This is a genomic window from Kitasatospora sp. NPDC048194 (genome assembly GCF_043202455.1).
Lineage (GTDB): Bacteria > Actinomycetota > Actinomycetes > Streptomycetales > Streptomycetaceae > Kitasatospora.
Window position 1 is genome coordinate 1 of sequence record NZ_JBIDAK010000038.1, and the last position, 56,173, is coordinate 56,173.

At 74.2% G+C, this 56,173-nt stretch carries 48 protein-coding genes and 2 pseudogenes; 30 read left to right on the forward strand and 20 right to left on the reverse strand.

The genetic code is table 11. The annotated features are described in order from the left end of the window. Positions 1-153: 153 nt before the first annotated feature. From ACGF07_RS30900 to ACGF07_RS30920, 5 genes and pseudogenes are all read left to right on the forward strand, one after another. Positions 154-1,287, forward strand: a complete 1,134-nt coding sequence (locus ACGF07_RS30900) for an SUKH-4 family immunity protein (RefSeq protein WP_392904088.1) — start codon at positions 154-156, stop codon at positions 1,285-1,287. Positions 1,288-1,492: 205 nt separating this feature from the next. Next, positions 1,493-2,515: a DUF2332 domain-containing protein gene (locus tag ACGF07_RS30905; RefSeq protein ID WP_392904091.1), complete on the forward strand. Its 1,023-nt coding sequence runs from the start codon at positions 1,493-1,495 to the stop codon at positions 2,513-2,515. Between the two features lie 105 nt (positions 2,516-2,620). Further along, complete coding sequence (locus ACGF07_RS30910; RefSeq protein WP_392904093.1) at positions 2,621-3,382, forward strand: MerR family transcriptional regulator; 762 nt, start codon at positions 2,621-2,623, stop codon at positions 3,380-3,382. Positions 3,383-3,870: 488 nt separating this feature from the next. Next, positions 3,871-4,914 (forward strand): isopenicillin N synthase family dioxygenase, encoded by a 1,044-nt coding sequence (locus ACGF07_RS30915; RefSeq protein ID WP_392904095.1) that lies wholly within the window; start codon positions 3,871-3,873, stop codon positions 4,912-4,914. Positions 4,915-5,226: 312 nt separating this feature from the next. Then, positions 5,227-5,985 (forward strand): annotated as a pseudogene (locus tag ACGF07_RS30920) (MerR family transcriptional regulator); the annotation flags it as partial. A 203-nt stretch (positions 5,986-6,188) separates the two neighbouring features. Here ACGF07_RS30920 and ACGF07_RS30925 read toward each other — a convergent pair. The 4 genes from ACGF07_RS30925 to ACGF07_RS30940 form a co-directional block, all read right to left on the reverse strand. Further along, positions 6,189-8,369, reverse strand: coding sequence for a 3-hydroxyacyl-CoA dehydrogenase NAD-binding domain-containing protein (locus tag ACGF07_RS30925; RefSeq protein WP_392904097.1), 2,181 nt, complete (start codon positions 8,367-8,369; stop codon positions 6,189-6,191). 142 nt (positions 8,370-8,511) lie between these two features. Further along, positions 8,512-9,726, reverse strand: a complete 1,215-nt coding sequence (locus ACGF07_RS30930; protein WP_350742011.1) for an acetyl-CoA C-acetyltransferase — start codon at positions 9,724-9,726, stop codon at positions 8,512-8,514. Between the two features lie 47 nt (positions 9,727-9,773). Beyond that, the gene (locus tag ACGF07_RS30935) at positions 9,774-10,916 is read right to left on the reverse strand and encodes an acyl-CoA dehydrogenase family protein (protein ID WP_392904100.1); all 1,143 of its coding nucleotides are present in this window, start codon (positions 10,914-10,916) and stop codon (positions 9,774-9,776) included. 2 nt (positions 10,917-10,918) lie between these two features. Continuing rightward, complete coding sequence (locus ACGF07_RS30940) at positions 10,919-12,109, reverse strand: CaiB/BaiF CoA transferase family protein (RefSeq protein ID WP_392904102.1); 1,191 nt, start codon at positions 12,107-12,109, stop codon at positions 10,919-10,921. Positions 12,110-12,406: 297 nt separating this feature from the next. Between ACGF07_RS30940 and ACGF07_RS30945 the strand changes: the two genes are divergently transcribed. The 4 genes from ACGF07_RS30945 to ACGF07_RS30960 all read left to right on the forward strand — a co-directional run bounded on the left by ACGF07_RS30945 (position 12,407) and on the right by ACGF07_RS30960 (position 16,037). Continuing rightward, positions 12,407-12,946: a GNAT family N-acetyltransferase gene (locus tag ACGF07_RS30945; RefSeq protein ID WP_392904105.1), complete on the forward strand. Its 540-nt coding sequence runs from the start codon at positions 12,407-12,409 to the stop codon at positions 12,944-12,946. 292 nt (positions 12,947-13,238) lie between these two features. Beyond that, entirely contained in the window at positions 13,239-14,501 is a 1,263-nt protein-coding gene (locus ACGF07_RS30950; RefSeq protein ID WP_350742002.1) for a histidine kinase, read from the forward strand. A gap of 14 nt (positions 14,502-14,515) precedes the next feature. Further along, on the forward strand, positions 14,516-15,217 hold the full coding sequence (locus tag ACGF07_RS30955; RefSeq protein WP_392904205.1) for a response regulator: 702 nt from the start codon (positions 14,516-14,518) through the stop codon (positions 15,215-15,217). A 172-nt stretch (positions 15,218-15,389) separates the two neighbouring features. Further along, positions 15,390-16,037: a Pr6Pr family membrane protein gene (locus ACGF07_RS30960; RefSeq protein WP_392904108.1), complete on the forward strand. Its 648-nt coding sequence runs from the start codon at positions 15,390-15,392 to the stop codon at positions 16,035-16,037. A 90-nt stretch (positions 16,038-16,127) separates the two neighbouring features. On the opposite strand, the gene ACGF07_RS30965 is transcribed toward ACGF07_RS30960, so the two are convergent. Both ACGF07_RS30965 and ACGF07_RS30970 read right to left on the reverse strand, forming a co-directional pair. Further along, a complete protein-coding gene (locus ACGF07_RS30965; RefSeq protein ID WP_392904111.1) occupies positions 16,128-16,502 on the reverse strand; it encodes a toxin Doc in 375 nt (124 codons plus the stop codon). Between the two features lie 64 nt (positions 16,503-16,566). Then, entirely contained in the window at positions 16,567-16,779 is a 213-nt protein-coding gene (locus tag ACGF07_RS30970; RefSeq protein WP_350741996.1) for a hypothetical protein, read from the reverse strand. Between the two features lie 291 nt (positions 16,780-17,070). Here ACGF07_RS30970 and ACGF07_RS30975 point away from each other — a divergent pair, with 291 nt between their 5' ends. Beyond that, the gene (locus ACGF07_RS30975) at positions 17,071-18,579 is read left to right on the forward strand and encodes a S41 family peptidase (protein ID WP_392904113.1); all 1,509 of its coding nucleotides are present in this window, start codon (positions 17,071-17,073) and stop codon (positions 18,577-18,579) included. Positions 18,580-18,648: 69 nt separating this feature from the next. Here the strand turns inward: ACGF07_RS30975 and ACGF07_RS30980 are convergent, their stop codons facing one another. Then, on the reverse strand, positions 18,649-20,256 hold the full coding sequence (locus ACGF07_RS30980) for an ABC-F family ATP-binding cassette domain-containing protein (RefSeq protein WP_392904115.1): 1,608 nt from the start codon (positions 20,254-20,256) through the stop codon (positions 18,649-18,651). A 598-nt stretch (positions 20,257-20,854) separates the two neighbouring features. Between ACGF07_RS30980 and ACGF07_RS30985 the strand changes: the two genes are divergently transcribed. From ACGF07_RS30985 to ACGF07_RS31000, 4 genes are all read left to right on the forward strand, one after another. Beyond that, positions 20,855-22,084: a hypothetical protein gene (locus tag ACGF07_RS30985; protein ID WP_350741989.1), complete on the forward strand. Its 1,230-nt coding sequence runs from the start codon at positions 20,855-20,857 to the stop codon at positions 22,082-22,084. A gap of 336 nt (positions 22,085-22,420) precedes the next feature. Continuing rightward, complete coding sequence (locus ACGF07_RS30990; RefSeq protein ID WP_392904118.1) at positions 22,421-24,076, forward strand: ABC-F family ATP-binding cassette domain-containing protein; 1,656 nt, start codon at positions 22,421-22,423, stop codon at positions 24,074-24,076. 104 nt (positions 24,077-24,180) lie between these two features. Then, entirely contained in the window at positions 24,181-24,864 is a 684-nt protein-coding gene (locus tag ACGF07_RS30995; protein WP_392904121.1) for a nitroreductase family protein, read from the forward strand. Between the two features lie 107 nt (positions 24,865-24,971). Next, a complete protein-coding gene (locus ACGF07_RS31000) occupies positions 24,972-25,562 on the forward strand; it encodes a GNAT family N-acetyltransferase (RefSeq protein ID WP_392904123.1) in 591 nt (196 codons plus the stop codon). A 21-nt stretch (positions 25,563-25,583) separates the two neighbouring features. Here the strand turns inward: ACGF07_RS31000 and ACGF07_RS31005 are convergent, their stop codons facing one another. The 3 genes from ACGF07_RS31005 to ACGF07_RS31015 form a co-directional block, all read right to left on the reverse strand. Next, positions 25,584-26,540, reverse strand: a complete 957-nt coding sequence (locus ACGF07_RS31005; RefSeq protein WP_392904125.1) for an aldo/keto reductase — start codon at positions 26,538-26,540, stop codon at positions 25,584-25,586. Positions 26,541-26,619: 79 nt separating this feature from the next. Then, complete coding sequence (locus ACGF07_RS31010) at positions 26,620-27,258, reverse strand: GDSL-type esterase/lipase family protein (protein WP_392904126.1); 639 nt, start codon at positions 27,256-27,258, stop codon at positions 26,620-26,622. A gap of 136 nt (positions 27,259-27,394) precedes the next feature. Continuing rightward, positions 27,395-28,333, reverse strand: a complete 939-nt coding sequence (locus tag ACGF07_RS31015; RefSeq protein WP_392904129.1) for a LysR family transcriptional regulator — start codon at positions 28,331-28,333, stop codon at positions 27,395-27,397. 108 nt (positions 28,334-28,441) lie between these two features. On the opposite strand from ACGF07_RS31015, the gene ACGF07_RS31020 reads away from it, so the two are divergent. The 4 genes from ACGF07_RS31020 to ACGF07_RS31035 all read left to right on the forward strand — a co-directional run bounded on the left by ACGF07_RS31020 (position 28,442) and on the right by ACGF07_RS31035 (position 33,546). After that, entirely contained in the window at positions 28,442-29,332 is an 891-nt protein-coding gene (locus ACGF07_RS31020) for an NAD-dependent epimerase/dehydratase family protein (RefSeq protein ID WP_392904131.1), read from the forward strand. After that, positions 29,329-30,225, forward strand: coding sequence for an aldo/keto reductase (locus ACGF07_RS31025; protein WP_392904134.1), 897 nt, complete (start codon positions 29,329-29,331; stop codon positions 30,223-30,225). Before ACGF07_RS31020 ends, ACGF07_RS31025 begins: the two co-directional genes overlap by 4 nt. A 179-nt stretch (positions 30,226-30,404) precedes the next feature. Next, positions 30,405-31,919: a carbohydrate binding domain-containing protein gene (locus tag ACGF07_RS31030; RefSeq protein ID WP_392904135.1), complete on the forward strand. Its 1,515-nt coding sequence runs from the start codon at positions 30,405-30,407 to the stop codon at positions 31,917-31,919. A 214-nt stretch (positions 31,920-32,133) separates the two neighbouring features. After that, positions 32,134-33,546, forward strand: coding sequence for an SDR family NAD(P)-dependent oxidoreductase (locus tag ACGF07_RS31035; protein ID WP_392904137.1), 1,413 nt, complete (start codon positions 32,134-32,136; stop codon positions 33,544-33,546). Between the two features lie 145 nt (positions 33,547-33,691). Here ACGF07_RS31035 and ACGF07_RS31040 read toward each other — a convergent pair whose 3' ends face one another. The 3 genes from ACGF07_RS31040 to hemC all read right to left on the reverse strand — a co-directional run bounded on the left by ACGF07_RS31040 (position 33,692) and on the right by hemC (position 35,949). Next, entirely contained in the window at positions 33,692-34,270 is a 579-nt protein-coding gene (locus ACGF07_RS31040) for an SDR family oxidoreductase (RefSeq protein WP_392904208.1), read from the reverse strand. A 109-nt stretch (positions 34,271-34,379) separates the two neighbouring features. Beyond that, entirely contained in the window at positions 34,380-34,898 is a 519-nt protein-coding gene (locus tag ACGF07_RS31045; RefSeq protein ID WP_392904139.1) for a hypothetical protein, read from the reverse strand. 115 nt (positions 34,899-35,013) lie between these two features. Next, positions 35,014-35,949: a hydroxymethylbilane synthase gene (gene hemC / locus ACGF07_RS31050; RefSeq protein WP_392904141.1), complete on the reverse strand. Its 936-nt coding sequence runs from the start codon at positions 35,947-35,949 to the stop codon at positions 35,014-35,016. A 396-nt stretch (positions 35,950-36,345) separates the two neighbouring features. On the opposite strand from hemC, the gene ACGF07_RS31055 reads away from it, so the two are divergent. The 4 genes from ACGF07_RS31055 to ACGF07_RS31070 all read left to right on the forward strand — a co-directional run bounded on the left by ACGF07_RS31055 (position 36,346) and on the right by ACGF07_RS31070 (position 40,110). Next, positions 36,346-37,551, forward strand: a complete 1,206-nt coding sequence (locus ACGF07_RS31055) for a cytochrome P450 (protein WP_392904143.1) — start codon at positions 36,346-36,348, stop codon at positions 37,549-37,551. 130 nt (positions 37,552-37,681) lie between these two features. Continuing rightward, positions 37,682-38,839, forward strand: coding sequence for a type III polyketide synthase (locus tag ACGF07_RS31060; protein WP_392904146.1), 1,158 nt, complete (start codon positions 37,682-37,684; stop codon positions 38,837-38,839). Next, positions 38,836-39,516, forward strand: coding sequence for an NUDIX domain-containing protein (locus ACGF07_RS31065; protein WP_392904149.1), 681 nt, complete (start codon positions 38,836-38,838; stop codon positions 39,514-39,516). Before ACGF07_RS31060 ends, ACGF07_RS31065 begins: the two co-directional genes overlap by 4 nt. A gap of 153 nt (positions 39,517-39,669) precedes the next feature. After that, on the forward strand, positions 39,670-40,110 hold the full coding sequence (locus tag ACGF07_RS31070; protein WP_350739171.1) for an SHOCT domain-containing protein: 441 nt from the start codon (positions 39,670-39,672) through the stop codon (positions 40,108-40,110). Positions 40,111-40,247: 137 nt separating this feature from the next. On the opposite strand, the gene ACGF07_RS31075 is transcribed toward ACGF07_RS31070, so the two are convergent. Then, on the reverse strand, positions 40,248-42,719 hold the full coding sequence (locus tag ACGF07_RS31075; RefSeq protein WP_392904152.1) for a Tex family protein: 2,472 nt from the start codon (positions 42,717-42,719) through the stop codon (positions 40,248-40,250). 357 nt (positions 42,720-43,076) lie between these two features. On the opposite strand from ACGF07_RS31075, the gene ACGF07_RS31080 reads away from it, so the two are divergent. The 3 genes from ACGF07_RS31080 (at position 43,077) to ACGF07_RS31090 (ending at position 45,847) form a co-directional block, all read left to right on the forward strand. Continuing rightward, positions 43,077-43,976 (forward strand): aminoglycoside phosphotransferase family protein, encoded by a 900-nt coding sequence (locus ACGF07_RS31080; RefSeq protein ID WP_392904154.1) that lies wholly within the window; start codon positions 43,077-43,079, stop codon positions 43,974-43,976. A gap of 207 nt (positions 43,977-44,183) precedes the next feature. After that, complete coding sequence (locus tag ACGF07_RS31085; RefSeq protein ID WP_392904156.1) at positions 44,184-44,816, forward strand: TetR family transcriptional regulator; 633 nt, start codon at positions 44,184-44,186, stop codon at positions 44,814-44,816. 98 nt (positions 44,817-44,914) lie between these two features. Further along, the gene (locus ACGF07_RS31090; RefSeq protein WP_392904158.1) at positions 44,915-45,847 is read left to right on the forward strand and encodes a hypothetical protein; all 933 of its coding nucleotides are present in this window, start codon (positions 44,915-44,917) and stop codon (positions 45,845-45,847) included. Between the two features lie 234 nt (positions 45,848-46,081). On the opposite strand, the gene ACGF07_RS31095 is transcribed toward ACGF07_RS31090, so the two are convergent. Beyond that, positions 46,082-47,011 (reverse strand): pentapeptide repeat-containing protein, encoded by a 930-nt coding sequence (locus ACGF07_RS31095; RefSeq protein WP_392904161.1) that lies wholly within the window; start codon positions 47,009-47,011, stop codon positions 46,082-46,084. A 130-nt stretch (positions 47,012-47,141) separates the two neighbouring features. Between ACGF07_RS31095 and ACGF07_RS31100 the strand changes: the two genes are divergently transcribed. After that, complete coding sequence (locus tag ACGF07_RS31100; RefSeq protein ID WP_392904163.1) at positions 47,142-47,804, forward strand: GNAT family N-acetyltransferase; 663 nt, start codon at positions 47,142-47,144, stop codon at positions 47,802-47,804. Positions 47,805-47,866: 62 nt separating this feature from the next. On the opposite strand, the gene ACGF07_RS31105 is transcribed toward ACGF07_RS31100, so the two are convergent. Together ACGF07_RS31105 and ACGF07_RS31110 are read right to left on the reverse strand one after the other, a co-directional pair. After that, entirely contained in the window at positions 47,867-48,688 is an 822-nt protein-coding gene (locus ACGF07_RS31105; RefSeq protein WP_392904165.1) for an SGNH/GDSL hydrolase family protein, read from the reverse strand. Positions 48,689-49,019: 331 nt separating this feature from the next. After that, positions 49,020-49,373: pseudogene (locus ACGF07_RS31110) on the reverse strand (winged helix-turn-helix transcriptional regulator); the annotation flags it as partial. A 97-nt stretch (positions 49,374-49,470) separates the two neighbouring features. Between ACGF07_RS31110 and ACGF07_RS31115 the strand changes: the two are divergent. Together ACGF07_RS31115 and ACGF07_RS31120 are read left to right on the forward strand one after the other, a co-directional pair. Next, positions 49,471-50,685 (forward strand): pyridoxal phosphate-dependent aminotransferase, encoded by a 1,215-nt coding sequence (locus ACGF07_RS31115; protein ID WP_392904167.1) that lies wholly within the window; start codon positions 49,471-49,473, stop codon positions 50,683-50,685. Positions 50,686-50,796: 111 nt separating this feature from the next. Next, positions 50,797-51,129 (forward strand): YnfA family protein, encoded by a 333-nt coding sequence (locus ACGF07_RS31120; protein WP_350739145.1) that lies wholly within the window; start codon positions 50,797-50,799, stop codon positions 51,127-51,129. A 96-nt stretch (positions 51,130-51,225) separates the two neighbouring features. On the opposite strand, the gene ACGF07_RS31125 is transcribed toward ACGF07_RS31120, so the two are convergent. The 3 genes from ACGF07_RS31125 to ACGF07_RS31135 form a co-directional block, all read right to left on the reverse strand. Beyond that, positions 51,226-52,893 carry a fibronectin type III domain-containing protein gene (locus ACGF07_RS31125; RefSeq protein ID WP_392904169.1) on the reverse strand — a complete coding sequence of 556 codons (1,668 nt, stop codon included), beginning with the start codon at positions 52,891-52,893 and terminating at the stop codon, positions 51,226-51,228. 332 nt (positions 52,894-53,225) lie between these two features. After that, the gene (locus tag ACGF07_RS31130) at positions 53,226-53,480 is read right to left on the reverse strand and encodes a hypothetical protein (protein ID WP_350739139.1); all 255 of its coding nucleotides are present in this window, start codon (positions 53,478-53,480) and stop codon (positions 53,226-53,228) included. A 166-nt stretch (positions 53,481-53,646) separates the two neighbouring features. Further along, on the reverse strand, positions 53,647-54,063 hold the full coding sequence (locus ACGF07_RS31135) for a (2Fe-2S) ferredoxin domain-containing protein (protein WP_350739136.1): 417 nt from the start codon (positions 54,061-54,063) through the stop codon (positions 53,647-53,649). A 219-nt stretch (positions 54,064-54,282) separates the two neighbouring features. Between ACGF07_RS31135 and lepB the strand changes: the two genes are divergently transcribed. Continuing rightward, positions 54,283-54,942 (forward strand): signal peptidase I, encoded by a 660-nt coding sequence (gene lepB / locus ACGF07_RS31140; protein ID WP_392904172.1) that lies wholly within the window; start codon positions 54,283-54,285, stop codon positions 54,940-54,942. Beyond that, on the forward strand, positions 54,939-55,964 hold the full coding sequence (locus tag ACGF07_RS31145) for an AraC family transcriptional regulator (protein WP_392904175.1): 1,026 nt from the start codon (positions 54,939-54,941) through the stop codon (positions 55,962-55,964). Before lepB ends, ACGF07_RS31145 begins: the two co-directional genes overlap by 4 nt. The last annotated feature ends 209 nt before the right edge of the window (positions 55,965-56,173 follow it).

The window sequence follows — 56,173 nt, forward strand, 5'->3', positions numbered from 1 at the left end:
CCTGCGCGATCTGGCACAACCGGACCACAGACCAGCCCGTGACCCGCTCACTGATCGCCTACGACCACTGACCGACTTCGGAACTACTCGTCTAGGGTCTGGTGCGTCAGGGGGGCAGAACCGTGGAGGGTGGGGGACGTGGGATGTGCACGGGTGACCGAGGTACCCGGCGGGGTGCTGCATGAGGGCAGCCGGGAGTTCCTGATGCGGGAGGGGCTGCCGGCGGCCGGGGCGTTCCTGGACTTCGGAGCGCTCGGCGGCGGGTCGTTGAGGCCGTTCCCCGGCGGGTCGGAGCGACTGTTCGTCCTCGGGGAGACGGACTACTGCACCCCCTTCGCCGCGGTCGGCGACCTGGTGCTGCTGGACGGGACCACCGGTGAGGTGCTCCTCGGCGACGGCGGGCCGCGACGCGATCCACTGGCCTCCGACCTGGCGTCGCTGGCCGCCCTGGTCCGGGAGGTCGACGCGGTGGGCGAAGCCGCCCGGCGGCCCGAGGCCCTGGGCGGGCGGCGCGGACCGGCGGTGGTGGCCGAGGTGATGGCGGCCGCCGAGCGGCGGATGCGGGACATCGACCCCGGGCTGTTCGGGAGGAGCGCCACCCCCGCCCACTGGGGGACGGCACTGCTGGTGCGGGCGCTGGGCTGGGGTGCGCTGCCGGGTGGACCGGACGGCCCCGCGTACGAGATCGGCGCGGAGCTGGTGGCCGAGCTCGCGGCGCTCACGGACGAGGACGGCGGGGCGGGCCGGGTGCACCGGTTCCGGCCGGAGGGGTTGCCCGCCGCCCTGGTACACGAGCCGACCCGGCGGCTGCTGACCGAGGTCGGACTGCCGCTGGGCGGCGCCGTGTTCGGAGGGTGCGAGGAACCGCTCGTCACCATGGCGGAGGCGTACCCCGAGTACTTCGACGGCGAGGAGGAGCGGCCGTACCAGCGGGACTACCTCGCCCTCGGGGACTGGCCGACCGACCTCACGATCGCCCTGGACGGCACCACCGGCCGGCTCGAACTGCCGGACTGGTACGACGACGGCCAGCCCGAGGCCTATCTGAACCGCGACCTGTCCGCCCTGCTGTACGCCCTGTGGACGTACGAGCGGCTGCGCACCGAGTGGGAGCGCTGGGAGCACGGCCGGATCCGGGAGGTCTGGGCGGTGTTCGACCCGCAGTCCCTGCTGAGCAGTGTGGTGGACCGGCTGGTGGAGGCCGTCGACCCGGAGGCCTTCGCCTCGCCGGGCCGTTCGTGGCGGCTGCTCGCCGAGGACGGGCACATGGGCGGCCTGCTGGGGTGAACCGGGGCGGGCCGGGGCGGGGCACGGCGCGGGTGAGGGTCCGATCACCTGGTCGTGACCGCATGATCGTGTGATCATGTCGGGCGTGACCGCCTGATCACCGTCCCGGGCGCGGCCGAGGCCGCGCCGCGTCCGACGGGGACCGGGACGGGGACGGGACAGGGCCGGGCACGGCGACAGGGCCGGGGCCGGGGACGGGGGAGACATGGACGTACGGGGTACCAGCGGCGCCGCGACGGGGAGCAGCTACCTGGCCTTCGCCGAGCGGGAGGCGCGCGGCAACTCGGCGGTGTACCAGGAGCTGGCCGAACGCGTCGCGGGGGACGCCGGGTTGCTCGGGCTGCTGGCGGAACTGCCGCCCGCGAAACGGCAACCGAACCTCCTGTTCGGTGCGGTGCGGCACCTGGGCGGGCCGGTGGCGGAGGGCTGGCCGGCCTTCCGCGACTGGGTGGCGGCGCATTGGGAGCAGGTCTCGGCGACGATGCGGGAGCGGCTCACCCAGACCAACGAGGCGGGTCGCTGCGCCACCCTGCTGCCGTTGCTGGCCTCGCTACCGCAGCCGCTCGCGCTGATCGAGGTGGGCGCCTCGGCCGGACTGTGCCTGTACCCGGACCGGTACCGCTACCGGTACGTGCCCGGGGGCGGATCCGGCGGTGTGGTCGCGGAGTTCGGCGCCGAGGGCAGCCCGGTGACGCTGGAGTGCACGGTGGACGGGCCGGTGCCGATGATGGAGTCCTTGCGGGATCGGCTGCCCAGGGTGGTGTGGCGGGCCGGGATCGACCTCAACCCGCTGGACGTCCGGGCCGAGGAGGACGTGCGCTGGCTGGAGTCGCTGGTCTGGCCGGAGCAGACCCACCGGCTGGAGCGGCTGCGCGGGGCCGTCCGGATCGCCCGGACCGAGCCGCCGCTGCTGGTGCGCGGGGACCTCAACGCGACCGTAGGGGACCTGGTGGCGCAGGTGCCGGCCGGGGCGACGCCCGTGGTGTTCCACAGCGCGGTGCTCGCCTACGCGTCGCCGGAGGCGCGGGCGGAGTTCGCCACGACCGTGCGCGGGCTGCCCGGGCACTGGATCTCCAACGAAGCGCTCAGCGTGCTGCCGACCGTGGCGGAGCGCCTCCCCGACCAGGCTCCGGCCCGGTCCGGGTTGTTCGCGCTCGCGCTGGACGAGCGGCCGGTGGCGTACACCGGGCCGCACGGGCAGTCGCTGGACTGGTTCGCGGCTGCGTGACTCCGGCGTCGAGGACTTGAAGCTGCCGCAGCGGCAGCTCCTACCGTCGTGACCGGGGCCGGAGGAACCGGCCCCGGTCCACGCGACGTGGGAGAGGAGTCGGCCATGGCCTGGCCCATCGCAGAAGTCGCCCGGATGTCCGGAGTGACCGCCCGGACGCTGCGGCACTACGACGAGATCGGTCTGCTGCCGCCGGCCCGGATCGGCTCCAACGGCCACCGCTACTACGAGGAACGGCAGTTGCTGCAGTTGCAGCAGATCCTCGTGCTGCGGGCGCTGGGCGTGGGGCTGACCGAGATCGCCCGGATCCTCGGCGACCAGGTGGACGAACTGGAGGCCCTGCGGGGCCACCACCGCCGGCTGCTCACCGAACGCGACCGGATCGACTCCCTGGCCGCCACCGTCTCCCGCACGATCGCCGACCTGGAACGCTCCCGGAAGGACGGCACAGCCATGACCGGCATCAACCGCCCCGAGAACCTCTTCGAGGGCATCCAGCCCGCCGACGTCGACGCCAGCCTGCGCGACTTCCCCGAGCACGCCGAGGCGACCCGACGGGTGACCGCCGCGATGACCCCGGCCGAGATCGAGGCCGGGCAGCGCGAGCGGACCGCGCGGATGGTCCGCCTGGCGGAGCTGATGACCAGCGGCCACCCGGCCGACTCCGAGCCCGTGCAGCACATGATCGAGGAGGAGTACCGGCTGCTGAACGGGATCCGGACCGTCCCGGTGGAGGAGTACCTCGCGATCGCCCGCTCCTGCACGGAGAACGAGAGCTGGAGCGCCGCGTACGAGGCCATCGCTCCGGGGCTGGCCGCCTACCAGCGCGCCGCCATGGAGGCGTACGCGGCGGCACGGCTCTCCTGAGCCCGGGCGGCGGGGCCGGGGGCGGGGCCCGAGGTGCCGTTGCCTCGGGGCGGGGCCCGAGGTGCTGTTGCCCCGGGCCCCGGCCGCCCGGGCCCCGGCCGCCCGGGCCCGGGCCATGACCAGGGTCGGCGCGGTCGGCAACCCTCCGGACGGGAGAGGCCATCACCACACCGACCCCGGACTTGAGCAGCCACGGACAAGTGGTGGGCGGCCCTCCGCCATGGGGGGCTCGCCCGGCGGGGACGGGGTCATCTAGGCTGGTGGCGTGCTCATCCTTGTTCGCCGCCGCCACGTGGACCTGCTCCGCGTGACGACCATGTCCTGTCGACGCTCCGGCTGAACCTCGCGCCACCACCCTCAACGGCGGCCCCGAACGGCCGCCACCACCTCCCGGCTCCCGGAGCTCCCCGCCGCACGAGGCGCGACTCCGGCCACCTCCCGGTCGACCACCGGGACCCGTCCGGGACGAGACCCAGCGGATGTCACACATGACGCAGCAGTACACGCCCATATCCGGAACCGGCTCCACCCAGGCGCTCGCCGACGCCCTCCCGGTGATCGACCTCTCGCTCGCCGACGGCAGTCCGCAGGACCGCCGACGCCTGCACGACGAGCTGCGCGACGCGGCCACCGGCGTCGGCTTCTTCCAGCTCGTCGGCCACGGCGTCACCCAGGAGGAGACGACCGCGCTCACCACCGCGATGCGCGCCTTCTTCGCCCTCCCCGAGGCCGACCGGCTCGCCGTGAGCAACCTCAACTCCCCGCACTACCGCGGCTACACCCGCACCGGTGACGAGCGCACCGGCGGCAGCCAGGACTGGCGCGACCAGCTCGACATCGGCGCCGAGCTGCCGCCGCACGTACCCGGCGCCGACGAGCCCCCGTACTGGTGGCTGGAGGGCCCCAACCAGTGGCCGGCCGCCCTCCCCGAGCTGCGCACCGCCGCCCTCGGCTGGATCGACCACCTGGGCGAGGTCGGCCGCCGCCTGCTGCACGAACTCCTCATCTCCATCGGCGCCCGCCCCGACTTCTACGACGAGGCCTTCGCGGGCCACCCCCACCTGCGCCTCAAGCTGGTCCGCTACCCCGGCACCGCTCCGGACGGCGCCGGCCAGGGCGTCGGCGCCCACAAGGACTACGGCTTCATCACCCTGCTGCTGCAGGACACCGTCGGCGGCCTCCAGGTCGAACGCCAGGACGGCAGCTTCCTCGACGTCCCCCCGCTCGACGGCGCCTTCGTGGTCAACCTCGGTGAGCTCCTGGAAGTCGCCACGGACGGCTATCTCAAGGCGACCAGCCACCGCGTGGTCAGCCCGCCCGGTGCCCGCGAACGCTTCTCCGTGCCGTTCTTCTACAACCCCCGGCTCGACGCCCACATCGAGCCGCTCGACTTCCCCCTGGCCCACCACGCCCCCGGCGCCACCGAGGACCCGGCCAACCCGCTGTACGCCGACTTCGGCATGAACGAATGGAAGGGCTACACCCGGGCCCACCCCGAAGTCACCCGCCGGCACCACGCCGCGCTGGTCTGACCGGCACCCCCGGAACGCCCGGGCCTCCCGGCGGCCCTCCCCCGACGCCCCTGTCCGCCACCCGCCGTACCCGGTGGCAGGCAGGGGCGTCGGCCGTTCCTGCCCCGAGGCCTTGCCCACGGCCGGCCATCGGTAAGGCCCGAGGCAACGAGTGAGCCCGGGCCGGGCCGGAGGGGGCGGGCCCGATCGTGGCCGCCCGTTCAGGACGGAGCCGGCGCACCCACAGCACCCCGGCGCGCGGTGGACCGGCGGGGCGGCCACTGTCACACTGCTGCTGTCACAGCAGGAGTGTGCCAGCGCGGGAGGAAGTCGATGGGGGAGCAGGGCGCCGTGGCGGGGGAGGTGCGGCTGACGGTGGACGAGTTGGCGGCGCGGGCCGGGGTGACGGTGCGGACGGTCCGGTTCTACGGGACGAAGGGCTTGTTGCCGCCGCCCGAGTTGGGGCCTCGGCGGGTGGGGCTGTACGGGGCGGCGCACCTGGACCGGCTGGGCCTGATCGAGGAGTTGCAGCGGCAGGGACTGACCCTGGCCGCGATCGAGCGGTACCTGGCGCGGTTGCCGGAGCACAGCACGCCGCTTGAGCTGGCGATCCACCGGGCGCTGGTGGCGTCCTGGACGCCGGAGGCCCCGGAGGAGGCCACCCGGGCGCAGCTGGAGCGGCGGGCCGGGCGGGGGCTGTCCGAGGACCAGGTGGAACGGCTGGTCGCGATGGGGGCGCTGGAGCGGACGGCGGATCCGGAGGTGTTCCGGGTGGATCCCGGTCTGCTGCCGCTCGGGGTGCGGATCGTGGACGTGCCGATCCCCCTGGAGACCCTGCTGGCCGCCCGGGAGGTGGTGCTGGAGCACAGCCGGGCAACGGCCCGGGAGTTGCAGCGGCTGTTCCGGGAGACGGTGTGGAAGCCGTACCGGGAGAGCGGGCCGGCTCCCGAGGAGCTGGCCCGGATGAAGGCACTGACCGACCACATCCAGCCGATGGTGGCCCAGGCGCTGGTCACGGCCTTTCAGCGGTCGCTGCGGGAGGAGTTGGACGAGGAGCTGCGGGAGGATCGGGACGGGGAGCCCGGCGGGGAGCCAGGCGGGGAGCCCTATGGGGAGCCAGGCGACCAGCCGGGCGGGAAACCGGGCGACCAGCCGGGCGGGAAACCCGGCGACCAGCCGGGTGGGAGACCGGGCGAGGAGCACGGCGGCCGCCGCCCCGGCGACCCGGCTGGGGCCGCGTGCACCGCGTGCACCACGGCCCCACCCGGTTCCGCCTGAGCCAGGAGCCGGCCGGATCAGTCGGTGAAGGTCCGCCCCTCCGCCGCGATCCGCTCCAGCAGCGCCGGCGGCGCGAACCGCTCGCCGTACGCGGCGGCGAGCTCGCGGGCGCGGGCCGTGAAGCCGGCCGGGCCGCCCGGGTAGCCGTTGATGTACTGGAAGACACCGCCCGTCCAGGCCGGGAAGCCGATGCCGAGGATCGAGCCCACGTTGGCGTCGGCGACCGAGGTCAGCACGCCCTCCTCCAGGCAGCGCACGGAGTCCAGCGCCTCGCTGAACAGCATCCGCTCCTTGAGGTCCTCGAACGGGACCTCGGTGACGTCGACGTCCGGGCGGGAGAAGTGCTCCAGCAGCCCGGGCCAGAGCCGCCCGCGCCTGCCGTCCTCGCCGTACTCGTAGAAGCCCGCGCCGCCGCTGCGCCCGGGGCGGCCGAACCCGTCGACCATCCGGTCCACCACCGCGTCCGCCGGGTGGGGCTCCCAGCTGCCGCCGGCGGCCTCGACCGAGCGCCGGTACTCGTCGCGGATCTTGCGCGGCAGGGTGAGGGTCAGCTCGTCCATCAGGGAGAGCACCTTGGCGGGGTAGCCGGCCTGGGCGGCGGCCTGCTCGATGCTGGCCGGGTGGATGCCCTCGCCGACCATGGCGACGCCCTCGTTGAGGAACTGGCCGATCACCCGCGAGGTGAAGAAGCCGCGCGAGTCGTTGACCACGATCGGGGTCTTGTCGATCTGCCGGACCAGGTCGAAGGCGCGGGCGAGCGCCTCGTCGCCGGTCTGCGGGCCGCGGATGATCTCGACCAGCCGCATCTTGTCGACCGGCGAGAAGAAGTGCAGGCCGATGAAGTCGGCGGTGCGCCGGACGCCCTCGGCGAGCAGGCCGATCGGCAGGGTGGAGGTGTTGGAGCAGAGCAGCGCGTCGGGGGCGACGACGCCCTCGACCTCCTCGAACACCTTGTGCTTGAGCTCGGTGTTCTCGAAGACGGCCTCGATCACGGCGTCGCAGCCGGCCAGGTCGGCGGCCTCGGCGGTGGGGGTGATCCGGGCGAGCAGGGCGTCACGCTTCGCCTCGGTGGAGCGGCCGCGCGCGACGGCCTTGTTCAACAGCCCCTCGGAGTAGGCCTTTCCGCGCTCGGCGGCCTCCAGGCTCACGTCCTTGAGCACGACCTCGATGCCGGCCTTGGCGCAGGCGTAGGCGATGCCGGCGCCCATCATGCCGGCGCCGAGGACGGCGACCTTGCGGACGAGCCGCTTCTCGACGTCCTTGGGGCGGCCGGCACCGGAGTTGACCGCCTGCATGTCGAAGAACAGGCCCTGGATCATGTTCTTGCTGGTCTGCCCGCAGGCCAGCTCGGTGAAGTAGCGGGCCTCGATCGCCATCGCGGTGTCGACGTCGACCTGGCTGCTCTCCACCGCGGCGGCCAGCACGTTGCGCGGGGCCGGGTAGGGCGCGCCGTTCAGCTGCTTGCGCAGGTTGGCCGGGAAGGCGGGCAGGTTGGCGGCGAAGGCGGGGGTGGCCGGGGTGCCGCCGGGGATCTTGTAGCCCTTGGCGTCCCAGGGCTGGACGGCCGTCGGGTTGGCCTCGATCCAGGCCCTGGCGCGGTCGGCCAACTCCTCCGGGGTGTCGACCAGTTCGTGCACCAGACCGTGCTCCAGCGCCTGCGCCGGGCGGTACTGGCGGCCCTGCAGCAGGAACTTGAGCAGGGCGTCGGTGATGCCGAACAGCCGCACCGTGCGGACCACCCCGCCGCCGCCCGGCAGCAGGCCGAGGGTGACCTCGGGCAAGCCGATCCGGCTGGCCGGGGTGTCCAGCGCGATCCGGTGGTGGCAGGCGAGGGCGATCTCCAGGCCGCCGCCGAGCGCACTGCCGTTGACGGCGGCGACGACGGGCTTGCCGAGGGTCTCCAGGGTGCGCAGCGAGCGCTTGATCCGCATGGACTTCTCGAAGACGGCCTCGGCGTCCTCGGGGCGGGCCGCGGAGAGCGTCCGCAGGTCTCCTCCGGCGAAGAAGGTCTTCTTGCCGGAGGTGATCACCACGCCGCGCAGCGCGTCCCCGAGCCCGGCCAACCGCCCGACGACGGTCTCGAGGTCGGCGGTGAACGCCTCGTTCATGGTGTTGACGGACTGGGTGGGGTCGTCGAGGACGAGGGTGACCACGCCGTCCCCGTCCTGCTCCCAGCGGATGGTGGTGGTGTCGCTCATCAGGTTCTCCAGGTCTACCGGTCAACCGGTCTGCGGTCCGCAGGTCCGCAGGTCCGCAGGTCCGCAGGTCCGAGATCCTGCCGGTCTGCGGGTTCGCGGGTCTGCGGGTCTGCTGGTCTGCGGGTCTGCGGTGGCGGGGTGGTCAGACGCGCTCGACGACGGTGGCGATGCCCATGCCGCCGCCGACGCAGAGGGTGATCAGGCCGTAGCGCAGGTCGCGCCGCTCCAGTTCGTCGATCACGGTGCCGAGCAGCATCGCGCCGGTGGCGCCGAGCGGGTGGCCGAGGGCGATCGCGCCGCCGTTGACGTTCACCTGGTCGTGGCGGAAGCCGAGTTCGCGGATGAAGCGGAGCGCGACGGCCGCGAAGGCCTCGTTGATCTCGACCAGGTCGATGTCGGCGGCGGTGAGGCCCGCCTTGGCGAGCGCCTTGCGGGTGGCCGGCGCGGGACCGGTGAGCATGATGGTGGGTTCGGAGCCGGAGACGGCGGCGGAGACGATCCGGGCGCGCGGGCGCAGCCCGTACCGCTCGCCGACCTCCCGGTTGCCGATGGCGACGAGCGCGGCGCCGTCCACGATGCCGGAGGAGTTGCCCGCGTGGTGGACGTGGTCGATGGCCTCCACCCAGTGGTACTTCTGCAGGGCGACGGCGTCGAAGCCGCCGGCCTCGCCGATCTGGGCGAAGGAGGGCTTGAGGCCGGCCAGGGTCTCGACGGTGGTGCCGGGGCGGATGAACTCGTCGCGTTCCAGTACCACCAGCCCGTTGCGGTCGCGCACCGGCACCACCGAGCGGTCGAACAGGCCGTCCGCCTGGGCCTTGGCGGCGCGGGCCTGGGACTCGGCGGCGAAGGCGTCCACGTCGGTGCGGGAGAAGCCCTCGATGGTGGCGATGAGGTCGGCGCCGATGCCCTGGGGTGCGAAGTTCGTCTCGTAGGCGGTCATCGGGTCGGCGAACCAGGCGCCGCCGTCGGAGGCCATCCTGACCCGGGACATCGACTCCACGCCGCCGGCCAGGATCAGGTCCTCCCAGCCCGAACGGACCTTGGCGGCGGCCAGGTTGACGGCTTCCAGGCCGGAGGCGCAGAAGCGGTTCTCCTGGACGCCGGCGACGGTGTCGGGCAGGCCGGCCGCGATGGCGGCGATCCGGGCGATGTCGGAGCCCTGGTCGCCGATCGGGCTGACCACGCCGAGCACGATGTCGTCGATCGCGGCCGGGTCCAACTCCGGGTAGCGGCTGCGCAGTTCGTGGATGAGTCCGACGACGAGGTCGATCGGCTTGGTGCCGTGCAGCGAGCCGGTGGCCTTGCCGCGGCCGCGCGGGGTGCGGATCGCGTCGTAGACGTACGCTTCGGTGGTCACGATGGAAGTGCCTTTCGGGGCTGGGGGTTCCTGAGGGGTGCCGGTGCTCAGCCGAGGATGGAGCGGCCGACGATCTCCTTCATGATCTCGGTGGTGCCGCCGTAGATGGTCTGGATGCGGCCGTCGGTGAACGCCCGGGCGACCGGGAACTCGCTCATGTAGCCGTAGCCGCCGTGGAGCTGGAGGCAGCGGTCGGCGGTGCGCTTCTGCAGTTCGGTGGCCCACCACTTGGCCATCGAGGCGTCGGCCGGGGTGAGCGCGTACCGGTTGTGCTCGGTGATGCAGCGGTCGACGAAGGTGCGGGTGATCGCGCACTCGGTGGCCAGTTCGGCGATCTCGAAGCGGACGTGCTGGAGCTTGGCCAGCGGACGGCCGAACGCCTCGCGCTGCTTGACGTACTCGGTGGTGATCTCGACCAGGTGCTCGGCGCCGGCGATCGCCGCCGCGGCGATGGTGAGCCGCTCCTGGGCGAGGTTCTGCATCAGGTGGACGAAACCGCCGTTGAGTTCGCCGAGCAGGTTCTCCTTCGGCACCCGGACGTCCTCGAAGAACAGCTCCGCGGTGTCCTGGGCCTTCTGGCCGATCTTGTCGAGGTTGCGGCCGCGCTCGAAGCCGGGGGTGCCGCGCTCGACGACCAGCAGGCTCAGGCCGTGCGCACCCCCCTCGGGGGTGGTGCGGGCGACCACGATCACCAGGTCGGCGAGAATGCCGTTGGAGATGAAGGTCTTGGCACCGTTGAGCAGGTAGTGGTCGCCCCGGTCGACCGCGTGGGTGCGGATGCCCTGGAGGTCGGAGCCGGTGCCGGGCTCGGTCATCGCGATCGCGGTGATCAGTTCGCCGGTGCAGAAGCCGGGCAGCCAGCGGCGCTTCTGCTCCTCGGTGCCGAGCGAGGTGAGGTAGGGGCCGATGATGTCGTTGTGCAGGCCGATCGCCAGCCCGGAGGCGCCGGCCCGGGCGAATTCCTCGGCCAGCACGGCGGCGTAGCGGAAGTCCGGGGTGCCGCCACCGCCGTACTCCTCGGGGACGGCCGGGCCGAGCAGGCCCTGGCGCCCGGCCGCGAGCCAGGCGGAGCGGTCGACGATGCCGGCCTTCTCCCAGCGGTCGTAGTGCGGCAGCACCTCCTTGGCGAGGAAGGCCTTGACGGTGGCCCGGAAGTCCTCGTGCTGCTCGGTGAAGATCTCGCGCTGCAACGCTACGCTCCTTGGTCTGCGGCGGAGTCGGGGGCCGACGTGGTCATGGCCGGCGGGTCGAGGGACGGCACGCCCCAGTCGCGGGCCACCTCGGCGGTGTCCGCGCCCGGGCGGGCCGGCGGCCGGCGCAGCGCGCCGGGGGTCGCGGAGAACCGCGGGGCCGGGGCGGGCTGGGTGACGCCGTCCGCCTCGACGTAGGTGCCGCGCGCCGCCAGGTGCCCGTCCGCGGCAGCCTGGCGCATCGTCAGCACCGGTTCGACGCAGGCGTCGGAGCCGGCGAAGACGGCCTCCCACTCCGCCCTGGTCCGGGTGGCGAAGCGGTCGGCGATCCGGGCGCGCAGTTCGGGCCAGCGGGCGAGCTCGTACTGCCCGGGCGCGTCCGGGCCCAGTTCCAGCAGACGGGTGAACTCGGCGTAGAACCGGGGCTCCAGCGCGCCGACCGCGAGGTGTCCGCCGTCGGCCGCCCGGTAGACCGCGTAGAACGGCGCGCCGCCGTCCAGCAGGTTGACGCCCCGACGGTCCTGCCAGTGTCCGGCCGCGAGCAGGCCCCACAGCATGCTGCTCAGGTGCGCCGCGCCGTCCACGATCGCGGCGTCGACCACCTGCCCGGTGCCGGTGGCCCGGGCGTGGTGCAGCCCGGCGAGCAGGCCGACCACCAGGTACAGCGAGCCGCCGGCGTAGTCCCCGAGCAGGTTCGCCGGGATCCCCGGCGGCCCGTCCGCGGCCTCCTCCGCCGCCGGCACGGCCCCGCCGGCAGCCCGCTCCGTCGCCCCGCCCGGCGCCGCGACCATCCCGAGTACCCCGGCCACCGCCGCGTACCCGAGGTCGTGCCCGGCGGTCGCGGCCCGGGGGCCGTCCTGCCCCCAGCCGGTCATCCGCCCGTACACCAGGGCCGGGTTGCGCTCCAGGCACGCCTCCGGCCCCACCCCGAGCCGCTCGGCGACCCCCGGCCGGTAGCCCTCGATCAGCAGGTCCGCCCGCTCCACCAGGTCCAGGACGCGCCGGGGGCCGTCGGGCGCCTTGAGGTCGATCAGCACCGACCGCTTGTTCCGGTTGGTCAGGTCGTACGCCGGATCCGTGCCCAGGGGTGAGGGCTCCGGCCGGTCCACCCGCACCACGTCCGCCCCGAGGTCGCCCAGCAGCATCGCCGCGAACGGCCCGGGCCCGATCCCGGCGAGTTCCACCACCCGCACGCCCGCCAACGGTCCCGGACCACGGGCACCGCCCGCTGGACTGCCTGTGTCACGCACTGGCCGCAGACCCCTTCAGGGTTTGACAGTAAAGCTGTAACACTCGGGATGATAGGGAAGCGACCGACCGGTAACAAGACCTCCTCCGCCGCCGCTTTCGCCGCCACTTCCGCCGCCCGCGGGCCCGGTGGATCGCGAGCGTCCGACGCCGGGAAAAAGGAGTGCGACCGGCTGCTGTCATTGTCTAACCTGCCAAGTACCTATTACATCGGCCGGTGTTCGCCACCCGGAGGACGTGCCATGCCCATCGCCGAGCGGACCGCAGCCGCCCGCACCGTCGTCGCCGTGTCCGAGCGGCTGATCCTGACGAGGCCGCAGCAGGGGGACGCGGCCGCGATGTTCGCCGTCCACGGGGATCCGGAGACGAACCGGTACAACCCGCACGGGCCGCAGCGGGACATCGGGCAGGCGCAGGAGCAGCTGAACGGGTTCACGGCCGACTGGGTCCGGGACGGGGTCGGGTACTGCGCCGTGTCGACGCGGGAGGACCCGGAGGTGATCATCGGGTTCGCCGGGCTGCACCTGTTCGAGCTGGACGGGGAGTGGGCGTTGAACCTCTACTACCGGTTCCGGCCGTCCGCCTGGGGCAAGGGGTACGCGGCGGAGGCGGCACGGGCGGCGATCGCGGAGGCGCTGCCGCGGATCCCCGAAGTCCCGGTGGTCGCGCTCATCCGGCCGGACAACCTGCCCTCGCGGCGGCTCGCGGAACGGCTCGGACTGGTGCCGGACCCCGACGGACGGGTCGACCAGGAGGAACGGCTGATCCACCGGATGGCCTGAGCCGGGGCCCGGACCCCCGCCGGGGCGAGCGGGATCCCCGCCGCGGAAGCGGGATCCCCGCCGCAGAAGCGGGATCCCCGGCAGGGACGGCGGGATCCCCCGCAGGGGGGAACGGGATCCGACGCCGGGCGGAGGCGGCGGCCCGGGAGCCGGGGCGAAGCTGGGCGCATGAGCAACGACGAGGACGCGGTGGGCCCGCAGCGGACCGGAACGCGGCGGGCGCCGCGCCCGGACCCGACCGGGCGGCGCGACGGTTCCGACGCAGCACACCCCCTGACGTAGAGTCACTCGGGTGGACACGGGGGGCGGCCGGCGGCGGCCGGTGATGGAGGCGCTGTTCGGGCGACGGGCCCGGCTGCGCTGGGTGCACCTGGTGCTGGGCGGCGCGCTGCTGATGCCGTACTGGCTCCTGTCGGTGGTGCTGCTCGGGGCGCTCGACCCCGGCCAGGGCCACGCGGAACAAGTACTGCTGCAACTGCTCGCGCTGTTGGTCTCGCTGCCGATGGCCGCCGTCACCGCGCTGGTGCCGACCGTCCGGGCGCTGGAAGGCGCGGCCGCGCGGGCGCTGTGCATGGTGGCGCGGCCGGAGGAGCTGGCCGCCGGACCGGGCCGGTCCTGGGGGGCGCGGTGGCGCGCCGCGACCTGGTTCGTGCTGCACCTGTTCTGCGGCGGCGTGGTCGCCGGGATGACGCTCGCCGGGGTGCCGTTCTCGGTGGTGCTGATGACGAGCCTGCGCAGGTCCGACGACCTCACCCGGCACTGGGCGGACCGCTTCCCCGGCTGGGTGCTCGCCGGCCCCGCGCTGGGCCTGGCCGTGCTGCTGCTGATCGTCGGCACCAACGCCGCCTGCGGCGCGCTGCTCGCCCGCTGGGCGCCCGTCCTGCTCGGGCCGACCCCCGAGGAGCGGCTCGCTGCCGCCGAGCGGCGGGCCGCCGTGCTGGCCCAGCGCAACCGGCTGGCCCGCGAACTGCACGACTCGGTCGGACACGCGCTCAGCGCGGTCGGGATCCAGGCCTCGGCGGCCGCCCGGGTGCTGCGCACCGACCCGGACTTCGCCGCCGAGGCCCTGCGGGCGATCGAGGAGGCCGCACGCGGGGCCGTCGCCGAACTGGACACCGTGCTCGGGCTGCTGCGCGAGGAGGAGGCCGCCGCCGAACCGGCCCGGCCGACACTCGCCGAACTGGACGACCTGCTGCGCCAACTCGCCCGCACCGGCGTCACGGTGGACGCCGAGCTGGACCCGGGCCTGGCCGCGCTGCCCGCCGAGGTCTCGCGCGAGGCGTACCGGATCGTGCAGGAGGGCCTGACCAATGTGCTGCGGCACGCCGGGCCCGCCCCGGCCGGACTGCGGGTCGCCCTCGGCACCGCCCGGCTGGAGATCGAACTGACCAACCCGCTCGGCGCCGCCCGCCCCAGCCGCCCCGGCGGCGGACGCGGGCTGCGCGGAATCGGGGAACGCGCCGCGGCCCTGCGCGGCGGGAGCGCGGCAGGGCCGAGCGAGGACGGAACGACGTGGCGGCTGGCCGTCTGGCTGCCGGTGGGAGGGACATCGTGAACGAGGGCACCGGAGTGAACGAGAGCACCGGGGTGAACGAGGGCACCGGGCACGGCGACATCCGCGTGGTGATCGCCGACGACGAGCGGCTGGTCCGGATGGGCCTGCGGGCGGTGATCGACGCCGAGCCGGACCTCACCGTGGTCGGCGAGGCCTCCGACGGCGCCGAGGTCATCCCGCTGGTGCGCGAGCTGCGCCCGGACGTGGTCCTGATGGACGTGCGGATGCCCGGCATCAACGGGATCCGGGCCACCGAGCAGTTGGTCGGCGGGATGGCCGAGCCGCCGAGGATCCTGGTGGTCACCACCTTCGAGCACGACGACCACGTGTACGACGCGCTGCGCGCGGGCGCGGCCGGGTTCCTGCTGAAGCGGGCGCGGGCGGAGGAGATGGTCCAGGCCGTACGGCTGGTCGCGCGCGGGGACTCGCTGCTCTTCCCGGCGGCCGTGCGCCGACTCGCCCTGCGGCACGGCGCGGACGACCGCCGGGAGACCCCCGCGGACCAGGGGCCGATCGGCCGGCTGACCGAGCGGGAGGGGCAGGTGCTGCGGCTGATGGCCACCGGGCTGAACAACGGCGAGATCGCCCGGCAGCTCGTGGTGAGCCAGGAGACGGTGAAGACGCACGTGGGCAGCGTGCTGGCGAAGCTGGGGGCCCGGGACCGCACCCAGGCGGTGATCGCGGCGTACGAGTCGGGCTTCGTGCTGCCCGGCTGAGGCCGCCGGATCGAACGCAGGTTCCCTCCGGCCGGTACCGGCGAGTAGAGTGCGGTCCTCCCCCGCCGTCCCCTTCACTCCCCCGCTGTTCCCCTTCGCCCCGTGCCGTCCCCCGGCGCCCGCCCGGCGTCCGATTCCTCCCGTACCGCCCGAGAACGAACTGGTGGCCCCCATGACAGTCCGGACCCGCCCCGCGCTGTGGTGGCGCATGGGCATCGTGCTCTCGGCGGCCCTCGGCCTGTCCCTCGGGACGTCGTCGCTGGTGTACTTCACCGTGCAGAGCAACGTCATCGTGCTCGGCTACTTCATCGGCGCGGTGTACTGGATGATCAAGCGGGACACCGTGGACGCGCCCGCGCCCCGGCTGCGCGGCGCCGCGACGCTGTACATCCTGATCACCGGGCTGGTCTCGCACATCCTGCTCCAGCACGGCGCCAGCCCGCTGCCCGGCCTGGTCGGCGGCCCGGACCGGCTGGCGCACTGGTCGTCCTTCTTCCTGCACTACGTGACGCCGGTGGCGGTGCTCGCCGACTGGCTGCTGCTCAAGCCGCGCAACGCGGCGGCCTGGCGGGACATCCCGCTCTGGCTGGCCTTCCCGCTCGGCTACGCGGCGATCGTGCTCGCCCGCAACGCGCTGTTCGCCGACTTCCCGACGCCGTACCCGTACTTCTTCTTCGACCCGACCACCGAGGGCTACGGGTACGTCTGGGGCCAGATCGCCCAGCTGACCGTCGAGTTCGTCGTGCTCGCCGCGCTCGTCGTCGGGCTCGACCGGCTGGGCACCCTGGTCGCGGCCAAACTCCGGCCCACGCGCGCCTGACACGGCTGGACGACGCGGGCGCGCACGACGCCGGCGCCTGACCGGCGGGCACGGGGTGGGCGGCGGTCGGCCCTTATTCCGGGCGGGTCCTCAGATCCGCCAGGCGCGGACCCGGTCGGCCGCCTCGTACACGTCCGCCCGGCCCTCGGCGATGTCCCGGGCCAGCTCGACCAGCGCTCCGTACGGAGCGTCGATGCCCTCTCCGGCCGCGTGCATGTACGCGGCCGTCGTCATGCAGGCGAACAGGTTGTTGCGCACCGGGAGCGGACGCAGCAGCACGATGGTGTGCATCAGGGTGGCCGCGCACCAGGCGGGATCGGCGTCGTGGCCGAGTTGGGCGGTGTTCACCCGGTGACGGGCCACCGCGGCCTGCAGGGCGGAGTAGTCCCGCACGCTGAGGTCCTCCGGAGAGGCCGACTCCTGCACGTCGAGCAACCAGCGCAGGTCGACGTGCAGCAGCGTCACGCCCTCGCCCCTCACGGCGGCCCGATCTCCACCACGCCCCGGCCTCCCGCGCCCGCCCCGGCCCTCACGCGGCGGGCGCGTCCTCCGGGAACGCGGCGTCGAACTCCGCCCGGTGCGCCTTCCAGAACGCCACCGCGTGGTTCACGAAGACCCGGCGCTGCTGCTCCCGCACGCTCAGGTCGTGGACGTACGCCTTCACCGTCTTGCCGTCCGCGGCGGCGGCCTCGCGGATCGCGGCGAGCTCGTGCTCCGTGTACTCGATGTTGAGCGCAGGCATGTAGCCGATGGTACTGCAGCGCACCGGAGTTGGAGGAGCCACCGACGCGTTTCCCCCCGTCGTCCGATGGCCCCCGCCGGCCGGCGGCCCCCGCCGGCGGTCGTTCCCGGGGCCGCCCGCCCGTCCGGCGGCGGGCCGGAGAGGACACAGGGGGGAGGGGAAGCGGGCGCGGCTGAGGACGCGGGTACGGCGCGTCGGACGGCACCCGACCGGCGCAGCCGGGCGTAGCGTCGAGGGCGCGGTGGCGGAGGGGTTCCGCGGGGGAGACCGGGGATTCGGCGGAGGCCGGGAATGACGTACGAGCCCAGGAGGACGACGCGCCCAGGGGCCGGCAGGTCGGCGGCCGCGGCGCTGGCCCTGGCGGCGACGGTCGCGGTGGCCACCACGGTCGGCGCGGCGACGGCGGTCGCCACGGTCGGACCGGTGACCGCGGCCACCACGACCGCGGCCACGGCGCCGGAAGGGGTGTGGCGGACGGACGGCTACGGCACGGTGATGACCGTCGCCGGGGGCCGGCTGACCACCTACGACATCACCGCCCACAGCTGCGTGCCCGGATGGTTCACCGCGACGCAGGCCGGCCCGCCCGAGCCGGACGGCACCACCCGCTACGTCCAGGGCACCGACGCACTGACGCTCACGCCGCGCGGCCCGAACCGCGCGCTCGAGCGGGAGGAGGGCGACGTCGGCACCAAGACGCTCGTGCGGCTCGACGCCCTGCCGCCGTTGTGCACCCGCCCGGCGCCGAACGACCCGCTCGCCGCCTTCGACCGGTTCTGGGAGACGTTCGAGGAGAACTACCCCTTCTTCGCGGCCAAGGGCATCGACTGGCACGCCGTCCGGGACGAGCAGCGGCGCAGGATCACCCCGGCGACGACGGTGGAACAGCTTCAGGACGTCTTCACCGACATGCTCCGGCCGCTGGGCGACGCGCACACCGGGCTGCTCCGGTCGGTCGACGGGCAGCTGCGGCCGGTGTTCGGCGGCCGGCGGCCCGGCACGACGCAGCGCACCAAGGAGCTGACCGAGCGGGCCCGTCAGGCATCCGCCGCCCAACTCACCGGCCCGGAGCAGCTCTTCGCCGACGGGAAGCTCGGCGTGGGCCGACTCCCGGACGGCCTCGGCTACCTGCGGGTGAGCAGCTTCGACGCCTACACCGACGGCGACTACCGCAGCCAGGCCGCCGAACTGGACCGGGCGTTGGACGCCCTGTCGGCCGGGCCCGGCCGCCTCCGCGGCCTGGTCGTCGACGTACGGCTGAACGGCGGCGGTTCCGACGCGCTCGGGCTGCACATCGCCGCCCGGCTCACCGACCGCCCGTACCTCGCCTACCGGAAGACGGCGCGCGACGACCCGGCCGACCCGACGAAGTTCACCCGCCCCGAGCCGATCCCGGTACGGCCCTCGGCCTCCCCGCCCTTCACCGGACCGGTCGCGGTGCTCACCTCCTCGATCTCGGCCAGCGCGGCGGAGACCTTCACCCAGGCCCTGATGGGGCGCTGCCCGCTCGTGACCAGGATCGGCGAGGACACCCAGGGCGTCTTCTCCGACGTGCTGCTCAAGCCCGTCTCACCAGATCTGCTGGTCGTCCTGCCGAACGAGAAGTACCTCACCCGCAACGGCGGCACCTTCGACGGTGCGGGCATCCCGCCGGACGTCCGCACTGCCGTGTTCACCCCCGACGAGCTGGCCGGGCTCAGGGACTCGGCCCTGAGCACGGCCCGCCGGGTGCTCGCCGAGGACGCGCGGAGCGGCCGGGGCAGCCAGGGCTGCCCGGGCAGCGGGGAGCGGCCCCGGTGAGGACGCGGCGGCCGGTACCGCCGCTCCCGCCCCGGCGCCCGCTCCCGGGCCTCGCGACCCGCTCCCCCGTCACATCGGGTCCACCGCCCTCAGCTCGCCGTCCAGCTCCAGCCACCTCGTCAGCCCGAGGCCGCGCAGGAACGGCAGGTCGTGGCTGACCACGATCAGCGCGCCCTGGTAGGCGGCCAGCGCCTGGGTGAGCTGGCGGACGCTGGCGAGGTCCAGGTTGTTGGTCGGCTCGTCCAGCAGCAGCAGCTGCGGTGGCGGGTCGGCCAGCAGCAGGGCGGCCAGTGTCGCCCGGAACCGCTCGCCGCCGGACAGGGTGCCGGCCGGCTGGTCGGCCCGGGCGCCGCGGAACAGGAAGCGGGCCAGCCGGGCACGGACCGCGTTGTCCCCGGCCGCGGGGGCGAACAGCTTGACGTTCTCCGCGACGGTCAGCTCGTCGTCCAGCAGGTCGAGCCGCTGCGGCAGGTGGCGCAACGACACCGGCGCGGTGATCTGGCCCTCCACCGGGAAGAGTTCACCCGCGATGGTGCGCAGCAGGGTGCTCTTGCCGGAGCCGTTGCGGCCGACGAGGGCGATCCGCTCGGGGCCGCGCAGGTCGAGGTCGGCGGTGGCACCGCAGGACAGCCGGACCTTCTGCAGGGTGAGCACGGTGCGCCCGGCCGGCACGGCGGTGCGCGGCAGGTCGATCCGGATCTCCGCGTCGTCGCGCACGGCCTCCTCGGCGACGGCGAGCCGCTGCCTGGCCTCCTCCAGCCGCTCGGTGTGCATGCCGGCCACCCGGCCCGCCGTCTCCTGGCCCTTGCGCTTGAGCATTCCGGCGAAGATGTGCGGGTCGTTGCGGGTGACCGAGCGCTTCTTGCCGTAGGCGGCGCTGCGCTCCAGCTTGGAGCGGGCCTCGACCAGGTCCCGTTTCTGGCGCTGGACGTCGGCCTCGGCGTTGCGCAGCAGCCGCTCGGCCGTCTCCTGCTGGGCGGCGAGGGTGCGCTCGTACTCGGTGAAGTTGCCGCCGAACCACGTCACCTCGCCGTCCCGCAGGTCGGCGATCTGGTCGACGTGCTCGAGCAGTTCGCGGTCATGGCTGACGATCACCATGACGCCGGACCAGCCGGCCACCGCGTCGTAGAGCCGCTCGCGGGCGGCCCGGTCGAGGTTGTTGGTCGGCTCGTCGAGCAGCAGGACGTCCGGCCGGCGCAGCAGCAGGGCGGCGAGCCGCAGCAGCACCGCCTCACCGCCGGAGAGTTCTCCGGTGGTGCGGTCGAGGCCGAGCCGGTGCAGGCCGAGCCGGTCGAGGGTGGCGCGGGCGCGCTCCTCGACGTCCCAGTCGTCGCCGACGGCGTCGAAGTGCCGCTGGTCGGTGTCGCCGGACTCGATGGCGTGCAGGGCCTCCCGGGTGGCCCGGATGCCCAGCGCGTCGTCGACCCGCAGACCGGTGTCGAGCGTCAGGCCCTGGGGCAGGTAGCCGAGTTCGCCCGCGATCCGGACGGTGCCACCGCTCGGGGTGAGCTCGCCGGCGATCAGCCGCAGCAGGGTGGACTTGCCGGCGCCGTTGAGCCCGATCAGTCCGGTGCGGCCGGGGCCGACGGCGAGGTCGAAGCCGTCGAGGACGGGTTTGCCGTCGGGCCACTCGAAGCTGAGGTCGGTGCACAGGACGGCAGTGGTGGGTTGTGCCATGTAGGGCCTCCCGGATGGTTGCTGAAAGGGGTGATGAGCAACACGGGAGGACACCGCGGGTGCGGAACCGGTACGGCATGGAAGGGGAGGCGCAGCAAGCAGCAAGGCGCCACGGGGCCGTGACTGAGGTCGCACACTCTCACACCGCGCGGCGATGAATCCGACCTGCGCGGCGGGCGGTGTCCCGGGACCTCAGTAGAGCAACGGCCTTCTCCTTGTCTGGCTGACGACGAGCTCCACGCTAGGAAATCCGGAGGGGGCCCGCAACCGAATTTCCGGCACCCCGCCCGGCGCCGCTCGCGCCGGCGGCCGGTCGACCGCCCGCTCCGGTCCCGGCTCACCCGGCTCCGGTCCCGGCTCACCCGGCTCCGGTCCCGGCTCACCCGGCTCCGGTCCCGGCTCACCCGGCTCCGGTCCCGCGACGGAGGCCAGGTGCCGATCCGGTGCCGATCCCGTGACAGCTCCGTACCAGCCGGGGGCGGATGTAAGGACTTCCTTATCCGCATGGCAGACTCCTCACCTGCCATGCCTGCGACCTCCGGGGGCGCACCCCTGGGAGCGGGCCGCATGGCGGTAGTCAACTGGGGGATTTGAACTCATGTCATCGATATCCCGGCCGAGCCGTGCCGTCCTGGGCGCCTCCGTCGCCGCGCTGACCATGGTGGTCGCCACCGGCTGCGGGCCGGACAACGCCGATCCGGTCGGCGCCGGAACCACGGCTCCCACCGTCGCGGCGAGCGCCTCCGGCAAGCCGGGCGCGGCCCCGATCAAGCTTCCGACGCTCGAAGAGCTGAAGACCTGGAAGCTCGAGGACTGGGACAAGTGGGCCCAGGCCAACGTCGTCACCCCGGCGACCAAGGGCTACTGGACGCTGCAGAAGCTGCTGAACGCCAAGCCGAAGCCGCTGCCGCAGGCCCCGGGCCAGGGCCAGACGCAGGCTCCGACCCAGGCACCGGCCCAGCCCACCGCGGCACCGACCGGTGCGGCCCCGGCCCAGCCCACCGCCGCCCAGCCGCCGACCGCGCCGGACCAGCCGCCCGCCGTGGTCCCGGCGAAGCCCGTGGCCCACCCGTTCCCGAAGAACATGCACGTCAACGGCAAGATCTTCTTCAAGGACGGCAACGAGGACTACGTCTGCTCCGGCACCGTCGTCTCCGACCCGGCCAACCCGGGCAAGAGCAACCTGGTGTGGACCGCGAGCCACTGCCTGCACGGCGGCAAGGGCAACAAGTACTACACGGACATCACCTTCGCCCCGGCCTTCAACAGCAACGGCGTGCTGAGCAACGGCAACAAGCAGAAGTCCAAGCTGGAGGACGCGGAGCCCTACGGCGAGTGGGGCGCGACCTCCGGCATGGTCTCGCCGCAGTGGACGGCCGAGGCCGATCCGGAGCGCGGCGGCCCGTGGAGCCAGTACGACTTCGGCATCATCAAGGTCGCCAACCCGGACCCGAAGGGCAAGTCGCTGGAGGAGACCGTCGGCGGCTCGGTGCCGCTGTGGTTCAACGCCCCGCGCGACCAGCTGGCCTCCGTCGCCAACTACGGCTTCCCGGAGGGCAAGCCGTTCGACGGTGTCGAGCTGGAGCACTGCGACGGCGGCAAGCCCGCCGCCAAGACCGGTGACCCGAGCCGCCCGGCGATGCTGGTGATCGGCTGCAACATGACCGGCGGCAGCAGCGGCGGCGGCTGGTACGCCACCAAGGACGGCAAGCCGGCCCTGGTCAGCGACACCTCGATCGGCAACGGCGCCAACACCTACGAGGCCGGCCCGTACCTGGAGGACGTCGCGGCGCACATGTTCGACTACTTCTCCAAGAAGGCCAAGTGACCGGTCGGTCCGCCGAGGCCGCCTGACCGGTACCGCCACGAAGGGCCCCGGCACCTCCACGGCGGCCGGGTGACCGGCACCTCCGCCGGGGCCGCCTGACCGGCGCGTCGGGAGGTCCGGTCGACCGGCCGAACCGGAGACCCGCCCGAACCGGAGACCCACCCGAGCGAGCACCCCCCGGGGGGGGGGGGGGGGGGGGGGGGCCGCCCCCCCGGGCCCCCCCCCCCCCCCGGCCCCCCCCCCCGCGCCCCCCCCCCGGGGGGCCCCGGCCCCCCCCGCCCCCCCCCCCCGGGCTTTTCCGCCGCCGCCCCCGCTCCTCCTACAATCGGCTCCATCATGAGCGCCACACTCGTAGTCAAGGACCTCAGCGCCGGCCACGGCGAACGCATCCTCTTCTCCGGCCTGGACCTGGTGGTCGCCCCGGGCGACGTGATCGGGCTGGTCGGCGTGAACGGCGCCGGCAAGTCCACCCTGCTGCGCCTGCTGGCGGGCCTGGACGCCCCCGAGGCCGGCTCGCTGCGGCTCAGCCCGGCGAGCGCCACGGTCGGCCACCTGCCGCAGGAGCCGGAGCGGCGGGAGGGCGAGTCGGTGCGCGACTTCCTGGCCCGGCGCACCGGGGTCGCGGCCGCCCAGGCGGCGCTGGACGAGGCCACCGAGGGCCTGGTCGAGGGCCGGGCGGGCGCCGACGACGCCTACGCGTCGAGCCTGGACCGCTGGCTGGACCTCGGCGGCGCCGACCTCGAGGAGCGGGCCGAGGAGGTCGCCGACTCGCTCGGCCTGAAGGTCTCCCTCGACCTGCCGATGACGGCGCTCTCCGGCGGTCAGGCCGCCCGCGCGGGCCTGGCCTCGCTGCTGCTCTCGCGCTACGACGTGTTCCTGCTGGACGAGCCCACCAACGACCTCGACCTGGACGGTCTCGAGCGGCTGGAGGCCTTCGTCAAGGGCCTGCGCGCCGGCACCGTGCTGATCAGCCACGACCGCGAGTTCCTGGCCCGCACCGTGACCAAGGTGCTGGAGCTGGACCTCCACCAGCAGCAGATCAACCTCTACGGCGGCGGTTACGAGGCGTACCTGGAGGAGCGGGCGGTGGCCCGCCGGCACGCCCGCGAGGAGTACGAGGAGTACGCCGACACCAGGGCCGGGCTGGAGGCCCGTGCCCGCATGCAGCGCGGCTGGATGGAGCACGGCGTGCGCAACGCCCGCCGCAAGTCCTCCGACAACGACAAGATCGGCCGCGCGATGCGGGCCGAGTCCACCGAGAAGCAGGCCTCCAAGGCCCGGCAGACCCAGCGGATGATCGAGCGGCTGGAGGTGGTCGAGGAGCCGCGCAAGGAGTGGGAGCTGCGGATGGAGATCGCCACCGCTCCGCGCTCCGGCTCGGTGGTCGCCACCCTGCGCGGGGCCGTGGCGCGGCGCGGCGACTTCACCTTCGGCCCGGTGGACCTGCAGATCGACTGGGCCGACCGGATCGCCATCACCGGCGCCAACGGCGCGGGCAAGTCCACGCTGCTGGCCGCCCTGCTCGGCCGGCTCGAACTCGACGGCGGCAGCGCCTCCCTGGGCTCCGGCGTGGTGGTCGGCGAGGTGGACCAGGCGCGCGGGCACATCTTCAGGACCGGGCAGGGCCTCGGCGGGGAGTCGCTGGCCGAGGCCTTCGCGGCCGCCGTACCGGAGTTCACCCCGGAGGAGGTGCGCACCCTGCTGGCCAAGTTCGGCCTCAAGGCGGCGCACGTGCTGCGCCCGGCCGGCACCCTCTCCCCCGGCGAGCGCACCCGGGCCGCGCTGGCGCTGCTGCAGGCGCGCGGGGTCAACCTGCTGGTGCTGGACGAGCCCACCAACCACCTGGACCTGCCGGCGATCGAGCAGTTGGAGGCCGCGCTCGGCTCGTACACCGGGACCCTGCTGCTGGTCACCCACGACCGGCGGATGCTGGACACCGTGGCGGTGAACCGGCGGATCGAGGTCCGGGACGGGCGGGTGCACGAGCTGTAGCCCGACCGCGGCGGGGGCTCCGCGGGCTCCCGCCGCATCCGGCGACTGGTCTCGACCTCTTCCCGGACGGGCCGTCATCTGCTGTGCTGGGCATGCTGGGCACCATGGTTGACAGCACAGGCCGGGACGCCACCGGGACGCCGTACCCGACCGTCCCGCTCACCCCGATGACGGTGCCGGCCCACGAGGCCGAGGCCCGCAGCAAGGCCTTCCACGACGTGATGGCGCAGCGGCGGACCGTGCGCCACTTCGCGACCCGCCCGATCCCGGACGGCGTGGTCGAGTGGGCGGTGCGCACCGCGGGCACCGCGCCCAGCGGTGCGCACGTCCAGCCCTGGCGGTTCGTGGTGGTCACCGACCCGGAGCGCAAGCGGCGGTTGCGCGAGGCCGCGGAGGCGGAGGAGCGCGAGTTCTACGGCCACCGGGCCTCGGCGGAGTGGCTGGCCGCGCTGGCACCGATCGGCACCGACTGGCACAAGCCGTTCCTGGAGGACGCGCCGGCCGTGATCGTGGTGTTCGAGGTGCACAAGGGGCCGCAGTCGCCGCGGCCCTACTACACCAAGGAGTCGGTGGGGATCGCGGTCGGACTGCTGCTGGCCACGCTGCACCAGGCCGGGCTGGCCACGCTGACCCACACGCCGAGCCCGATGAGGTTCCTGAACGAGGTGTGCGACCGCCCGGCCGAGGAGCGGGCCGCCTACGTCATCCCGGTCGGGTACCCGGCCGAGGGGGCGCGGGTGCCGGATCTGCGGCGCAAGGAGCTCGACGAGGTGATGGTCCGGCTCTGACCGCCGGCCGTGCGCCGGATGCACGGGTGCGCCGGATGCGCCCCCGGACGGCGGCGGGCGCGGGTGCCGGATGGTGACAGGTCCGGGCCAAGGACATAATCGCCGCCATGACGCGAGGACAGCCACAGCCCTGTGGCCCACTGGAGGTCTCCCCCGGGCGGCCGCCCGAGCTGCTCCGGCTGCCCGGCGGCCTCCGCCTGCACCGCCGGCGCAGCACCCACGCGGCGGCGCTGAACCGGGCCGTCCGCGCCGACCTGGACCATCTGCGGCCCTGGATGGAGTGGGCGGCCGAGGCCCCGACCCGGGCGCGGACGGCGGAGCTCACCCGGGCCGGCGCCGCCGCCTGGGAGGCCGGCACGGACTTCATGTACCTGGCCGGCCTGGACGCCGAACCCGGCCGGGTGATCGGCGCCTTCGGCCTGCACGGCCGGATCGGCCCAGGCGCCCTGGAGATCGGCTACTGGGTCGCCGCCCGGCACGTCGGCCGCGGCATCGCCACCGCCGCGGCCGGTGCGCTGACCGAGGCCGCGCTGGCGCTGCCCGGGATCGCGCGGGTGGAGATCCGCTGCGACCAGGCGAACCGCGCCAGCGCGGCCGTCCCCCGCAAGCTCGGCTACCGGCTGGAGCGGGTCGTCGAGGTCGCCGTGCGGGCCCCCGGCGAGACCGGCCGGCAGCTGGTCTGGGTCATGGAGCGCTGAGGGCGCGGCCCGCGGCGGCGGTCAGCTGTAGCGCCCGCCCTCCGCGGCCGGCAGCGCGTCCAGCTCGGCCAGATCCGCCGCCGAGAGCCGGACCTCGGCCGCGGCCACGTTCTCCACCAGGTAGCGCGGGGTCTTGGTGCCCGGGATCGGGAAGACGTACCGGCCCTGGGCCAGCACCCAGGCCAGCGCGACCTGCGCGGGCGTAGCGCCGACCCGCTCGGCGATCTCCCGGACCTTGGCGACGAGCGCCAGGTTCGTCTTCAGCGCGTCCTGCTGGAAGCGCGGCAGCCGGCGGCGGAAATCGTCCTCGGGCAGGTCGTCGAAGGAGGAGATGCTGCCGGTCAGGAAGCCGCGGCCGAGCGGCGAGAACGGCAGGAAGGCGATGCCCTGCTCCTCGGTGTACGGCAGCACGTCGGCCAGCACGTCCCGGGTCCACAGCGACAGCTCGGACTGCACCGACGCGACCGGGTGCACCGACTGGGCCCGCTTGATCTCCTCGACGGTCGCCTCGGACAGGCCGATCCGCAGCGCCTTGCCGGCCTGGACGGTCTCGGCCAGCGCTCCCCAGGTCTCCTCGATCGGGACGTCCGGGTCGACCCGGTGCAGCTGGTAGAGGTCGACGTGGTCGGTGCCCAGGCGGCGCAGGCTGTCGTCGATCGAGCGGCGGACGTGCTCGGGCCTGCCGTCCCGGGCGGTCGCGCCGGCGCCGCCGGGGACGATGCCCACCTTCGTCGCCAGGAAGGCGCGCTCGCGGTGCGGGCCGGCCAGCGCGGCGCCGACCACCTCCTCGTTGGTGAAGGGGCCGTACATGTCGGCGGTGTCGATCAGGGAGACGCCGAGGTCGAGGGCCTGGCGGATCACGCCGACCGACCTCTCGTCGTCGCGGTTCCCCACGTCGTAGGCGAAGGTCATCCCCATGCAGCCGAGGCCGATGACGCCGACCTCGGGGCCGTTGCTGCCGAACGGGGCGTTGCGCATGCCAGTGCTCCGATTCCTCTGTTGGACCAGCGTGGATTGGATCAACGCGTCCAGCTTTCACCTTCGAGTGCACTCAAGGTCAAGCCCGACCCGGCCGTGGCTCGATCCAGTCGCCGAAGCCGCCGTCGAGCACCAGCTGCGCGAGCCGCGCGTAACCGCCGGCGCCGGGGTGGGCACCGTCCGCCGCCTCGGCCTCGGCCGTCCAGGTCGGGTCGCCGGCCAGCGCCTCGGTGACGTCGACGAACGGGACGCGGTGCGGGGCACAGATTCCGGCCATCGCGGGGACGAGCCGCCGCAACCGCTCCAGGTGGTCCGCGCCCATGCCCACCACCGGGGGCGGGCCGACCACAAGGGCGGCGAGGCCGCGCTCGCGGGCGCCGTCGAGCAGGGCGGCGAGGTGGGCGAGGGTGTCCTCGTGCGCGACGCGGGTCGCGCCGCCCTCCGTCACCGCGTCGTTGGCTCCGAAGGAGAGCACCAGCCGGTGGTCCGCGCCGAGGAGGGTGCGGGCCTCCACCTCGGCCCAGCAGCGCTGCCGCACCTGCGCCGAAGTGTCCCGCCGGACACCGAGGTTGAAGGCGGTGGCGTGCGGCGCGGCGGCCTGCAGCACCCGGCCGACCCAGCCGCGGAACTCCGGGTCGCCGAGGCCCTGGACGAAGGAGTCGCCGAGGAAGTGGATCCGCGGGCCGCCGAAGGGATCGTTCGAATGGCGTGGGGTCATCGGGCCACCGTAGAGGTGCAGGCGGAGCGCGCGCCTCCGGGTTTCACCTCGCCCGCGTCCGGCGTCCCACCTCGCCCGCGTCCGGCTGCTCCGCCTCCTGGGCGTCCGCGTCCGGTTCCTCGGCCTCCGCCACCGCCTATGCCTCCGCTTCCTCCGCCAGAGCCTCCGGTTCCGCCGCGAGCCGGGCCGCCAGTTCCTCCGCCAGCCGCGCGGCGGGCCCGCGGCGGCGGCGGGAGAGGGCCACGCCAAGGTGCCGGCGCGGGCCGGGCTCGGCGAGCGGGAGGGCCACCAGGTCCGGATGCCCGGTCAGCCCGATCTCGGGGATCAGCGCGATGCCGACGCCGGCCCGGACCAGGGACTGGGCGAACTCGTAGTCCGTCGCGGTGCAGGAGATCCGCAGGTCGACGCCGGCCAGGGCGGCATGGCGGGCGAGCTGGCCGGCCGACTTGCGGCAGCCCAGGATCCAGCGCTGGTCGGCGAGTTCGGCCAGGTGCAGCGGCTCGGGCCGGAGCCGGTAGCCGGCCGCCACCGGGTGGTGGCGGGGCAGCACGACCCGCAGCGGGTCCTCGCCGAGCGGTGACCAGTCCAGACCGGAGCGGTCGCCGGGGCGGGCGGGCGGTGGGCCGTCCAGGTGGTAGGCGAGGGCGAGGTCGGCCCGCCCCTCGCGGACGGCGGGCAGGCTCTCCTCCGGTTCCGCCTCCAGGATCGTCAGTTCCACGTCCGGATGATCGGCGACGAAGCCGCCGAGCGCCCCGGGCAGCAGGCGCCGGCCGCCGCTGACGAAGGCGGCCACGACGAGGGCGGTGCGCTCGGCGGTCAGCTTCCCGATGCGCTGTTCGGTGTCGGCCAGTTCGGCGGCGATCGCGTCGGCGGCCTCCACGAGCAGGCGGCCCGCCTCGGTGAGGGTGACCCCGCGTGTGGAGCGCTCCACCGCGGGCGCGCCGAGGCCGCGTTCCAGTGCGGCGATCTGCTGCGAGACCGCCGAAGGGGTGCAACGCAGCGCGGTGGCAGCCTGGTTGAAGCTGCCGCAGCGGGCGACCTCCCGCAACACCGCGAGCCGCTGGACGTCGATCAACAGTTCTCCTGATGACGGGGGCTTTCGATCGACACTACCGCTGTCGGCTGGTGCGCGGCAGGCTGATCACCGGAAACGGACAGCACCGGACCGGGAGGGAACGGGAACGTGGACGTGTGCGTGATCGGCGGCAGCCGCCACTTCGGAAGACGGCTGGTCGAGGAACTGCGGGACGCGGGCGCCAGGGTGACCGTCGTCAACCGCGGCTCGACACCCGCCCCGCCGGGGGTGACCCACCTGCGCGCCGACCGCGACGACGAGACCGCGCTGCGGGCGGCACTCGCCGGCCGGCGCTTCGACGCCGTGGTCGACCAGGTCTGCTACACGCCCGTCCAGGCGGCCGCGGCCGCACGGGTCTTCGCCGACCGCACCCCGCGCTACGTCATGACCTCCACCGTCGAGGTCTACGCCCACCTCGGCCGCCCCGGCGGACCGGCCCTCGCCGAGTCGGCCCTCGACCTGTCGGCCGAGCCGGTGGACCACCGACTCCCCTGGCACGACCAGGCGTTCCTGGCGGACCACTACGGCGAGGGCAAGCGCCAGGCGGAAGCCCGGCTCACCCGGCAGGCGCCGTTCGGCGTCGTCACCGTGCGCACCGCGCACGTCCTCGGCGGAGCCGACTTCACCGGACGGCTGGCGCACTACGTGGAGCGGATCGAGCGCGGCCTGCCGATCGCCGTCCACCCCGCACCGCAGCGCGCGTCCTTCGTCTCCGCGCCGGAGATCGCCCGCTTCCTGGCCTGGGCCGCGGCGGCCGACTTCACCGGTCCGGTCAACGCCGCCTCCCACGGGACGCTGGACGTCCGCGAGTTGTGCGCGGCCGTGGGGCGGGAGACCGGCACCGAGCCGAGGCTGGTCGCCGGGGCCGGAGAACCTCCCTCGCCGTTCTCCTTCGACCGCAGCTACCCGATGGACACCGGCCGGGCGACCCGCCTCGGCTTCCGCTTCTCCCCGATCACCGACTGGCTGCCCCAGGCCGTCAAGGAGTCCCGCCGATGACCACCACCCCTGCCCCGACCCGTGCCATCGGCGGAACCCCGGTGAGCGCCATCGGCCTGGGCGCCATGCCGCTGTCCGTGGAGGGCCGCCCGGACGAGGACCAGGCGGTCGCCGTGATCCACGCCGCCCTGGACGCGGGCGTGACGCTGATCGACACCGCCGACAGCTACCACTGGCACGCCGGCGAAGTCGGCCACAACGAACGCCTCGTGGCCCGGGCGCTCGCCGCCCACCGCAGCGGCTCGGACGGGGTGCTGGTCGCCACCAAGGGCGGCCGGGGCCGCCCGGGCGACGGCACGTGGACGGTCGACGGCCGCCCCCGCCACCTGCGCCGGGCGGCCGAGGCCTCCGCCGCCCGCCTGGGCGTGGAGAGCATCGGCCTCTACCAGCTCCACAAGCCCGACCCGGCCGTCCCCTTCGCCGACTCCGTCGGCGCGCTGCGGGAGCTCGCCGACGCCGGCACCGTCCGGATGGTGGGCCTGTCCAACGTGGACTGCGGGCAGATCCGCACCGCCCACGCGATCCTCGGCCCACGCCTGGTCTCCGTGCAGAACCGGTTCTCCCCCGCCCACCAGGCCACCCGCGACACCCTGGACCTCTGCACCGAACTCGGCCTGGCCTTCCTGCCCTGGAGCCCGCTCGGGGGGATCTCACCCAGCGCCGTCGACGACCCGGGCACCGCCGCGCCCAGCACGGACACCCCCTTCCACGCCCTCGCCCGGGCCCGCGGCGTCAGCCCCCAGCGGATCTGCCTCGCCTGGCACCTGGCGCAGTCCCCGGCCGTCGTCCCGATCCCCGGCGCGCGTCGGCCGGCCTCCGTCCGCGACTCGGCCGCGGCGGCCGGACTCGCGCTCTCCGCCGAGGAGCTGGCGGAACTGACACCCCATCCTTAAAACGCCCCTAAGAGCCGCCCCCGACGGGATCCCGGACGCCGGAAGCGCTTGACGCGCCAGCTGGTCTAGTCCAGTTTGATCCTCAGCACCGCGCTCCCCCGCACCGGACCAGCCCCCCACGCTGCCGCCTGCCCCGCGCCCCGCCCGGCGCGGGCGGCCCCGTCCCGAGAGGCACCCCCATGCCCAGCGCGCTCCGACCCGCCCCCGCACACCGCCGTCCGACCGGCCGGACGGCGGTGCTGAGCCTCACTCTCGCCACCGTGCTCGCCGCCGGCGCCCTCGCCGGCCTGGCCGGGAACGCCGGCGCCGCCGACGGCAACCTGCTCGCCAACGCCGGGTTCGAGAGCGGCGCCCTGGCTCCCTGGAGCTGTTCCGCCGGGACGGGCAGCATCGTCGACTCCGGCGCGCACAGCGGGAGCCACGCGCTCAAGGGGGCGGTGAGCAACGGCGACACCGCGCAGTGCGGGCAGACCGTGGCCGTCCAGCCCAACACCGCCTACCGGCTGAGCGCCTGGGTCCAGGGCCAGTACGTCTACCTGGGCGCGACCGGCAGCGGCGTCACCGACCCGGCCACCTGGACGGCCGGCGGCCCCGGCTGGCAGCAGCTGTCCACCGCCTTCACCACCGGCCCGGCCACCACCAGCGTCACCGTCTACCTGCACGGCTGGTACGGGCAGGGCGCCTACCTGGCCGACGACATCACGCTCACCGGCCCCGGCGGCGGCCCGAGCACCCCACCGCCCACCGGGACGCCCACCGGCACACCGACCGGGACACCCACCGGCGGCCCGACCACCACCCCGCCGCCGAACGCCGCCCTGCCCGTCGCCCCGTACATCGACATGGGCGCCTGGCCCACCCCGTCGATGCCCGCCATGGCCACGTCCGGCGGCGTCAAGGGCTACACCATGGGCTTCGTCACCGGCGTCGGCTGCAAGGCCAGCTGGTTCAACGCCTACGACCCGCGCACCGGCTGGGCCAAGGACCAGGTCGACGCGCTGCGCTCGGCCGGCGGCGACGTCAAGCTCTCCTTCGGCGGCGCCAGCGGCACCGAACTCGCCGCCGCCTGCGGCTCGGTGGACTCCCTGTTCGCCGAGTACGACGCCGTGGTCAGGGCCTACGGCCTGCGCTACGTCGACTACGACATCGAGGGCGCGGCGATCGCCGACACCGCCTCCAACGACCGCCGCTCCGCCGCGCTCGCCAGGCTCCAGCAGGCCCACCCCGGCCTGAAGGTCTCGCTCACCCTGCCCGTCCTGCCGGAGGGGCTGACCAGCGAGGGCGTCGCGATCGTCAAGTCCGCCCGGGACGCCGGAGTCGACCTCGACCTGGTGAACGTCATGGCGATGGACTACTACCGGTCCGGCACCGACTACGGCAACGCCGCCGTCCAGGCCGCCCAGTCGCTCTTCGGCCAGCTCAAGGCGCTCTACCCGGCCAAGACCGACGCCCAGCTGTGGGCCATGGCCGGGGTCACCCCGATGATCGGCGAGAACGACGACCACCAGATCTACTCCCAGGCAGCCGCCCAGCAGTTGGTGGCCTTCGCCCAGCAGCACCACCTCGGCCTGCTGGCCTTCTGGGACGCCACCCGGGACGCCAACGCCTGCACCGGCGGCTCGCTGTCGAAGTGCACCAACATCCCGCAGCAGCCCTACGAGTTCGCGAAGATCTTCAGCCGGTACACGGGCTGAGTCCGCGTCCGAGGGGGCACCGACGTCCGGGGTGCCGGTGGGCCGGGGGGCCGCCGGCACCCCGGCGCGTGCGACCGGGAGGCACGGTGCGGGGTGGATCCGGCGGGCTCCGGCACGGGCCGACCGCCCGGTGACGCCGGGGAGAAATTGACATCTCATCGGCCTGGGCCGTCGATTACAGTCCGTCCCACCTGTACGGCACGAGGGGGCGGACATGACGGTCCGGGACGACCACGACCAGCTCAGCACGATCTTTCCGACCGGCGACGCCGCCCGCGCGGCCGGCTTCACCCCCGAGGAACTCGCCGCGTTCAGCAGCACGCTCGGCCGGCTGCGCGCACTCCCCGCACACGACCGCACCCGGCTGCACGTCGAGCGACAACTCAGCTCCTTCGTCCTGGAGAGCCGCAAGCGCCGCCGCCAGGAGGCCAGGCAGACCGCCCGGGAGGCCGACGCCCAGCTGCTCGCCGCCACCGCGACCGGCGCCCGCGACCGGCGTGAGGACGCGCCGCTCACCCCGGCCGCCACCGGACCGGTCGGCGAGCTGCTGACCCCGCGCAGGTGCTACGTCTGCAAGCGGGCGTACCGCCAGGTCGACGGCTTCTACCACATGCTCTGCCCGGACTGCGCGGCCGACAACACCGCCCGGCGCGGCCTGAGCACCGACCTGCGGGGGCGCCGGGCGCTGCTCACCGGAGGACGGGTGAAGATCGGCTTCCAGCTCGCGCTGATGCTGCTCAGGGACGGCGCCGAGCTGATCGTCACCAGCCGGTTCCCCCAGGACACCGTCCGGCGCTTCCGCGCCGCCGAGGGCAGCGAGCTCTGGTGGGACCGGCTGAGCGTGGTCGCCGTCGACCTGCGCGACCCGCGCCAGGTCCTCGGGCTGACCGAGGAGTTGCGGGCGGACGGCCGCCCGCTGGACATCCTGGTCAACAACGCCGCGCAGACCCTGCGCCGTCCGCCGGAGTCCTACGCCCTGCTGGCCGCGGGCGAGTCCACCGCGCTGCCCCCGGCCGACCGCCGGGCGATCACCCACGCCCCCGGCTTCCGCCCCTTCTCCGGTGCGGCGGCCCAACTCCCCTCGGACGGCGGCGGATCACTGCTGGACCTCACGGACGAGGCCGGGCTGCTGCCCGACCTCGCGCCGGCCAACTCCTGGTCCACCACCCTCGGTTCGCTCGACCCGGCCGAGGTGCTGGAGACCCAGCTGGTCAACGCCCTGGCCCCGGCCCTGCTCTGCGACCGGCTGCTGCCGCTGCTGCTCGCCTCCGCCCACCCGGCCCGCTACATCGTCAACGTCACCGCCGTGGAGGGCCGGTTCGCGGTCCGCAACAAGACCGCGCGCCACCCCCACACCAACATGGCCAAGGCCGCGCTCAACATGCTCACCCGCACCAGCGCGGCCGACCTCGCCACCCGGGGCGTGCACATGTGCGCCGTCGACACCGGCTGGATCACCGACGAGAACCCGGCGCCGAAGAAGACCCGGATCGCCGCTCGGGGCTTCCGCACTCCGCTGGACATCGTGGACGGCGCGGCCCGGGTGTACGACCCGATCGTGCGCGGCGAGGCGGGGCATCCCGTGTCGGGGGTGTTCCTGAAGGACTACCGGGTGGCGGAGTGGTGACGCGCCGCGAGCGGTAGCAGGCGGGCCGGCCCGGGCCGCGCGGGGTCCGGGGCCGGCCTCCCTGGGTCGGTCCGGGCCCGGCCGCGCGGGGCCGGTCCGGCCCGGGGCGGCTCCGGTCCGGCCCGGGGCGGCTCCGCCGGTGGGCTCAGCGGCCGGTGGGCAGGTTGGCCCCGCCGGTGCAGTCGAGGACCACGCCGGTGACGAAAGTGTTCGCCGCCAGCATGTGGATCGCCCGGGCCACGTCCTCGGGGCGGCCGACCCGCCCGACCGGGGTGGTGGCGGCCAGCCCGTAGAACAGTGCGGTGCGCTGCTCGGAAGGGACGCGGTCCCACCACGGGGTGTCGATGACACCGGGCGAGACGGCGTTGACCCGCAGCGGGGCCAGCTCGACGGCCAGCGGCGGCACCATCGCCTCCAGCGCACCGTTGATGGCGGCCAGACCGGCGGTGCCGGGGATGGCGGCGCGTGCGGAGGCGGCGGTGATCAGGGTGACCGAACCGTCCTCGCGCAGATGCGGCAGCGCCGCCTGGAGGACCCGGACCTGCGCCCAGAACTCGGCGTCGAACCCGGCGGCGAGGTCGGCCAGGTCGAGCCCGGCGAAGGGGCCGCTGCCGGCCGCGCCGCTGACCGCGACCACCAGGTGGTCGACGCCGCCGAGTTCGGCGAAGAAGGCAACGAGGGGGCCGTGTGCGCGGGAAGTCGGCGGGTCCGACCTCCCGTGCAGCGGAGTTCACGCGGTACGGCGGCGGCGACGGCGGTGGGCGACCGCCAGGGCGAAGGTGATCGGCCCCCGGCGCATCGCGGGCCCGATGCCGACCCGGGCCGCGGCTCCGTCACACCGACGGCACCCGGGCCCGGGCCCTGGTCACCGTCCGCCCCACCGGCCCCGCCACCAGGCCCAGCGCCGCGCCCGGCACGACCCCCTGCACCCCGTCCCAGACGTCCTGGACGTCGCAGCTGCGCCCGATCGCCGGCACCGCGTACTGCAGCGCCGACACCGCGAACGGCAGCACGGCGGTGCCCAGCAGCGCCACCGCCGCCCGCCGCCGCGTCCCCGCCAGGGCCGCGGCGAAGCCCACCGGGGCGTAGGTCGCCAGTTTCAGCTCGATGTGCCGCACGTGCAGCAGTTCGTACGGTGAGCGCGGCCGGCCGCCGCGCACCGTGCAGTGCCGCACGACGGCCTCGGACAGCCGGAAGGCCTCCGGCAGCAGCGTCGCCACGACCACCCCGCCGAGCCCGAGCAGCAGCAGGAAGCCGACCACCCAGTGGGCCCGGAGCAGCCGCCCCACCGGCCGGTTCAGCAGAGCCGCCGGCACCAGCGAGAGCAGCAGCCCGGGCCAGAAATTCGGCATCCCGCCGAGCACCGCACTGATCACGCCTCAACGGACGCCCCGGACACCCACCCGGTTCTCCGTCGCTCTCCCCCGCCGGAGCCCGCGGAAGCCGGGCGCCGGAGCAGGGCCGTGCTCAGTGCGGGATCGCGGCGATCAGCTCCTGCGCCCCCTGCCGCTTGAGCGCCAGCGCGACCGAGGTGCCGAGGTCCTCGGGGCTGAGCGCGCCCGCCCACTCGTGGGCGTCCAGCACCCGCTTGCCGTCCGGGCTGAAGACCCGGCCGCGCAGCGAGAGGCGGCCGTCCGCCTCGGCCTTGGCGTAGCCGGCGATCGGGCTGTTGCAGTGCCCCTGGAGCGCGTGCAGGAACATCCGCTCGGCCGCCGCCTCGCGCCAGGTGTCGTGGTGGCCGAGCCCGCTCACGGCCTCGATGGTCGCGGTGTCGTCCTCCCGGCACTGCAGCACCAGGATGCCGGCGCCGATCGGCGGGCACATCCCCTCCACGCCGAGCACCTCGGTGATCCGCTCCGGCTCGCCGATCCGCTCCAGGCCGGAGACGGCGAGCAGCAGCGCGTCGACGTCCCCGGCCGCCAGCTTGGCCAGCCGGCTGTTGGCGTTGCCGCGGATCGGGACGCACTCCAGGTGCGGGTGGGAGGTGGCGAGTTGGGCGATGCGGCGGACGGAGGAGGTGCCGATCCGGGTGCCCGCCGGGAGTTCGGCGAGGGTCAGGCCACCGGGGTGGACCAGTGCGTCGCGGATGTCGTCGCGGCGCAGGTAGGCGGCGAAGACGGTGCCGGCGGGCAGCGGGCGGTCGGCGGGCACGTCCTTGAGGCAGTGCACGGCGACGTCGGCCTCCCCGGCGAGCAGCGCGGCGTCGACCTCCTTGGTGAACGCGCCCTTGCCGCCCAGCTGGGCGAGGTCTCCGGTCCAGCGGTCGCCCGAGGTGGTGACCGGCACCACCTCGGTGCGCAGGGCCGGGTGCAGGGCGGCGAGTTCGGCGCGGACCCGCTCGACCTGGGCGAGCGCCATGGGCGAGGAGCGGGAGACGATGCGGATCAGCTCAGCGGTGGCCATGGCGCGATGATAGGCGTTCGAACGGCGGCGGTTGGCGGCGCGTCAGCCGTGCGGCGGACGGCGCGGCGGAGAACCACCCGGCCGCCCGTACCACCGGACCCGCGGCGGACCACCGGACCCGCCCCGGACCACCGGACCCGCCCCGGACCACCGGACCGTGCGGTAGCCGCCGAATCCGCCGGCCGGTCGCCGAGGTTCCGCCCGACGATCCGCCAAGTACCGCGGCAGCCGGCGCAATTCGCATGACAATCAGCCATCTCACTCGATGGAGGGAACAGTTCGGCGAACTCACATCTTTGCCAACCCATGGGGGAACATCTGCATGTCCGCGCCGGAACGGTGACGAACCGCTCGGACACCAACGCCCCGGCACGACAAGGACCATTGGACAGGCCCGTGACCACCACCACCCCCGTGTGGGACTGCCCCTTCCACCACACCGACGGTCTGGAGTTCGACCCCCTCCTCAAGCGGCTGCTCACCGAGGCCCCGATCGCCAGGATCCGACTGCCGCACGGTGCGGGCGAAGCCTGGCTCGCCACCCGCTACGAGGACGTCAAGGTGGTCACCACCGACCGCCGGTTCAGCCGCGCCGCCGGCATCGGGCGGGACCTTCCCCGGATGACGCCCGCCCCGATCGCCCAGGCCGAGGCCATCAACCTGATGGACCCGCCCGCCCACAACCGGCTGCGCCGCCTGGTCGCCCAGGGCTTCACCAACCGCCAGGTGGAACGGATGCGCGCCCGGACGCAGGACGTCGTCAGCGGCTACCTGGACGAGATGGAGGAGCACGGCGCCCCGGCCGACCTGGTCCGCTTCCTGTCCAGCCGGCTCCCGCTGCACACCATCTGCGAGCTGCTGGAGATCCCGCCGGAGGACCGCGCCCGGCTGCGGACGTGGGCCGTCGCCATGATGCGGATGGGCCCGGGCAGCCGGGAGGGCCAGGAGGAGGCCAAGGCGGGACTGCGCGGCTACTTCACCGAGCTCACCGCCGCCCGCCGCGCCGATCCCGGCGAGGACCTGATCAGCGCGCTCGCCACCGCCCGCGACGGCGACGAACTGCTGGACGACCAGGAGTTGGCCGTCATGGCGATGGTGCTGCTGGTCACCGGACACGACACCAGCACCTACCAGCTCAGCAACATCACCTACACCCTGCTCACCCACCCCGAGCAGCTCGCCAAGCTCCGCGCCCGGCCGGAGACGCTGCCGCAGGCCCTGGAGGAGTTGCTGCGCTTCATCCCGTTCCGCCAGGGCGTCGGCATCGCCCGGGTCGCCGTCGAGGACGTGGAGCTGGGCGGGGTGCTGATCCGGGCCGGCGAGGCCGTGCACGTCTCCTACCTCACCGCCAACCGGGATCCCGCCGTGTACGAGCGGCCCGACGAGCTGGACCTCGACCGCGGCGCGCCCACCCACATGGCCTTCGGTCACGGCCAGCACCACTGCCTCGGCTCGCACCTGGCCCGGATGGAGCTGCAGGTCGCGATCGGCACCCTGCTGCGGCGCTTCCCGCGGCTGCGGCTGGCCGTCGCGCCGTCCGAACTCGACTGGGACTCCGGCTCCATCTGGCGGTTCCCGCAGGCCCTGCCCCTCGCCTGGTGACCTCCCGCTCCCGGCGCGCCTCCCGCACGGCCGCCGGGCGCCTCCCGCACACCCTTCCACGCACATCACCGGCCACCGCCCGGCCGTCCGCCGCCGGCCCGCCACGGCCGCCCCCACGGGGAGACCCACCATGGCAACACTCTGCCGCCCCGCCGTCGCCGTGCCCGAGCACGTCATCACCCTCGACGAGACCCTCGACCTGGCCCGCACCCTGCACGCCGGCCACCCCCGACTCGGCCTGGTGCTGCGGCTGATCGAGAACACCGGGGTGCGCACCCGGCACCTGGTCCAGCCGATCGAGCAGACCCTCACCCACCCCGGTTTCACCGTCCGCAACCGGGTGTACGAGCGGGAGGCCAAGGCCCGCGTCCCCGCGGTGGTCGAACGGGCCCTGGCCAACGCCGAGGTGCCGGCCCGGGACATCGACCTGATCGTCTACGTCTCCTGCACCGGCTTCATGATGCCGTCGATGACCGCCTGGCTGATCAACACCATGGGCTTCCGCTCCGACACCCGCCAGGTGCCGATCGCCCAGCTCGGCTGCGCGGCCGGCGGCGCCGCCGTCAACCGGGCGCACGACTTCTGCCGCGCCTACCCCGGCGCCAACGTGCTGATCGTCGCCTGCGAGTTCTGCTCGCTCTGCTACCAGCCGAGCGACCTCGGCGTCGGCTCGCTGCTCTCCAACGGCCTGTTCGGCGACGCGATCGCCGCCGTGGTGATGCGCGGCCACGGCGGCACCGGGGTGCGCGTCGAGCGCAACGGCTCCCACCTCGTGCCGGACACCGAGAACTGGATCTCCTACGGGGTCGAGGACACCGGCTTCCACTTCCAACTGGACAAGCGGGTGCCCGGCACGATGGAGCTGCTCGCGCCCGCGCTGCGCGGCCTGGCGGGCCAACACGGCTGGGACGCTTCCGGACTGGGCTTCTACATCGTGCACGCGGGCGGCCCGCGGATCCTCGACGACCTCTGCCGCTTCCTCGACGTCGAGCCCGCGGTGTTCCGCTACAGCCGGGCCACGCTCACCGAACGCGGCAACATCGCCAGCGCCGTCGTCTTCGACGCCCTCGCCCGGCTGTTCGCCGACGGCGGCGCGCCCGAGGGCGCGCCGGGGCTGATCGCCGGATTCGGACCGGGCATCACCGCCGAGATGTCGCTGGGCAGTTGGGTGGGCGCCCCGGCCGACCGGGGGCACAACCGACCGCGCGCCGTCGCCACCTCCGACATCGCCCTCGTCCACCAGAGCGCTCCCCGCCGTTTCCCGGCCGGCACTACGATCACCGAATGACCGACACCACGGACCGCACCGGGAGCACGGAAAGCACCGGGAGCACGGAAAGCACCGGGAGCACGGAAAGCACCGGCACCACCGACCGCACCGGCACCGGCGAGACCGGCGCAACCACCGGGACCGCCGGAGCCGCCGAACTCGCCGCCCTCTTCCCCGCGTTGCACGCGCCGCAGTACTGGGCCTGGGGCCGCTACGACGCGCAGTTCTCCACCGTGCTGCCGCCGGACGACCTGGTCACCAACATCCACCTGGTCGGCTTCGCGGACGGCGGCGTGGTGCTGTGCCGGGACGACCGCGACCACTGGTTCCTGCCCGGCGGCACCCGGGAGCAGGGCGAGTCCGTCGCCGCCTGTCTGGCCCGCGAGCTGCGCGAGGAGGCCGGCGCCCGCCTGCTCGGCGAGCCGGCCTGGCTGGGCGCGCACCGCTGCCGCACCGACGACCCGGTGCCGTACCGGCCGTGGCAGCCGCACCCGGAGAAGGCCTGGCTGTGGGGGTGGGCGGAGGTCGCCCTGGACTCCACGCCGACCAACCCGGCGGACGGCGAGCAGGTGGTAGAGGTCCGGGCCGTCCCGGCCGCCGAGGCGCAGCGGCTGCTGCTCACCGGGCACGACGGGTGGTGGGGCGAGCTGATCGGCCTCGCGGTGGAGCTGCGGGAGCGGGCCCGACGGGGCTGAGGCGCCGCGCCGGGCCGTCGGCGGAGGGGTTCCGAGGGCTGCGCCTGAGGCCACGGGGGCTCCGGCGACCGCGGGGGCCCGGGGCTGCGGGGGCTCACCGGAACGGTGGAACACCGGGCCACGGTGTCCGTTTTGCGGTGATATGACTCAACCATGGACACCTACCCGTTGGCCGTCCCGCTGGCCGCCGACTACCCCCTGCTCAACATCTTCTGGACGATGCTGGAGCTCTTCCTCTGGGTGCTCTGGTTCTTCCTGCTGTTCAAGATCATTACGGACATCTTCCGCAGCCACGACCTCAGCGGCTGGGGCAAGGCCGGCTGGCTGATCCTGGTGATCCTCCTGCCACTGCTCGGCGTCCTCGTCTACCTCATCGCCCGCGGCCAGAGCATGGGCAAACGGGACCTGGAACAGGCCCAGCAGGCCGACGCGGCGGTCCGGGCGTACATCCGGGACGCGGCCGGGACGCCGGCGGAGGGCGGCGGCGGCGGTGGAAGCCACGTCGAGGACCTGGCGAGGCTGGCGGACCTGCGCGACCGGGGCGCCATCTCCGACGAGGAGTACCGGAAGGCCAAGGACAAGCTCCTGATGTGACCGGACGCGACGGCCGGGGCCGGTGGGCGCATCCCGCACCCACCGGCCCCGGCCGTGTCGGCCACCGCCGCTACCGCCCGCTCAGCGCCGTCCGCTCAGCGCCGGCTGCTCACCCCCGGCTGCTCAACACCGTCCGCTCAGCGCCGACCGGAGCGCCGACCGGCCGAGCCGCCGTCGCCACCGCCGGTCAGGCCCGCGCGGCGCAGCGCGTCCGCCATGGCGCTGTTCGCGGGCGCGCCGCCGCCGAAGCCGCCCCGGTCAGCCTGGCCGCCCCGGTCCCGCCGGTCCTGGCCGCTGCGGCCGCCCTGACCGCCCTGACCGGGACCGCGCCGCTCCTGGCGGGGCGGGCGGGCCTGCCGGTCGCCCCGGTCGCCGCCGCGGTCGCCGCGGTCGCGGCCGACCTCGTCGTCCAGCCGCAGGGTGAGCCCGATCCGCTTGCGCGGCACGTCCACCGAGAGCACCCGGACCTTGACGATGTCCCCGGGCTTGACGACCTCGCGCGGGTCCTTGACGAAGTTCCTGGACAGCGCGGACACGTGCACCAGGCCGTCCTGGTGGACGCCCACGTCGACGAAGGCACCGAAAGCGGCGACGTTGGTGACCACGCCCTCCAGCACCATGCCGACCTCGAGGTCACCGATCTTGTCGACGCCCTCCTTGAAGACGGCGGTGCGGAAGGCCGGGCGCGGGTCACGGCCCGGCTTGTCCAGCTCGCCGAGGATGTCGGTGACGGTCGGGACGCCGAAGGTGTCGTCGGCGAAGTCCTCCGGGCGCAGCGCGCGCAGCCGCTCGCCGTTGCCGATCAGCTCGCGCAGCTCCCCGCCGGTCGCGGCGAGGATGCGGCGCACCACCGGATAGGCCTCCGGGTGCACACTGGAGGCGTCCAGCGGGTCGTCCCCGCCGGGGATGCGCAGGAAGCCCGCGCACTGCTCGAAGGCCTTGGGGCCGAGCCGGGCGACGTCCTTGAGCTGCCTGCGGGTGCGGAACGGGCCGTTGGCGTCGCGGTGGGCCACGATGTTGTCCGCCAGCGTGGCGGTGATGCCGGAGACCCGGGTGAGCAGCGGCGCCGAGGCGGTGTTGACGTCCACTCCGACGGCGTTGACACAGTCCTCGACCACGGCGTCCAGCGAGCGGGAGAGCTTCACCTCGCTCAGGTCGTGCTGGTACTGGCCGACGCCGATCGACTTGGGGTCGATCTTGACCAGTTCGGCCAGCGGGTCCTGGAGGCGGCGGGCGATGGAGACCGCGCCGCGGATCGACACGTCCAGGTCCGGCAGCTCCTGGGAGGCGAACGCGGAGGCCGAGTAGACCGAGGCGCCGGCCTCGCTGACCATCGCCTTGGTGAGCTTCAGCTCGGGGTGGCGCTTGATCAGGTCCTCGGCGAGCTTGTCGGTCTCCCGGGAGGCGGTGCCGTTGCCGATCGCGATCAGGTCGACGTCGTGCCTGCGCGCCAGCGCGGCCAGGGTGCCGAGGGCCGCGTCCCACTTGTTGGCGGGCTGGTGCGGGTAGATCGTGTCGTGGGCGACGACCTTGCCGGTGGCGTCCACCACGGCGACCTTCACGCCGGTGCGGAAGCCCGGGTCCAGGCCCATGGTGGCGCGGGTGCCGGCCGGGGCGGCCAGCAGCAGGTCGCGCAGGTTGGCGGCGAACACGCGCACCGCCTCGTCCTCGGCCTCGGCGCGCAGCCGGGCGCGCAGGTCGATGCCGAGCCGGACCAGGATGCGGGTGCGCCACGCCCAACGGACGGTGTCGACCAGCCACTTGTCGGCCGGGCGGCCGCGGTCGGCGATCCCGAAGCGGGCCGCGATGCGCTGCTCGTAGTCGTTGGCGCCGGGCAGGTCGCCCTCGGACTCGCCGTCGTACGGAGAGAGTTCGAGGTCGAGCACCTCCTCCTTCTCGCCGCGAAGCATCGCCAGGATGCGGTGCGAGGGGAGCTTGGTGTAGGGCTCGGCGAAGTCGAAGTAGTCGGCGAACTTGGCGCCGTCGGCCTCCTTGCCGTCGCGGACCCTGGCGACCAACCGGCCCCGGGTCCACATCCGCTCGCGCAGCGAACCGACCAGGTCGGCGTCCTCGCCGAAACGCTCGACCAGGATCGCGCGGGCGCCCTCAAGTGCCGCCGGGGCGTCCGCCACCGACTCGTTGAGGTACCCGGCGGCCAGCGTCGCCGGGTCCTGCGTCGGGTCGGCGAGCAGGGTGTCGGCCAGCGGCTCCAGACCGGCCTCGCGGGCGATCTGCGCCTTGGTGCGCCGCTTGGGCTTGAACGGCAGGTAGATGTCCTCCAGCCGGGCCTTGGAGTCGGCGGCGAGCACCTGGGCGCGCAGCGCGTCGTCCAGCTTGCCCTGGGCCTCGATCGACTCCAGGACGGCCGCCCGGCGCTCCTCCAGCTCGCGCAGGTAGCGCAGCCGCTCCTCCAGGGACCGCAGCTGGGAGTCGTCCAGCGAGCCGGTGACCTCCTTGCGGTAGCGGGCCACGAAGGGGACGGTCGCGCCGCCGTCGAGCAGGTCGACGGCCGCCTTCACCTGCCCCTCGCGGACCCCCAGTTCCTCGGCGATCTTCCGCTCGATCGCCTGCTGGGCCCGGTGGGTCCCCTGTTCGACTGAGGTGGTCACGAAGCCGGTCACCTTCTCCTTCAGTGCTTTCGCCGTACGCCCTGCATTCTGGCAGGTACCGGTGACGGCACCCGGCCGCACCCGGGGCAGCGGGCGTGGCGCGGCCCGGCGGCGCTCCTAATCCGGCGCGAGCGGGGTCCAGTTGGGGGGGTTCGGGTCACGCCGGCGGGAGCGGGCCGCTCCGCCGCCCTGGCCACCGCGGGGCGCACTCGCCGCGTGTCTGCCGCGTGTCCGCCGTGCGTCTGCCGCCCGTCCGCCGCGCGTCTGCCGCCCGGACACCATTTCCTCACGTCATCGGGCCCGGTAGTTCCGGGATTCCGGCTGAAGGCCGGAGGCCCGCGCTGTACGCTGCCGGGCATGTGCGCTGCCGCCCGGATGCACCCCGAGGAACCGGTCGTCGACGCGGCCCTGGTACGGCGGTTGGTCTCCGCCCAGTTCCCCGAGTGGGTGGGCCTTCCCGTCACCCCGGTCGGGTCCGCCGGGGCGGACAACGCGATGTTCCGGCTCGGGCCCGAACTCGCCGTCCGGCTGCCCCGGGTGGAGTGGGCGGCCGGGGACGTCCGCCGGGAGCACCGGTGGCTGCCCGGGCTGGCACCACGGCTTCCGCTGCCCGTGCCCGTACCGGTCGCCGTCGGCCGCCCTGCCGCGGGCTACCCGTGGGAGTGGTCGGTGCTGCGTTGGCTCGACGGCGTGAACCCGGCGGTCGGCGCCCTCGCCGCCCCCGGAGCGCTGGCCCGCGACCTGGCCGGCTTCGTCAACGCCCTGCGCGCGGTCGACCCGTCGGGCGCCCCGGTCGGGCCCCGCAGCGTCCCGCTCGCCTCCCGGGACGGCGCCACCCGCGCCGCGATCGCCCAGCTCGCCGGAGCCATCGACACCGCGGCCGCAACCGCCCTGTGGGACAAGGCCCTCGGGCTCCCCGAGTACGACGGCCCGCCGGTCTGGATGCACGGCGACCTCACCCCGGGCAACCTGCTGCTCTCCAGAACCGGCCGGCTCGCCGCCGTCCTCGACTTCGCCCTGATGGGCGTCGGCGACCCCACCGCCGACCTGATCGCCGCCTGGTACCTGCTCCCGGCCTCCGCCCGCCCCGCCTTCCGGTCCGCCCTGCACGTGGACGACGCGATGTGGGCCCGCGCCCGCGCCTGGGCCTTCTCCATCGCCCTGGTGACGATCCCCTACTACCGGCACACCGACCAGGCCCGCACGGCCAACGCCCGGTACGTCGTCCGCGAGGTCCTCGCCGATCGCGGCAGGTGACCGGCGGCTGCCCGGACGCCGGCTCCGCGGGCCGTCCCGCACCGGGTCGCCCCCGGTCCCGCTCGCGCCGCCAACGGCACGGGTCGGCCAGGCCGTTGGAATGCTTGACCGTCCTCGCGCTTGGGCGCCCACCTCTTCGCACTGCCGACGACGCCGAACCAGGTCAGAAACCTGCCCCGGTCAACTCCGGCTGCTAGCCTAGTCCGCATGAGTGGACTGCGGGAGCGCAAGAAGGAGCGGACGCGGCGGGCGATCTCCGAGGCGGCCATCGCGCTGTTCCTGGAGCACGGCTTCGACCAGGTGTCGGTGGCGGACGTCGCGGCCGCCGCCGAGGTCTCCAAGCCGACCCTGTTCAGCTACTTCCCCAGCAAGGAGGACCTGGTCGTCCACCGCTTCGCCGACCACCAGGACCAGGCCGCCGACGTGGTCCGGGGCCGTGGCGCCGACGAGTTGGCGCTCGACGCCCTGCGCCGGGACTTCCTGGACGGCCTGGCCCGGCGCGACCCGGTCACCGGCCTCAACGACCACCCCCAGGTCCTGGCCTTCACCGGCCTGGTGTACGGCACCCCGAGCCTGGCCGCCCGGGTCGGCGCCTACACCGCCCGCGCCGAACAGTCCCTCGCCGACGCCCTGCGCGAGGACCCCGACCTCGCCCCGCCCCACGAGCTCACCGCTCCCCTGCTCGCCGCCCAGGTCACCGCCACCCAGCGCGTCCTCGCCCTGCGCACCTGGCACCGCATCCACCACGACGGCCGCACCGCCGACGAACTCCACCCCGAGGCGGTCGCCGCCGCCGACCGCGCCTTCGACCTGCTGACCCGGGGCTACGCCGGCGCCTGAGCCCCCGGGCCGGTCGCCGACCGGGGGCCGGTGGCGGCGCCCCTACACTCCCCTCGACAGCACCGGCATCCGGGTGCTGCGATCGCGAGGGGGCTGCGGTGCCGACGGTCAGTGAACTGCAGAAGGCCTGGAGGCTGCCCGCTGCCGATCGTTGGGCAGGGTGGCGCCCGCTGTGGTGGACGGCCGGGCCCACAGGAGAGCTCGCTGTTCTGCTGGTGCATCGACGACACCTCCGCCGAAGCCGCCACGTCAAGGGCTGGGTCGGATGGAGGCCCGACCTCCCGTTCGACGGGGTGCTGGTGACCCGCCGGACGGACGGATCGGTGGAGCGCCGGCTGGTGACGGACATACCGGAACACCCCAGTCACATCGCGCTCCTCCCTGGTTCGCGCCTTCTCATGGCGAGCGGTCGCACGTTCAGGGATGACGCGGGGCTTTGGCCGCCGAACGCCGTCGTGCGATCTCCAGAGGACCACCAGGAGAGCAGCTTCTGCATCGGTGACGACATACCCGTTCTGACGACCGATCGTGGTGGGTCGATCTGGACGGCCTACGGTGACGAAGGGATCTACGGTGGCCACCCGGAGTCGGCAGCGGGCCTTGCCGGCTGGAGTGCCGACGGCCAGGCGACGTGGGTGCCGCGAGGCCGACTTCCTGATGCGCCCTTGGAAGGCTGCACCTCCGCCACCGAAGGAGACCGCGTGTGGCTGGTCTGGTACTCCGGCACAAGCCGTGGGGGCACGTTCCTGACACGGATCACGCCCTCCACGGATGAGGTGACCAGCTGGCGCAGCCCCGTGGCCGCCCCGGACGGGTTCGCCGTGCGCGGCAGTCGTGCGGTCCTGACCAAGCGCGATCACAACCGTCGGTCGATCGAGGTGGTCCGGGCCGAGCTGGTCGGCACTGGCTGGAGCGTGACCGACCGGCGAAGGATCCGAGTTCCCGGCCGCGTGGTCATGCGCTGCGGGCAGGGGCGTGACGGCTCTCTGCGGCTTCGTGCCGGCGACACCTGGGTTCGTATCGACGCCTGACGCGGATCGAGCGACGACGCAGGTCAGGAGCGCCGGGCCGGCTCCGCGGCCTCGCGGGCCCCCCGGCGCCTGCGGCCCGGCCCTCGACGCGCACGAGCTGCTGCCGAGCAGGCGTTCCAGAACGGCCGAGGCATTCGGCACTCAGGCCGGGGAGAGCCGCACACGGCGGGCTCCGGAGGCCGGCCCCGATCCCCCGCTCCGATCACCCGCGCGAACCCCTGCGGATCGACACGGCTAGCGACGGCGCCCCCGGGCCGGTCGGGGGCCGTGGGGCCGGCCCGGACCGCGCGGCTTGCGCGGGGCGGCGGGCGCCGCCGGGGCGGCGGTCTCCGGCCAGTGGGCGGGGCGGGTGAGGGTGGGCGGCAGGAGGGTGGAGGCGTCGCCGCGGGCGGCGTTGAGCTGGGCCTGGGTGAGGAAGAGTGCCGAGGTGAGGTCGGCGCCGGTGAGGTCGGCGTCCCGCAGGTCGGCACCGATCAGGTCGGCGAGGCGCAGGTCGGCGCCGGAGAGGTCGGCGGCGACCAGCAGGGCGCCGCGCAGGTTGGCGCCGCGCAGGTCGGCGCCGCGCAGGCGGGCCCCGAAGAGGTCGGCGCCGCGGTGCTCGCGACGGCGGGGGACGGCTTCGCGGACGAGTTCGCCGGCGCGCAGCAGCAGCTCGCTGACCCGCCGGCGGTGGGCGGGCACGTCGACGGCGAGGATCTCCTCGGGGGTGCCGCCGGCCAGCCGGTCGGTCTCCTCCAGGGCCTGCCGCAGTTCGGCGTGGACGGAGCGGGCGGGCTCGAAGGTGAGTGCCTCGGTGAGGTACCAGAGCAGTTCGTGGAGCTGCCGCACGATCGGGAACACGTCGAACATCGACCGGGCGGCGGCCGGCTCCTCGCGCCAGCTGACCCCGCCGAAGGTGACCTGGGAGACCCGCTGCCCGGCGCCGAAGCAGTCGTAGACGGTGCAGCCCTGGAAGCCGCTGTCGCGCAGCCGGGCGTGGATGCCGCAGCTGAAGTCGGTCCGCAGGTTGCGGCAGGGGGTGCCGGCGGCCTTGTCGACGGCGAAGTCGGCGGTGGCGGCGAAGGGCAGGGCGACGCAGCAGAGCCCGAAGCAGCTTCGGCAGTCGGAGTTCAGCGGGGTCGGCGCGGCCGCCGTCGGGTCCTGCGGCGACTCGGTCTCGCGCACGTTCCGGGTTCCTTCCACCTGCCGGGCGCCGCTCCGGCGCCGTGGACCAGAAATCCTACTGGGCAGGAGCGCCCTCACCCCGGTAAGGTACACAGAGGCAGTGTGACCATTACGTAACGGAGGAGGGGCGATGTCGCAGCCGAGCATCACCGAGCTGGTCCGGATGTGGATCAGCGGCTGGATCGTCTCCCGGGGCGCCGCCGATCCCGTGGAGCAGCCCTGGGGCTGGAGCATCGACGTGGGCGCGCCGACCGGGGAGGTGGCCCGGCACGTGGTGCCCGAGCCGACCGAGGCCGAGGTCCGCAAGCTCGCCGAGGGCATCACCGCGCCCACCACCTGGCTGAAGCTGTTCGCCGAGGACGCCACCGTGCGCCCCTGGCTGGGCCCGCGCTGGCGGCTGGACGTGACGGGCTTCCTGATGACCGTCCCGCTCGCTCCGGAGCAGCCCGGGCTCCCGCCCGGCTACACCCTGACCACCTGGACCAGGGGCGGGGTCGTGCGCGCACTGGTGCGCACCGAGGACGGCCGGCCGGCCGCCCGGGGCCAGGCAGGACTGGCCGGCCCGGTGGCCGTACCGGACCAGATCGTGACGGACCCCGACCACCGCCGCCGGGGCCTGGGCTCGGTGGTGATGCGGTCCCTCCAGGCCACCGCGTACGGGGCCGGCGCCCGCACCGGCGTGCTGGTCGGCACAGCGGACGGGCAGGCGCTCTACACCGCGCTGGGCTGGACCACCCATTCCCCGATGGCGAGCCTGGTGCTGGACGGGGACAGCCCGGCCGAGGACCAGTAGCGCGTCGGCGGGCCGAGGGGGCCGGCGGATCCAGGAGACCGGCGGACCGGCGGACTAGCGGACTAGCGGTACGGCAGCAGCTCGGGCCGCTTCGGCGGGCGGCCGTCGCCGGAGGAGCGGCCGGTGAGGCGGCGGCCGATCCACGGGCCGAGGTGGGTGCGCAGCCAGCGGGCGTCGGAGCGCAGCTTCTCGGCGCGGCCGGGCGGGGTGGCGGCGGGCATCGGGGCGCGCCAGTCGAAGGCGGCGGGGCGGCCGAGGGCTTCGAGCACGCCCTCGGCGACCCGGCGGTGGCCCTCCGGGGACAGGTGCAGGCGGTCCTCGGCCCAGAGCCGGCGGTCGTCGAAGCAGGGCGCCGAGAAGAGGTCGACCACGGCGATGCCGTCCTGCTGCCCGAGTTCCTGGACGAAGGCCTTCATCCGCAGGATGGCGGGGAGCAGCCGGGCGCTGCCCGCCAGTCGGCGGGTGGGGTCGGTGCTGGTGAACAGGACGACGGTGGCGCCGGTGGCGCGCAGGCCGGTGGCGCAGCGGCCGAGCAGCCGCTCGACCCGGGCGATGTCGCAGCCCGGACGCAGCACGTCGTTGAAGCCGCCGGCCAGGGTGACCAGGTCGGCGCCCATGGCGGCGGCGGGGGCGAGCTGCTCGTCGTGGATCTGGCCGATGAGTTTGCCGCGGACGGCGAGGTTGGCGTACCGGAAGTCCCCGTCCGCCGGCCCCACCCGCTCTTCGCGGCCCACCCGCTGCGCGTGCTCGGCGGCGAGCGCCGAGGCGACCCGGTCGGCCCAGCCCCGGTAGTGGCCGTCGTGCAGCAGCTCGTCGCACATGCCCTCGGTGAAGGAGTCCCCGACGGCGACGTAACTGGCGTAGCTGCGGTGGGTGGTGGGCACGGCTGCCTCCGCTCTCCTGAGTTCGGCCCCGAGGTGGCTCCGCGGTCCGACGATCGTACGTGTGCGCCCGGCGGGCCAGTGCGCCGGGGCCCGGCTCGCAGGGGCCGCGCACGCAGGAGACGGGTACGCAGGAGACGGGTACCCAGGGGGCGGGTACCCAGGGCCGGGTCGGGCAGCGGCCCGGCGCTCATCGCGCGTACAGTGCCCGTTTACCGGTCCGCGCCATCCTTGGGTCCGGGGCGGCGGTCGGCGACGGGGGCCTTGCCGCCGCCCTCCCTCTCCGGAGCCGTCACCCCGTAACGGCCGCCTCCCGCGCGGCGCCGGCGGTCGTGTACCAGTGCTCGCGGACCGCGTCGGTGGGCCGCTGTTCGCCGAGGGCGCCCAGCCCCCACTCCCCCAGGGCCTCGATCACCGGCCGCAGTCCGCGTCCGCGTTCGGTCAGCTCGTAGACCGTCGCGCTGGCCGGCCGCTCCAGCTTGCGGCGGACGGCGAGCCCCTCGCCCTCCAGCTGCTTGAGCCGGGCGGCGAGGATGTCGGTGGAGACGCCGGGCAGGTCGGCGTGGAGGTCGGTGTAGCGGCGCGGCCCGCCGAGGAGTTCACGGACGATCAGGAGGCTCCAGCGCTCCCCCACCGCGTCCAGGGCGCGGGCGACGGCGCAGTACTGGTCGTAGCTTCGGCGTGACATGTGGATCAGCATAGCCAAGAGGTTGGACTTTCCAAGTGCCAGCTTGGTAGAACAAAGCAGCAGCGACGGAGCGGTGGTGACGGTCGGGAGGCCGCAGATGGAGTTTCGGCAGTCCAGCAAGCTGAATGACGTGTGCTACGAGATCCGGGGCCCGGTGGTCGACCAGGCCAACGCCCTGGAGGAGGCCGGGCACAGCGTGCTGCGGCTGAACACCGGCAACCCGGCCCCGTTCGGCTTCGAGGCGCCCGAGGAGATCATCCAGGACATCATCCGCAACCTCCCCGCCGCGCACGGCTACAGCGACTCGCGCGGCATCCTGCCGGCCCGGCGCGCGGTGGTGCAGTACTACCAGCAGCGCGGGGTCCAGGGCGTCACCGTGAACGACGTCTACCTCGGCAACGGCGTCTCCGAGCTGATCCAGATGGCCGTCACCGCGCTGGTGGACGACGGCGACGAGGTGCTCGTGCCGATGCCCGACTACCCGCTGTGGACGGCGTCGGTCCGGCTGGCCGGCGGCAAGGCCGTGCACTACCTGTGCGACGAGGAGGCCGAGTGGTACCCGGACCTCGACGACATCGCCGCCAGGATCACCGCCCGCACCAAGGCGATCGTGGTCATCAACCCGAACAACCCCACCGGCGCGGTCTACCCGAGGGAACTGCTGGAGGGCATCCTCGACCTCGCCCGCCGCCACCAGCTGATGGTGCTGGCCGACGAGATCTACGACAAGATCCTCTACGACGGCACCGAGCACCACTGCCTGGCCGCCCTCGCCGACGACGTGCTCACCCTCACCTTCAACGGCCTCTCCAAGGCCTACCGGGTGGCCGGCTTCCGCAGCGGCTGGCTGGTCGTCTCCGGTCCCAAGCAGCACGCCACCGACTACCTGGAGGGCCTGACCATGCTCTCCGGCATGCGGCTGTGCCCCAACGTGCCCGCCCAGTACGCCGTCCAGGCGGCGCTCGGCGGCCACCAGTCCATCAACGACCTGGTGCTGCCCGGCGGCCGGCTCACCGAGCAGCGCGACATCGCGGTCAAGGCGCTCAACGAGATCCCCGGCGTCAGCTGCGTCAAGCCCAAGGGCGCCCTGTACGCCTTCGCGAAGCTCGACCCGGCGGTGCACCGGATCGTCGACGACGAGCGGTTCGTGCTGGACCTGCTGCTGCGCGAGAAGATCCACGTCGTCCAGGGCACCGGCTTCAACTGGCCCCGCCCGGACCACTTCCGCTTCGTCACCCTGCCGCGCGCCGACGACCTGGAGACGGCGATCAACCGGATCGGGCGCTTCCTGGCGACGTACCGGCAGACCTGAGCACGCACCCCGGGGCACGCACGCCGGGGCACGCACGCCGGGCACACGCCGGGCCACGCATCCGAGGCGCGCACCCGGGGCACGCACGCCGGGCACGTACGCTGGGCAGTCATGACCGTCCTGCGTTCCGCCGCCCTGTTCGCCCTCGCCGCAGTCGCCGAGATCGGCGGCTGCTGGCTGGTCTGGCAGAGCGTGCGCGAGCAACGGCCCTGGTGGCTGGCCGGGTTCGGGGTGGTGGCGCTCGGCGCGTACGGCTTCGTGGCGGCGCTGCAGCCGGACAGCCACTTCGGGCGGGTGCTGGCCGCGTACGGCGGGGTGTTCGTCGCCGGTTCGCTGCTCTGGGGCATGGCGGTGGACGGCTTCCGGCCGTCCCGCTACGACGTGCTGGGCGCGTTGATCTGCCTGGCCGGGGTCGCGGTGATCATGTACGGTCCGCGGCGCTGAACGCACCCGTGCCCCGGCGTCGGAGGACCCGACACCGGGGCACCGTCACGACCGCCGGGGCACCGTCACGCCCCCGGGCACCCCGCGACCCCGGGACTACCAGCCCCAGCCGCCGCCCTCGCCGTCGTCGTCCCGGCCGGAGTCCCAGCCCTCGCCGACCGCGCGCAGGATGGTGTAGTTGTCGATCTGCCGGCCGTCCTCGGTCAGCGCGGTGACCTTCATGGACGACTTGCGGCCCAGCTGGGCCGGGGTCACGTCGACCTTGATGAACGAGTAGCCGGTGTAGCGCACCCGCGACCACTGGATGGTCTCGGGGGTCTTCACCCGGCCCTTGCTCCAGTAGTAGGTCGTGACCTCGTCCTGGTGGTTCTCGTGGCCCTCGTAGGTGTCCGGCACGTCGAACTTGTACAGGCTGCGGCCGGCCGCGCCCGCGGTCACGTACACCACGCCGTCCTTCTCGGGCTCGATGGTGGCGCCGCTCGGCACCTGCTTCGAGACCTTGTTGCCGAGGATGGCGTCGGTGCGCTCGTAGATGTGGTTGTGGCCGTTGATGACCAGGTCCACCCGGTACTTCTCGAACAGCGGCACCCAGGCCTCGCGGACACCGCCCTCGGAGGCGTGGGCGACGGTCGTGGAGAAGGCGCAGTGGTGAAAGAAGACCACGATGAAGTCGACGGTCTCGTCGCCGCGCAGGTCCTTGAGGGTGCGCTCCAGCCACTTGGTCTGCTTGCCCGCCGAGACGCCCAGGTTGGCCGGGATCTCGTAGGAGACGTCGTTGGCGTCGAGGGAGATGACGCCGACGTTCTTGTAGCGGAAGGTGTAGACGCCGGGGACCTTGCGCGGGTCCGGGCCGTTGTCCGGCAGGTAGAAGCGGGTGTTCTCGCCGCCGTAGCCGTTGGGCGAGTACCAGGCCTCGATGTCGTGGTTGCCGTAGGCGACCATCCACGGGATCTCGGCGGCGACCGTCTCGGTCTGGACCAGGAAGTCGTCCCAGGTCCTGGCGTTGTAGACGGACTTGTCCGGGTCGGTGCCGGAGCCGGCCGGGTCGGCGTAGCAGATGTCGCCGGCGTGCAGGTGGAAGGCCGGCTTCTGCGCCTTGATGATGTGGTCATTGCCCGCCGCGTGCGAGCTGACGCCCTGGTCGCCGAAGGCGGTGAAGGTGAACGGCTCGTACACCTTGCCCCAGCGGTGGTCGCGCGAGGGCGCGGTGCGGAAGGTGTGCAGCGTGGAGATCTGCTGCTGGGAGGCCGGGTCGAAGCCCTCGTGGCCGACACCGTAGTAGTAGGTGGTGTCGGGCTGCAGGTCCTCCAGCGCCACGTGCAGGTAGTACTGGTCCACCGGCTGGCTGTTCGGGGTCAGCGCCGGGGTGTGCAGGGCGCGGACCTCGGCCTGGATCTTGTGGCTGAGCTCCCACGGGTGCTTGCCGAAGCGCAGGAACGGCTTCTTGACCGGCGCCGGGACCTGCCAGGAGATGCGGAACTGGGTGTCCGGCTCGGGGCCGAACTGGAGGTGGCGTCCGATCGGCGCGACCAGCGAGCCGTCGATGCCGTCCGTCGTGCCGCCCGTCAGCAGCTGCGGCCCGGCCGGGGCCGCGACGGCCGTGCCGCTGCCCAGCGCGCCGCCGACGGCGATGGCGCCCACGGTCACGGCGCCGGCGCGCAGCATCCGACGGCGGGAGAAGCGGGCCCGCAGGTACTCGTGCTGCTCGGCCATGCTCATGCGGTCGGCAAGCTTGGCCGGCACGCCCATGTTGGGGATATCCATGCGCGGGACTCTGTCAGCGGCTCGTTGACCCCACACGGACGTTCGGTGAACGGGCGTCAGCGCGTCGCCCATTCGAACACCAACGTTCGACCATGGTTCGGTAAAGAACGCGTCTGCGCCGGGTCGACGCCGGATCATGGGCGCCGCTCAGCGACGGCCTGACCGCGCGTCGCGTCGCGCGGCCGGCGGCGGGAGCGGCGGGCGCGGGCGCCGTACCGACGGTGTGCCGGCGGCGTGCGAGCGGCGTGCCGGTGGCGTGCGGGCGGCGTGCCGGCGCCAGGACCCGGCGTGGCGTCGTGCCGTGCCGTCTGCGTCGTGCAGCGCCGTGCCGTTCAGGCCGACGGCTCGTCCCAGTGGGTCGCGGCCCGGTCCCCGGTGCCGTCGCAGGTGCGGCAGATCTCGTCCCGGTAGGCCTGCTTGGCGCCGGTCGCGTCCACCCGGTAGCGGACGTACACGCCGGTGCCGTTGCAGAGGAAGCAGTTGCCGCCCCCGCCGCCCACCTCGGTGGTACCGGTGCCCTGGCAGGTGCGGCAGTTGAGGCCGGCGGTGCGGCCGGTGCCCGCGCAGATGCGGCAGACCGTCGTCATCGTCTTCCTCCCTTTGCGCGGAACCGCTCGATGCACCGGTCATGGTAGTGGTCCGGCCCCACCGGCGCCCTGGGCCGGACGACCTGACGGATCGCCACGACCGGAGGGCCGGGGGCCGTCCTCGAACCCCGGCTGCGGGCGGACGGCGGGGGCGTGACGACGGACCCTAGTCCGGCAGCGCCTCGCGCACCCGCCGGGAGACCGAGATCAGCTGGAGGTCGAGCAGCCCGGGCGGATCGGCCAGACCCGGGCCGCCGGCCCGCACCCAGGCGGCGATGTCGTCGATCATCTCGTCCATCAGGACGAAGCCGAGCCAGACCGGGCGGCCGCCCGCCGCCCGGCCCTCGCTGGAGGGGCCGACCACCACCACGTTGGACTGGGAGCACACGTCGAGGCACTTCACCGCCCGGACCCGGCCCGCCGGGCCCACCGCCGCCCGCAGCCGCTCGTACTGCCCGGCGTGGTCCACCCCCGGGTGCTTCGCCTCGGTGCCGCAGCAGCAGCCGCGGCAGACGGTCACGGTGACCGGGGAACCGCCCCCGGACCGGCGGTCACGGTCGCGGTCGCGCTCTCGGCGGCTCATCGGCCCTGCTCCCCCTCCTGGTCGGCGAGCCCCGTCGACGGCACGCTCTGCACCGGAACTGTACCCGCCGCCCGGGGCGCCCCCGCCGGGCCCCGGCGCCCCTCATTAGGATGCCCAGGGCCCCGAGCCGACTCGGGCGGTCCACCACTCGGGGCGGTCGACCACTTTCGGGGCGGCTGACCGCTCGGGGCGGCTCACGAGGAAGGGACGGACGGACGGATGCCGAAGCGGAGGGCCGGGGGCCTGTGGTTCGCGGTGGCCGTGGGAGCGCTCGGGATCCTCTGCGGGGCGCTCGGTCTCGCGGTGGTCCTCACCGGCGGCTACGCGCTCCACCGGATGGACGGCACCGCGATGGCACCGGGGCTCCGGCAGGGCGACCGGATCCTGACGGACCGGGTCGCGGCCGCCGACGTCCGGCGCGGCGAGGTCTACGTCGTCGACTCCCCGTGGGGCTCCTCCTCCGCCGTCGTCTCCCGTGTGATGGCCCTCGGCGGGAACCGGATCACCTGCGCCGGCGGCCAGTTCACCCTCGACGGCAAGCCGGTCGCCGAGCCGGACGTCCGGCGGACCGGCACCTGCTCCCACGACTTCGACGTCACCGTTCCGCCCGGCCGGGCCTTCCTGATGGGCGACCGGCGCGACCAGGCGGTCGACTCCCGGCAGCGGACCGACGACGGCCAGCAGGGCACCGTCGACCTCGCCGAGCTCACCGCGGGCCGGGTGGTCTGGCACTCCGGCCCCGACTCCCCCGCCCTCCCCGGCAAGCTGATCGGGGCGGCGGCGCTGCTGGTGCTCGGGGCCCTGCTCGCCCTGGCGGGGCTGGTCGCCTCGGTGGTCCTCGCCTCCTTCGCGATCGTCCGGCGCCGGACGGCGGCGTGACCCACCCGGCGCACCAAACGCACCAAGCGCACGCAGCGGACCCGGCCGAGCCGGACGACGGCACGCCCGGCCCCGTTGCGCTGTACCGCGGCAGCTGCCTCGACGAACTGCGCCGGATCGTGAGCGGACGGCTCTCCTCGCACCACCTGACCGTGCCGGGGAGGCAGCAGCCGGCCGGCTGCTTCCGGGTCTACCACGAGGGCGGGATCGGGTTCTACGACCTCTCCTACGGCGCGGAGGTCCGACTGCGCATCGAGGAGCTGCCCGACTTCTACAGCGTCGTCCTGCCCTTCACCGGGGGTCTGCGGGTCCGGGCGAACGGCGTCGAACTGCCCGGCGCGCCGTTCGTCGCCGGGCCCGGGGACCAGGTCGCGATGGAGTGGGACAGCCGGGCCCGCAACGGCGCGCTCGCGGTGCGGCGCGAGACGGTCGAGCAGGCGCTCGCGGTCCGTCTCGGCGACCTCCCCCGGCAGCTGCCGCGGTTCCGCCACCACCTCGACCCGGCCGACCCGGCCGTCCTCGCCTGGGTCCGACTGGCCCGGCAGTTCGCGGAGTTCGCCGTCTCGCCACTCGCCCAGCGGTCTCCCCTGGGTCTGCAGCACTTCGAGAAGCTGCTCGTCGACGGCCTGCTGGACGCCCAGCCGCACTCCTTCAGCGGGCCGTCGGCGGACGGCGCCCGCGCGGTGCTGCCGAGCGCCCTGCGGCGGGCCACCGCGTACTGCGACGAGCACGCGCACGAGCCGATCTCCGTCGGCGACATCGCCCAGGCCGCCCGGGTCGGGACCCGCGCACTGCGGGAGGGATTCCGGACCCACCTGGGCACCACCCCGCTCGCCTACCTGCGGGAGGTCCGGCTCGAACGGGTGCACCGCGAGCTGCTCGCCATCGCCGGCGGCCGGGCGAGCGGCACCGTCACGGAGGTCGCCTGCCGCTGGGGCTTCACCCACCTCGGCCGGTTCAGCGCGGCCTACCGCCGCACCTTCGGGCACCCGCCCTCGCGGACGGTGGGCCGCGGAGCCTGACGGGCCGGCGGGGCTATCCGGAAAGCTGCTCCGGCACCGCCGCGATGTGGATAGGCGCCGGGGGCACGGCCCGGGCACGGTTGGTGGTGAGCGGCGGGGGGGGGGGGGCCCCCCCGGGGGGGGGGGGGCCCCCCCCCCCCCCCCCCCCCGCGCCCCCCCGCCCCCCCCCCCCCCCCCCCCCCCCCCCCCCCCCCCCCCCCCCCCCCCGC

What these genes read in the sequence shown, in the direction of transcription:
- ACGF07_RS30960 (WP_392904108.1), top strand. Translation starts at nt 15,390, where the DNA reads ATGACAGTCCGGACCCGCCCCGCGCTGTGGTGGCGCATGGGCATCGTG.
- ACGF07_RS31010 (WP_392904126.1), bottom strand. Translation starts at nt 27,258, where the DNA reads ATGACCCCACGCCATTCGAACGATCCCTTCGGCGGCCCGCGGATCCAC.
- ACGF07_RS31065 (WP_392904149.1), top strand. Translation starts at nt 38,836, where the DNA reads ATGACCGACACCACGGACCGCACCGGGAGCACGGAAAGCACCGGGAGC.
- ACGF07_RS30975 (WP_392904113.1), top strand. Translation starts at nt 17,071, where the DNA reads ATGACGTACGAGCCCAGGAGGACGACGCGCCCAGGGGCCGGCAGGTCG.
- ACGF07_RS30985 (WP_350741989.1), top strand. Translation starts at nt 20,855, where the DNA reads ATGTCATCGATATCCCGGCCGAGCCGTGCCGTCCTGGGCGCCTCCGTC.
- ACGF07_RS31135 (WP_350739136.1), bottom strand. Translation starts at nt 54,063, where the DNA reads ATGAGCCGCCGAGAGCGCGACCGCGACCGTGACCGCCGGTCCGGGGGC.
- ACGF07_RS31080 (WP_392904154.1), top strand. Translation starts at nt 43,077, where the DNA reads ATGTGCGCTGCCGCCCGGATGCACCCCGAGGAACCGGTCGTCGACGCG.
- ACGF07_RS31125 (WP_392904169.1), bottom strand. Translation starts at nt 52,893, where the DNA reads ATGGATATCCCCAACATGGGCGTGCCGGCCAAGCTTGCCGACCGCATG.
- ACGF07_RS31130 (WP_350739139.1), bottom strand. Translation starts at nt 53,480, where the DNA reads ATGACGACGGTCTGCCGCATCTGCGCGGGCACCGGCCGCACCGCCGGC.
- ACGF07_RS31035 (WP_392904137.1), top strand. Translation starts at nt 32,134, where the DNA reads ATGACGGTCCGGGACGACCACGACCAGCTCAGCACGATCTTTCCGACC.
- ACGF07_RS30970 (WP_350741996.1), bottom strand. Translation starts at nt 16,779, where the DNA reads ATGCCTGCGCTCAACATCGAGTACACGGAGCACGAGCTCGCCGCGATC.
- hemC (WP_392904141.1), bottom strand. Translation starts at nt 35,949, where the DNA reads ATGGCCACCGCTGAGCTGATCCGCATCGTCTCCCGCTCCTCGCCCATG.
- ACGF07_RS31030 (WP_392904135.1), top strand. Translation starts at nt 30,405, where the DNA reads ATGCCCAGCGCGCTCCGACCCGCCCCCGCACACCGCCGTCCGACCGGC.
- ACGF07_RS30910 (WP_392904093.1), top strand. Translation starts at nt 2,621, where the DNA reads ATGGCCTGGCCCATCGCAGAAGTCGCCCGGATGTCCGGAGTGACCGCC.
- ACGF07_RS31070 (WP_350739171.1), top strand. Translation starts at nt 39,670, where the DNA reads ATGGACACCTACCCGTTGGCCGTCCCGCTGGCCGCCGACTACCCCCTG.
- ACGF07_RS30980 (WP_392904115.1), bottom strand. Translation starts at nt 20,256, where the DNA reads ATGGCACAACCCACCACTGCCGTCCTGTGCACCGACCTCAGCTTCGAG.
- lepB (WP_392904172.1), top strand. Translation starts at nt 54,283, where the DNA reads ATGCCGAAGCGGAGGGCCGGGGGCCTGTGGTTCGCGGTGGCCGTGGGA.
- ACGF07_RS31045 (WP_392904139.1), bottom strand. Translation starts at nt 34,898, where the DNA reads ATGCCGAATTTCTGGCCCGGGCTGCTGCTCTCGCTGGTGCCGGCGGCT.
- ACGF07_RS31085 (WP_392904156.1), top strand. Translation starts at nt 44,184, where the DNA reads ATGAGTGGACTGCGGGAGCGCAAGAAGGAGCGGACGCGGCGGGCGATC.
- ACGF07_RS30990 (WP_392904118.1), top strand. Translation starts at nt 22,421, where the DNA reads ATGAGCGCCACACTCGTAGTCAAGGACCTCAGCGCCGGCCACGGCGAA.
- ACGF07_RS30905 (WP_392904091.1), top strand. Translation starts at nt 1,493, where the DNA reads ATGGACGTACGGGGTACCAGCGGCGCCGCGACGGGGAGCAGCTACCTG.
- ACGF07_RS30995 (WP_392904121.1), top strand. Translation starts at nt 24,181, where the DNA reads ATGGTTGACAGCACAGGCCGGGACGCCACCGGGACGCCGTACCCGACC.
- ACGF07_RS30945 (WP_392904105.1), top strand. Translation starts at nt 12,407, where the DNA reads ATGCCCATCGCCGAGCGGACCGCAGCCGCCCGCACCGTCGTCGCCGTG.
- ACGF07_RS31005 (WP_392904125.1), bottom strand. Translation starts at nt 26,540, where the DNA reads ATGCGCAACGCCCCGTTCGGCAGCAACGGCCCCGAGGTCGGCGTCATC.
- ACGF07_RS30915 (WP_392904095.1), top strand. Translation starts at nt 3,871, where the DNA reads ATGACGCAGCAGTACACGCCCATATCCGGAACCGGCTCCACCCAGGCG.
- ACGF07_RS31060 (WP_392904146.1), top strand. Translation starts at nt 37,682, where the DNA reads ATGGCAACACTCTGCCGCCCCGCCGTCGCCGTGCCCGAGCACGTCATC.
- ACGF07_RS31000 (WP_392904123.1), top strand. Translation starts at nt 24,972, where the DNA reads ATGACGCGAGGACAGCCACAGCCCTGTGGCCCACTGGAGGTCTCCCCC.
- ACGF07_RS30925 (WP_392904097.1), bottom strand. Translation starts at nt 8,369, where the DNA reads ATGAGCGACACCACCACCATCCGCTGGGAGCAGGACGGGGACGGCGTG.
- ACGF07_RS31100 (WP_392904163.1), top strand. Translation starts at nt 47,142, where the DNA reads ATGTCGCAGCCGAGCATCACCGAGCTGGTCCGGATGTGGATCAGCGGC.
- ACGF07_RS31120 (WP_350739145.1), top strand. Translation starts at nt 50,797, where the DNA reads ATGACCGTCCTGCGTTCCGCCGCCCTGTTCGCCCTCGCCGCAGTCGCC.
- ACGF07_RS31025 (WP_392904134.1), top strand. Translation starts at nt 29,329, where the DNA reads ATGACCACCACCCCTGCCCCGACCCGTGCCATCGGCGGAACCCCGGTG.
- ACGF07_RS31115 (WP_392904167.1), top strand. Translation starts at nt 49,471, where the DNA reads ATGGAGTTTCGGCAGTCCAGCAAGCTGAATGACGTGTGCTACGAGATC.